The sequence below is a fragment of the Sphingomonas sp. genome (assembly GCF_039594485.1).
Lineage (GTDB): Bacteria > Pseudomonadota > Alphaproteobacteria > Sphingomonadales > Sphingomonadaceae > Sphingomonas.
The window spans coordinates 1-57327 of sequence record NZ_JBCNNI010000015.1 but is presented as its reverse complement, the minus strand read 5'-3'; the positions used below and the strand labels follow the sequence as shown (position 1 = coordinate 57327).

Genomic DNA, 57327 nt, shown 5'->3' with positions numbered 1-57327 from the left:
ACGTCCGAAAAGAGCGTGGGTGCGATCAGCGTATGGTAATTGGCGGAGGCCATGATGACCTGCTGGTCGATGGTGCCGCCCTCGACACGGATGCCGGAATTCACCCGAGACCAGCGCTCCATTGCGGCGCGGCGGGTGCGGTCGAAATCCCAGTGCTTCGCCTCGGCGGCCAGGTTCGCCTTCGCGCCCGCCACATCGACCGCCGAGATGCCGCAGCGGATCAGCAGCGGCGCATCGCCCAGTTCGTCAAAGAACAGGGCGGTCTTCAGACGGTTGCCTTTGACGGCGGTTCCGTTCGCCGGGGCATCCCCATCGCCGTAAAGCTGGATGCGGGCCGGTTTCTTCGATAGCTGCATCGCGAAGAAGATGCGCCGCCCCTTGGCCCAGCGGAACACGCGCCGCGTGCCGGTGATGGTACCATCAGGTTCGACAGTGATCTCGGCATCGGTGATGAGCGGTTTCTCGTCGCTTTTGTCGAGAACCAGATGCGACAGGTCGACCAGAACATGGCCCGGCCCCTTCGGGTATGTATAGCGGTGCCAGCCGGTCCGCTCGGTCACGGTCAGTTCGGCCAGCACGCCGGACTCCAGCTTCACCCGGTAATAACCCGGCGTGGCGTGCTCGTCCGAATAACGCTGGCGATAACCCGCATCCGGGTCCGACAGCGGACCCGGCACCAGCTTCAGATCCCCGCGCGTCGGCACCACCAGCACGTCGAGCATGTCGCCGATGCCGGTGCCTGACAGATGGGTGTGGCTGAACCCCATGATCGAGCTGTCGCCGTGGTGATAGCCCGAGCAGGTGTCCCAGCGCTCGACATCGGTATCGGGGCTGAGCTGCACCATGCCGAAGGGCATGACCGCGCCCGGATAGGTATGGCCGTCGCCGCCCGTCCCGATGAACAGGTTCGGCAGAACGGGCGGGGTGTCGACGCGAGCGGCAAGCTCACCAATCGGCAAGGTGGCGAGTGCGGTCCCGGCGAGGAGCGAGCGGCGGGTCAAAATCATGCGAACGTCTCCCGCAAAACCTGCGGCCGGGTCGCCGCGACATGGACGATCAGTTCGCCGAACAACCCATTGGCCCAGGCGAACCAGTCGCGCGTGAATTTGGTGGGATCGTCGATATCGACCCCTTCGTGAATGAAGCCGGTATGCCCGTGCGAGCGTCGGATCATCGTCAGGCTGTCGCGCAGCAATGTCGGGTCGGTTGAGGTGAGCGCACGGGTGATGACCGACATGGGCCAGACCTGATCCGGCCCGGTATGGGGGCCGCCGATGCCGCTGATCGCCTGCCCCTCGAAATACCAGGGATTGTCCTTGCTCCAGCACGCCGCGACCGTCCGCTGCCACAGCGGATCAGCCGGGTTGACGCAAGCGAGATAGGCAAGCCCCGAGAGCGACGGCACATTGGCGTCGTCCATGAAGACTGCATTGCCATAGCCATCGACCTCATAGGCCCAGACCGTCTGCCCGCCGGGCAATGTCATGGTGCCATGCTGCCGGAGCGCGGCCTCGACCTCGGCGGCGAGTGTGGTCGCGTCTTGCGCCAGCGCGGGCTCGCCGACCGCGTTCGCCAGTGCGGCCAGTTCGCGCAGGGTCGTCATCGCGAACAGGTTGGCGGGGATGAACTGCTCGTAGAGACACGCATCGTCCGAGGGACGGAAACCCGAATGGATCAGCCCATTGGGACGCGTCGGCAGGCCGTATCCGCGATAGAGCGTCTCGGTCGGCTCGGGCGCGGACCGGCGGAAGCGATAGGGGCCCAGGCCGTCCTTGCGCTGCTGCTCGCGGAAGGTCTTCACGATCGCCCGTGCCGAGGCTTTCCATTCCGCATCGAACGGCGTCACGTCGCCCGTCTCGCGCCAATAGCCGTAAGCGAGCCGGATCGCGTAGCAGAGCGAGTCGATCTCCCACTTCCGCTCGGCGACGCCCGGCTTCATCTCGGTATCGTCCTTCAGCGCCCAGCTCAGGTTTGTCTTGGCGTTCGGGTCCTGCATGAAGGCATTTGCATAAGGGTCGATCAGGATCGACCGAGCCTGCCGCCCGATCAGTCCCCGGAACAGCCGCCCGAGCGCCGGATCGCGCTTCACCAGATGCAAGTAAGGCCGCAACTGTGCCGCCGAGTCCCGCAGCCACAGGCACGGAATGTCGCCGGTAATGACGAAGGCGTCCGGCTTGCCGTTCACCTCGCCGAGCGACAGGACGGTGGTGTCCAGCGTGTTAGGATAGCAATTCCCGAACATCCAGCGGAGTTCAGGATCGGCGATCATTTTCGAGATGCGGGTGATCTCGGTCTCGACCGCCTTCGACACGAAGCGACGGTCGGCGACCGCCGGACGCTTGCTGACGAAGGCGGGGGTGGCGGCAAAGGCGGGGGTGGCGGCAAGGGCGGCGGCCCCCGCCATGAGCTGGCGTCGGTTGGGCGTCACTTCGGCAGGTCCTGGGCACTGCCGGTCACGGTGAACTGGGTCCACTGACCCGCGCCGTCACCCGGCTGGCCGCCGCCGATATAGAGCTTGTACGTGCCCGGCAGGATGCGGCGGGTGCCGTCGCGCCACACCTGGCTCATCATGCGCGGATCGATGGTGAAGCGCGCCGTTCCCGCCTGGCCGGGCTTGAGCGGCACACGCGTAAAGCCGACCAACTGGCGTTGCAGCACGGGGTCGGTCAGGACCAGCTTTTCATCGGTCGCGGGCGGGACCAGATAGGCCTGCGTGACCTCCTCGCCGCTGCGCTGGCCGATATTGCGCAACTGCACCGCGACCTCGACCGGCTGGCCCGCCGCGACGCTGGCCGTCACGGTCGGCTGGCCATAATCGAACTTGGTGTAGCTGAGCCCATGGCCGAAGCCCCAGGCGGGCTTGCCGGTGAAGTAGCGATAGGTGCGCTCCTTCATGCCGTAATCGGCAAAGGCAGGCAGATCGGCGGTCGACTGGTAGATGGTTACCGGCAGGCGGCCCGACGGGTTCACGTCACCGGCCAGGATCTCGGCCAGCGCGGTGCCGCCCTCGGCGCCGGGATAGAAGGCCGCCAGCGTCGCGGCGGGCTTGATATCACCCAGCGATACCGCCGAGCCCGAGACGACGACCGCGACCACCGGCTTGCCGGTCGCCTGGAGCGCGGCGAGCAGCTTGCGCTGCATCTCGGGCAATACGATGTCGGTGCGGTCGCCCCCTGCGAAGCCGGGGACGGATACGCCCAGCGCCTCGCCCTCCAGATCGGGTGACAGGCCGACCACCGCGACCAGCACATCGGCGGTCCCGGCGACCTTCAACGCCTCGGCGGTCAGCGCCTCGGCGGGGGGCAGCCATTGCAGGCGGAAGCCTTCGTCACCGCCCTTGTGGTCGATCTCCACGCGGATGCGGCGCGAGGCACTGCCGTCGATCGTGGTTTCCAGCGTCTTGCCGCCGATCACGTCGTCGATGACGAGCTGGTCGTCGATGTACAGCTTCACCGCGTCATGCGCGGGGCAGGCGTGCCAGCAGGCCGGGCCGTCGAGCCGCAGGCGATACTGGCCAGGCCCCGGCGGGGTCAGTGTGCCGGTCCAGCGGCGCTGGAAGGGTGCGGTCTTGGTATAGTTGAAGTCGATGCGGCGGTCCTGACCGGCGGCGCTCCATTGGCCGTTCGCGCCCATCGTCTCGACGGCCAGGCCGGTCTTGCCGTTCGCCGACAGCGCGGTTTCGGGCACGTTCACGAATGCTCCTTCGGCCAGCACCGATCCCTGCGCATAGCGGATATCGCGGCCGAACTTGGCGCGGATACCCTCCAGCGGCGTAACCGGATTGATCGCGGTACCGTGGTAATTGCCCTCCAGCACGCCCAGGTCATCGGCATTGGCGCCGAATACGGCCAGCGTCTTGCCCTTGAGCGGCAGCAGGTCGCCCGGATTGTCGAGCAGGATGATGCCCTTGCGCGCGGTCTCCAGCGCCAATGCGCGATTGGCGGCGGTGCCGAGCTGGCTCGGCTTGATCCGGTTCCAGGGGCTGTCGACCGTCAGCATCCGGCGGACCGCCAGCGCACGGGCCAGCGCGGTGTCGATCTCGCCCTCCGTGATCAGGCCGCGCGTCACCGCCTGCGGAAGCGAGAGATAGGCCTTGCCGCAGTTCAGGTCGGTGCCCGCGCGCAACGCCGCCGCGGCTGCCGCGGGCGCGTCGGGCTCGGCGTGGTGGAACATCCAGATATTGCCGACCGCGTCGCAGTCCGACACGACCAACCCGTTAAAGCCCCAGTCGGTCCGCAACCGCTGGGTCAGCAGCATCGGACTGGCGCAGACCGGCGTGCCATGGATCGCGTTGTAGGCGCACATCAGCGAAAGCGCCTTGCCCTCCGTCACGGTGGCGCGGAAGGCGGGGAGGTAGGTCGCCTCCAGATCGCGCGGGGACACCATCACGTCGAAGCTGTCGCGCCCACCCTCGGGGCCCGAATGGACCGCCATATGCTTGACGGTGGCGATGACCTTCGGGTGCTTCAGGTCGGGGCCTTGCAGACCGCGCACGAAGGCGATGCCGATGCGGCTGGTGAGATAGGGGTCTTCGCCATAGGTTTCCTGGCCCCGGCCCCAGCGCGGATCGCGGAAGATGTTGATGTTGGGCGACCAGATGGTCAGGCCCTGATACAGGCCGCGATCGGCGTTCAGCGGCTGGCTGTTGAACTTGGCGCGTGCCTCGGTGGCGACGACATCGCCGACCTTCTGGATCAGTGCGGGATCCCAGGTCGCGGCCATGCCCATCGCCTGCGGAAAGACAGTCGACGGCCCGTTGCGCGCGATGCCATGCAGCCCCTCGCTCCACCAGTCATAGGCGGGCAGGTCGAGCGCGGGCTCGGCCGGGGCCTCGTTGACGAGCTGCGCGGCCTTCTGCGCGATGGTCAGCTTCTGCGCGGCGTCGGGCAGAGCAGGGGCGGCGGCCTGACCGGCGGCGGCGAGGAGGAGGAAGGGGATCACTGGGCGTCCTTCGGACCGAGGGTGTAGATTTTGAGCTCGCGCGCCAGGGTGGCGGCGTCCGCGTCGCTCTGGATGGTGAGCGTGATGCTCTCGCCGGGCAACAGGTCGAAGCCATCGTCGGACGGCTCGGCGGCGGTGGTGCCGAAATTGACCTGGACCTGCCGCGCGAGGTTGCGCGCGGCCAGCGTCAGTTGCTTGCCCGCCCAGCGCGCGGTGATGCCGGGAGCCGGATAAGCCATGTCGCGCGGCACTTTCCGCTCGACGATCTGGCGGGCGATCACGTGCTCGCCGTCGAACAGCTCGGCCACCGCATAGCTGCTCTCGGGCGCGGCACCGGCGAAGAGCGCGGTGTCGGGGATCATCGCGACATCGCTCGCCGAGGCGGCGGCCATGGTCACGCTGCCCGACTGCGAACCCAGCTTGCGGCCGTCCATGGCGTAGCCGGTGACGCGCCAGCCGAGCGGCTTCGGCTTCGTGGCGTCGGATACCAGCGCGATCCGCGTCGCGCCGGGCTTCGTCTCCGCCACGATGGTCTGGGGTGCGAAAAAGCGTCGCGCCTCGTGCTGGAGCATCTTGTCATGGCCCGTCCAGTCGATGCTCGACCAGCTGATCGCGGGCCAGCTATCGTTGAGCTGCCAGTAGAGCGACCCCAAAGTCACCGGGCGGCAGGCGCGGTGGTGCCGTGCGGCCAACCCGATGGCGCGGGCCTGCATCGCCTGGGACAGATAGACCAGATCGGCGAAGTCGCGCGGCTCGCGATAATATTGCTTCAGGTAGAAGGTGATGCGGTCATTGCCTTCGCCGCTGAGGAACTTCTGGTGCGCCTTCATCACCGGGCTGTCGATGCGGAAGTCCGCCGGATCGGCAAAGGTCGCGATGGTCGACAGGTCGGGAAAGGCCTGGAAGCCATATTCGGACATGAAGCGCGGGCAGCTATCCGTATAGCGCTCGATCGGCTTGGAGCCCGACCATACGTCCCAGAAATGGCGGTCGCCATTCTTGTCGGTATCCGTCGGCGCCTCATAATCGGTCGAGGGGGAACCCGGCCAATAGGGGGTGCCCGGCGAATTCTTCGTCACCGCCTCGCGCAGCACGCGGTCGAACAGCACCGCCATGCCGGTGCCGATCCGTTCCTGCTCGTCGGGCCCGACCGCCTTCTTGAACGCCTTGCGATCCGACCAGTTTTCCCAGCCCGACAGCACCTCGTTATTGCCTGCCCAGATGACGAGCGAGGGGTGCGATTGCAGCCGCGCGACCTGTTCCTCGGCCTCGATGCGGACATTCTCGCGGAACTTCGCATCGGGCGGCGTCACGGCACCGCCGAACATGAAGTCCTGCCAGACCATCAGGCCCAACTCGTCCGCCGCGTCGTAGAAGCTGTGTTCGGGATAATAACCGCCGCCCCAGACGCGGACCATGTTCATGTTGGCCTTTGCCGCCTTTTCCAGCATCTGCCGCTCGGTCGCGGCGGCGACGCGGGCGGGGAAGGCGTCGAAGGGGATGACGTTGCTGCCCTTGGCGAAAATGATGTTGCCGTTGATCTTCAGCCCGAAGCTGCCGTCCTTGCGCACCAGTTCGACGGTGCGCAGGCCGGCGCGCTTCTGGACGCTGTCCACCCCCGCCAGTGTCGCCGCGACGGTGTAGAGCGGATGCGCGCCATGGCCGATCGGCTGCCAGCGCTGCGGCCTGGTGATCGAGACGGGGACGACCACGTCATTCTCGCCGGCTTGCAGCGCCACGTCGCGCCTGACGCGGATTCGGCGGCCATCGGGGCCGGTGACGGTCACATCCACTCGGCCGGTCTGCACGCGGTCGGCGATCACGGAAGCGCGGGCGAGGATGCGCGCCTCGGCATCGGTCAGCGCTTCCAGCTCGATGCGCAGATTGTCGATGCGCGCGGCGTCCCATGCCTCCAGCCGGGCCGGGCGCCAGATACCGATGTCGACGATGCGCGGCGCCCAGTCCCAGCCATATTGGTATTTGGGTTTGCGGATATAGGGCGAGGTCTGAACGCCCTTGGGCTCGTCGCCATAGGAGGAGTCATATTCGCCGGGCAGCGGATTCTTCTCGGCCAGCACCATCGGCTGGAGCGTCTTGATCGGCGAGGTGAAGGTGACGACCACCTCGTTCGCCCCGGCCTTGAGCAAGGGCTTGGCGTCGGCGCGCCAGCGGCGATGCGCATTGTCGGCGGACAATAGCGCCTGCCCGTTCACCGTCACCGTCGCGAAGGTGTCGAGCCCGTCGAACACCAGGTCGAGATGATCGCGGCGCAGCATCTCCGGCGTGACGTCCAACGTCGTGCGATATTGCCATCCGGTCAGCCCCGCCCATTGGATCGCCGCCTCATTCGCACCCTTATAGGGGTCGGGCACGATCTTCGCGGCGATCAGGTCCTGCTGCACGCTGCCCGGCACGGAGGCGGTCAGCCAGGTCGCCGCCTGCGGATGCGTGCGCGCGGCCTCGGCATCCCTGGGGTCGATCCGCACCTGCCAGCGATCGAGCGTCGCCACCGTCTTGGGCGCGGCGAAGACGGGAACCGGCAAGGCGAGCGCGGCCAGGATCAGGCCGAGGCGATGTTTCATGACGATGTTCCCGATGGCTGCGCCGTCGCGGACGCCGGGAACGGCGCGGCGCGGCAAATGGAAGGATACCGAAACCCGGTCGGAATGGGGGCGGGACGCGCGCCGGGGCCGGGAGGAAAGTCCCTTGCTGTCAGGCCGTTCTGCGCCATGTGCGATCCCCCCGATACCGGCTGGCAGGTTGTGCGCCGGTATTCTCATGATATGTTTTGGTATCATGCATGGGTGGAGGGTAGGCGTCCACCCCCTTCTTGCGGTTCCGGCGCCGGTGGCGGCGCTGCAACCGATTGGGGCGTCATGCGCGAGGCCGCGGCCCCGCGCGAAAGGCAATCGGCTTCAGCTTTGGGCCGACAGGCGGGTATCGATCAGGTCGAGTTCGCGCCCCAGCCGCTGGGCCGTTTCTGATCCGATCGCGCGGGCATTGAGCAGTTCGAACACCACGCGCCGCTCGGCCCGGATCGCGGCCAGCCGCATCCTGCGCTCGATCTCCTCCAGGCGACGGGCATCGGGATCGTCATCGCCCTCCAGCGTGTCGATCCGGCTGCGATAGCCGTCCATCAGGCGGGACGCGATCTCGACATATTGGTCGGCATCCTCGCGCCCTTCGGCCATCTCATGCTGGAATCGTTCCAGCTCGGCGATGGCCGCCTTGGCGGCGGCGACGCGGGTGCGATCCAGCTCGCTGATCCCGTCCTCGCTGGGCAGGGCGAGTCCGCGCAGCAGCAGCGGCAAAGTCAGGCTGGCGATGATCAGCGTCGACAGGATGACGCCACAGGCCAGGAAGATCACCAGATCGCGTGCCGGGAAAGGCGTGCCGTCGGTCAGCGTCAGCGGCAGGGTCAGCGCGCCCGCCAGGGTGATCGCACCGCGTGCCCCCGCCACCGACATGGCGGTGATCACCCGGCGCGGCGCGCTCGCCCGGTCGGGCGCATGGCGCTGGCGAAACAGGGTCAGGCGCAACGCGACCCAGGTCCAGGCGAAGCGCAATGCCGCCAGCCCGGCGACGATCGCCAGCACATATAGCCCCAGCCACCAGACCGAGGCGTGACCAGTCAGCATCACCGTGTCGCGCGCGCCCGCGAACACCTGTGGAAGCTGTTCGCCCAGCAGCACGAAGATGATACCGTTCAGCGTGAATTGCAGCATGTCCCACACCGCCTGTCGCCGGATGCGGGTCGCGGCCTTGGCCCCCGAGGAGACGTTGGTGAACGACATGGCGATGCCCGCCGCCGCCGCCGCCAGCACGCCGGAGCTTTCGACATGTTCGGCGACCAGATAGGCGGCAAAGGGGATCAGCAGGCTGACCAGGATGTTCGATCCGCTATCGTCGCCGAAGCGGCGGGCGAACAGCCCCTTGGCGCTGATCGTGCCCCATGCGATCGCGACGCCCAGCCCGACTCCCGAAATCGCCATCCAGGCAAAGGTCAGACCGGCCCCGGCGAGCGAGAAGGTGCCGGTCAGCGCGGCCGCCACCGCAAAGCGCAGGCAGACCAGACCCGAGGCGTCGTTGAGCAGCGATTCGCCCTCCAGGATGTGCATCATCCGTTTGGGGATCGGCGCCTTTTGCGCGATCGCCGACACCGCGATCGGGTCGGTCGGCGAGACGACCGCGGCGAGTGCGAAGGCGACCGCATAGGGCATGGCGGGGATCATCCAGTGGATGAACAGTCCCATGCCCAGGACCGTGAGGAACACGAGCCCCAGCGCCAGCCCCAGGATCGCGCTCGCGTCACGGAACAACTCGTCCTTCGGAATGCGCCAGCCGTCGAGGAACAGCAGAGGCGGCACGAAGAGCAGGAAGAAGATTTCCGGGTCCAACTCGACCCGGATCTGTGCGATCCCGCCGATCACCGCCCCTAGCGCGATCTGGACCAGGGGGCGTGGCAAGGCCGAGGGCAGCATGCGCGAGACGATGCCGCTCAACACCACGGCGAGGAGGAGGAAAAGGCTGAGCGTGATGACGTCCAATCGGGGACCTTTCGGGTTCAGCGGTTGGAGTGGCCATGGCGACCGACGGACGGCATGACCGGCAGATGAGCGAGACGAAGACGAATCGCGCGAACCCGATGAATGACATGCGGGGCAAGGATGGTTCAACCCGTTAAACGGGGTTTTGCGGGATCAAGCGGGGCGGATCCGCAATTCCCTTCCGGTACGTCCTGGCCGATACGTCCTCGTCGATACGGGGCGGATGGCGCTACGCGGCGATCTTCATATCCCGCGGGATCGGCGCGAGGGCGGCCAGGAACTGCTCGGCGCTGGCTCGCCACGAAAAGCCCTGGCCATAGGTCGCGCAGGTTTCGCGATCGAGCATCAGCGCATCCGTGATCGCCGTGTCGAGCGCCGCGTTCATCACGCCGACTTCGGGCGAGAGCACGTCGATGGGCCCCTGCACGGGATAGGCGGCGACCGGCGTGCCGCAGGCGAGCGCCTCGATCATCACCAGTCCGAAGGTATCGGTCCGGCTGGGAAAGACGAAGACATCGGCGGAGCGATAGATCGCGGCCAGATCCTCCCCGAACTTCGCGCCCAGGAAATGGACCTCTGGATAGTGTTCGGCCAGGGCGGCTCGCGCCGGACCGTCGCCGACCACGACCTTGGTGCCCGCCGTGCGGGTCGCCAGGAAGGCGGCGATGTTCTTCTCCACCGCGACTCGTCCCGCATAGAGTTGGACCGGGCCGGGCAGGCCGGAGAGGAAGGCGTCGCGTGGCCCCTCGGCGCGGAACAGCCCGGTATCGACGCCGCGCCCCCAATGGCGGCTTTGTGGCAGACCATGCGCGGCCAGCGTTGCCGCCACGCTGGGCGTCGACGCCAGGATCGCGGCGGACGGCGCATGGAACCAGCGGACATAGCGCCAGACGAATTCCGGGCTGACCGCCTTGATCCGGGCGGCGACATATTCGGGGAACTGGGTGTGATAGGCGGTGGTGAACGGCAATCCCCGCGTCAGGCACCAGCGCCGCGCAAGCAGGCCCAGCGGCCCTTCGGTCGCGATGTGGACGGCGTCCGGCAGGAATGCGCCGAGCGTCCGGCCGACCACCCCCGGCGCCGGCAGCGCCAGCCGGATTTCGGGATAGGTGGGGCATGGGATCGAGGCATAGCGATCGGGCGAAACGATGCACAGGTCATGCCCCATCGCTCGCAACTCGGTCGCGACCGATTGCAGGGTGCGGACCACGCCGTTGACCTGCGGCGACCAGGCGTCGGTCACGATCGCGATGCGCATGCGGTGTGGCCCTTCCCGTCGTCAGGCGGCGATGGCGTCGATGGCGGGCCGTTGACGGCGCGCCTCCATCTCATCGCCCCAGTGCAGGATTTCCATCGTGCCGTCGAAATGCTCGACCAGCGCGGTGCAGCCCTCCACCCAGTCGCCGTCATTATAATAGGTGACGCCGCCGATGTCGCGGATTTCCGCTGTGTGGATATGGCCGCACACCACCCCGTCGACGCCGCGCGCGCCCGCCGCATGGGCGACGACTTCCTCGAAATGCGAGATGAAGGCGACGGCGTTCTTGACCTTGGCCTTGGCATGCTTGGACAGCGACCAATAGGGCCGCTTCATCCACCGCCGGACGATATTGACCCAGCGATTGACCTCCATCAGCGCGGTATAGGCGAAGTCGCCGACATGGGCGAGCCAGCGATGCGCCAGCGTGATCGCGTCGAACTCGTCGCCATGCAGGATCAGCAGGCGGCGGCCGTCCGCCGTCTCATGGATCGCCTTGCGGCAGATGGCGATGCCGCCAAAGTCCATGCCGGTGAACTGGCGGAAGATCTCGTCGTGATTGCCGGGGATATAGACGACGCGCGTGCCGCGTCGGGCGCGCTTCAGGAGGCGCCACACCACGTCGTTGTGCGCGGCGGGCCAGTAGAATTTCTTCTTCAGCCGCCAGCCGTCGATCATGTCGCCGACCAGATACATGGTCTCGCTGTCGACATGATCCAGAAAGTCGATCAGCATTTCCGCATTGCAGCCGCGCGTGCCGAGATGGACGTCGGAAATCCAGATGGTGCGATAGCGGCGGCGCTCAATGCCTTCGGGTTCGGGGATGACGGGGGCTCGCGGTACGAAGTCCAGGATCGCGGCGTCCTCGTGCAGCGAGCCATCGATCGGAATGCTGGTCATCGGCATCGGCGTTCCCCACGCTTGGCGTTGGGCATATCATGCCTGTCATCTGTGACGTCCGCGTCGCAGATCGGTGACAGGCTTGCAGCAATTTGATGACGGGTCGAAGTCATCCGGCATGACAGATGCACTGATCTTGTGCCGGGACGAATGCTGCCAGGAAAGGCGTGGCGGGACGCCGGACAAGAGGCGGGTCACCCCTGTAAAAGATAATCGGACGGTCGCCGGCCGCTTCGTTGCAGGGGCGGGGAGGAGCGGCCCCTGGGCCGTTTGGTGCCTGGATGTCGCGGATCGGAACGCATCCCATCGACGCGTCTTTTCGTGGAAAACCAAATTGTAACAAATGTAACATTGGTCTTGTTTCGATGAAATCGAAGCCTCTTCATCATGGGACCATCCCGTGTCTGTCGGGCTGGCGCATCATCGATATTGTTGCTTAAATGGCGGGGTTCTGGTCTGCTCTTGGTGGAGGGGGCGGTCTGTTGGAGGCGGGGCCCGGGGACAGGCTCGCATAAGGGGATGATGATGACCGCGACGGCGCAGGGGCGCGATGGACGGGCGCTTCTGGAAATCTGTGTCGACGATGCGGACGGTGTGGCGGCGGCGGTATCGGCCGGGGCGGATCGGATCGAATTGTGCGGGGCGCTGGCGCTCGGCGGCTTGACCCCATCGGCGGCGTTGGTGGCCGAGGCCGTGCGCTCGGGCATTCCCGTGCATGCAATGGTGCGGCCGCGTGACGGCGATTTCCGATACCAGGCCCGCGATATCGCGCTCGCAACCGACGAAATTCGCCGGATGGTCGCGATGGGCGTGGCCGGTGTCGTGGTCGGCGCGATGGCCGACGAGCGCATGCTGGACGCGGCGGTGCTCGCGACATGGCGAGAAGCCGCGGCGGGAGTCGCGATCGTGCTTCACCGCGCCATCGATCTGGTGGCCGATCCGGTCGAGGCGGTCCGTTTGGCGGTTTCGCTGGGCTATGACCACATCCTGACCTCTGGTGGGGCGAGCACCGCCGAGCAGGGGGCTTCGATGATTGCCGATATGGTCGCGGCAGCGGACGGGCGGCTTGCGATCATCGCGGGCTCGGGCGTGTCGGCCGCCAATGCGGCGGCGCTGATCGCGCGGACTGGTGTGGATGCGGTGCACGCATCGGCGAGTGTTCGCGAGGATTGGGGGGATTCGCGCATCTCGACGATGGGGTTCGCGACCGGGCCCAGGCGCCGGACCAGCGCGCAGAGGATTGCAGAGATTCGTCAAGTCATAGAGAGGATATAAAATCCAATGTATGCCAAATATAATACCTATTGCCCCATTGGGTACGCTGCGATAAGCCTTTCTGCGAAGCGGGGCGTGGCATGAGCGGCGCCCAGGCAAAGGGGGATGGCACGTCCATGACATTCTCGGCGCAGGTCGGCTCCTTCCGAAAGGGAAATCCCGCGCCTCTGTATCTTCAGCTACAGCAACTGCTGCGTGATGCGATCACGGGCAATGTGCTGGCCGAGGATGATGCGATCCCCGCCGAACGTGATCTGGCGATCGAATATGACGTGTCGCGGATCACGGTGCGCAAGGCGATTGGCGGGCTGGTCGAAGAGGGGCTGCTGACCCGCAGGCGGGGTGCGGGCACCTTTGTCGCGGGGCGTGTCGAGAAGAGCTTTTCCAAACTTTCCTCCTTCTCCGAGGACATGATCGCGCGTGGTCGCACGCCGAGCAGCCAGTGGGTCAGTCGCGCCCCCGGCACCGTGACGCCCGAGGAGGCGCTGTCGCTGGGGCTGTCGCCCGGCGCGCCGGTCTATCGGTTCCAACGCGTGCGCTTTGCCGACGAGGTGCCGATGGCGATCGAGGTTTCGACCATCGCCGGTTTCGCGCTTCCCTCGGTCGAGGCGGTGGACCGGTCGCTCTATGCCGCGCTGGAGCGGGCGGGCAACCGGCCGGTGCGCGCGCTGCAACGGCTGCGCGCCGTTCCGTTCGGGGCGGACCATGCCAAGATGCTGAACGTCGATCCGGGCCATGCCGGCCTGTTGATCGAGCGGCGCGGATTTCTACGCGATGGACGGGCGGTGGAATATACCCAGTCCTTCTATCGCGGCGATGCCTATGATTTCGTCGCGGAGTTAACGGATGTCTGAAGTGATGACTGCCGGTCGTGCGGGTGCCGGCACCCTGATGGGAGCGGAAGCGGGGGAGGCGCCGGAGGCGATCGCCCGGCTGCTGGCGCGTAATGCGCCGACCGTCAGGGCGCTGGCCGAGCGGCTGCGTGCCGTCCCGCCGCCGGTGATCATCACCATCGCCCGTGGGTCGTCGGATCATGCCGCGACCTATGGCAAATATATCCTGGAGACCAAGACCGGCATCCCGGTGTCGTCGGCCGCCCCGTCGGTCGCGTCGATCTTCGAGACGCCGATGAAGGTGAAGGGCGCGCTGGTCATCGCCATTTCGCAGTCGGGGCGCAGCCCGGACCTGCTGGCGACGGTCGAGGCGTACCGGGCGGGCGGCGCGCATATCGTCGCGCTGGTCAATGACGAGGAATCGCCGCTGGCAACCGGCGCCGATACCTTCCTGCCGCTGTCGGCGGGGCCGGAAAAGGCCGTCGCCGCCACCAAGTCCTGCCTGACCGCGCTTGCCGGTCTGGCGCAGCTCGCCGCCGCCTGGGCGGGGGACGAGGCGTTGGAGTCGGCGCTGACCGGCCTGCCCGATCAGGTGGCGCAGGCGCTGTCGCTCGACTGGTCCCCGGCGGTCGAGGGACTGCGCGACCTCAGCCAGATGTTCGTGCTGGGCCGCGGTTATGGCTACGGCGTCGCGCAGGAAGCCGCGCTCAAGCTCAAGGAAACCTGTTCGATCCAGGCCGAGCCGTTCAGCGCCGCCGAAGTACGCCACGGCCCGATGCGCATCGTCGAGCCCGGCTATTCGGTGCTGGGCTTCGCCACCTCGGACGTGGCGGGCGAGGATGTGAAGGCGGTCGCCGACCAGTTCGAGGCGCGCGGCGCCAGGCCGTTCGTCGCGGGACAGGGCGGGGCGCTGCCCATGGTCGCCGGGCATCCCGCGCTTGAGCCGATCGCGATGCTCGCCAGCTTCTACCGCATGGTCGAGGCGCTGGCGCTCGCCCGTGGCATGGACCCTGACTCGCCGCCGCATCTTCAGAAAGTGACCCGCACGCTATGACCCGTTTCCGTTTCGTCAACGGCCATGTCGCGACCTCGACCGGGGTTCTGCCGGGTGCGGAGATCGTGGTGCAGGGCGATCGGATCGCTTCGATCGGCGCGGTCGAGGGTTCGGGGGAGACCATCGACCTGAACGGCGGCTGGGTGGTCCCCGGCTATATCGACACGCAGGTCAATGGCGGTGGCGGCGTGTTGTTCAACGACCGTCTGGACGTGGACGGCATCGCGACCATGGCGGCGGCCCATGCCGTTTATGGCACCACCGCGATGTTGCCGACCCTGGTCAGCGAGACGCCGGACAAGATCGCCCGCGCACTCGACGCGATCGACGAGGCGATCGAGGCGAATGTGCCCGGCATCGTCGGCATCCATGTCGAGGGGCCGGTACTCAACCCGGCGCGCAAGGGCATTCACGATCCGGCGCGCTTCCGCGATCTGGATGACGAGATGGTCGCCGTCCTGACCCGTCCGCGTCGCGGCAAGGTCATGCTGACCATCGCGCCCGAACGCGTGCCGGTGGCGACGATCCGGCGGCTTGTCGAGGCGGGTGTGCTGGTGAGCGCCGGGCATAGCGAAGCAAGCTATGAGCAGGCGATGGCGGCGTTCGACGTGGGTCTGGTCGGCATCACCCATTTGTTCAACGCGATGCCCGCCATGCAGCAGCGCGTGCCCGGCCTGGCGGGGGCGACGCTGGATGACGCGCGGCCCTGGTCGGGGCTGATCATCGACGGTTTCCATGTCGCGGCGCCGATGCTGCGCCTGGCCCTCAAGGCGCGGCCGTTCGACCGGCTGATGCTGGTCACCGATGCGATGTCGTCGGTGGGCGCAGTGGAGAAGGATTTCGTTCTCCACGGCCGCCATATCGATGTGTCGGGTGGCAAGTGCACCTATGCCGATGGCACGCTGGCGGGCTCCGACCTCGATATGGGCTCGGCGGTCGCCAACGCGGTCGAGCAGTTGCGCATTACCGTCGACCGGGCTGCTGCCATGGCGGCGACGAACCCGGCGGCGTTCCTGGGCCTGAGCCACGAGCGCGGCGCGCTGGGCGTGGGCCTGCGCGCCGACTGGGTGGTGCTGGACGCCGCGCTGAAGCCCGTCGAAACCCGCATCGCGACGGCCGAGCCGGTCGCGGCATGACGGTTGCCCGGCGCGATCTGCTGCTGGGCGGTGCGGTGGTCGGGCTGGCGGGTGCTGCTGCGCCCATGCCGGTCTTCGCGGCGGAACGTCGTCCGGCGGACGGGGCGGGGGCGCTGCCCATGCCCGCGCCGACCGATCGGCTTCCCGCCGCGCTGCCGGTGCAGGACGTCGCCCGGGTGCTGATGGATCGCGGCTGGCTGTTCCATGAGGGGGATGTCGAACCCGCCGCGCTCGACACCCACAATGCGACCTATCTGTCGGTCAAGGCGGGCAATGCGCGCGGCGCAGCGGCGGTCGGTTATGACGATAGTGACTGGCAGAGCGTCGACCTGCCGCATGACTGGGCATCCTTCCAGCCTTTCGTGAAGACCGCCAATGTCGCGCAAGGCTATCGCCCGCGCGGGATCGGCTGGTATCGGCGCAGCTTCCGGCTGGACCCCGCCCTGTGCGGACGGCGGATCGAATTGGAGTTCGGCGGGATCGCGACCTACGCGACCGTCTGGGTCAATGGCAGCGTCGTTTCGCACAATTTCTCCGGCTACAACGCCGTTCGTATCGATCTGACCCCGTTCGCCCGCTTCGGGGACGAGGCGAATGTGGTCGCGGTCCGCGTCGATGCCGATGCGATGGAGGGCTGGTGGTATGAGGGCGCGGGGCTCTACCGCCATGTCTGGCTGGGCGATTATGCCCCCGTGTCGATCGCGACCGACGGCATCCACTGCGATCCGCGCAAGGGCGAGGGCGGCTGGCATGTCCCGATCACCGCAACCCTGACCAGCATCGCGTCCACCGACAGCAGCGTGACGGTCGAAGCCCGGCTGCTCGACGGCGGGGGCAAGGTGGTGGCACAGGGCCAGGCGGCGGCGACCGTGCCGGCGCTGGACGAAGGCACGGCCTCGCTCGACCTGGCCGTGGCCGATCCGATGCTCTGGTCGGTCGAGCGGCCGACACTGTATAGCGTGCAGGTCCGGTTGCTTCGCGCGGGGCTGGTGGTGGATGAACGCCGTGTGCCGATCGGCTTTCGCACCCTGCGCTTTGATGCGGCCCAGGGTTTTTTCCTCAACGACCGGCCCGTCAAGCTGAAGGGTGTCTGCCTGCATCAGGATCATGCGGGCGTGGGCACGGCCCTTCCCGACGCGCTGATCGGCTGGCGGCTGGAGCGGCTGAAGGCGATGGGCTGCAACGCCGTGCGATCCAGCCACAATGCGCCGACGCCCGAACTGCTCGACTGGTGCGATCGGCTGGGCCTGCTGGTCATGAACGAGAACCGGCAGTTCAATCCCGCGCCGGAATATCGTGTGCAGCTCGAATGGCTGGTCCGGCGCGACCGTAATCACCCGTCGGTCATCCTGTGGTCGGTCTTCAACGAGGAACCGATGCAGGGCACCCCTTCGGGCGTGGAGATGGTCAAGCGCATGGCGCATTGGGTGCGTGCGCTGGACGACAGCCGCCCGGTGACCGCCGCGATGAACGGCGCGTTCTTCGATCCGGTCAATGTCGCGCAGGTCGTCGATGTGACCGGGTTCAACTATTATCAGGGCGATTACGACCGCTATCACCAGCTGAACCCGGCCAAGCCGATGACCAGTTCGGAGGATACCAGCGCTTTCATGACGCGCGGGGCGTTCCACACCGATCCGGCCCGGCACATCGCGTCGAGCTATGATGTCGAGGCGGCAAGCTGGGGCGATACGCATCGCGGCGCCTGGAAGAAGATCGCCGAGCGCCCCTTTGTGGCGGGCGGCTTCGTCTGGACCGGCTTCGACTATCATGGCGAGCCTACGCCCTATGAATGGCCGACCATCGCCAGCTTCTTCGGCATCATGGACCTGTGCGGCTTTCCCAAGACCGCCTTCGACATCCACCGCGCCGCCTGGGTCGATGACCAGCCGGTGGTGGCGATCGCGCCGCACTGGAGCTGGCCGGGCCGCGAGGGGCAGCCGACCAAGGTCATGGTCCTGTCCAATGCCGAGCGCGTCGTCCTTCGCCTGAACGGCAAGACGGTGGGCGAGGCGGTGGTCGACCGGCTGATGGGCAATGAATGGACCATACCCTATGCACCCGGCCGGATCGAGGCGATTGCCTATCGTGGGGGCCGCGAGGTCGCGCGTGCTGCACATGAGACGGTCGGCGCGGCCGTCGCGCTGCGCCTGACGCCCGCGCGCACCGTGATGGCGGGCGATAGCGAGGATGCGCAGGCGATCACCATCGATGCCGTCGATGCGCAGGGGCGTCATGTCCCGACCGCCAATCTGATGACCCGCTTCACGATCGAGGGGGGCGAGATCATCGGCGTCGGCAATGGCGATCCCAATTGCCACGAGTCCGAAAAGGGTGGCCAGCGCTCGCTGTTCAACGGCCTTGCCCAGATGATCGTGCGGCCGGACACGGGGCGCGGGCGGATCACCATCCGCGCCACCGCCGATGGCCTGAAGCCCGCGACGCTGCGCCTCGACCGTCTTGGCGTGACCCCGCGCCCGCAGGTGCCGGTGATGGCGGGGGACATGGACGTGCGCGACTGGCGCCGTTCACCCCGGCTCGATGCCCGGCCCGAACCCGATCTGGCACCTGCCGCCAGCGACAATAACGGCTGGGCCTTTGTCCGGGCGGGGACCGCGACCCCGGCAGAGGCGCCGGGCTGGCGCGTCTATCGCAGCGTCGTGACCCCGCGCCGGGCGGTGGCATCTCGTGGCGGTGAGCTGAGCTTCGCGTCGGTGGGCGGCATGGCCAGCCTGTGGATCGATGGCCGCTTGGTGGCCGAGAAGCGCGATCCCAGGCCCGCCCCGATGACAGCGACCCTGCCGGCCGAAGGCGCGGCGCGGACGATCGTGCTGATCGTGGCGGGCATGGGCAATATCGAAAGCGGCCTGTTGGGCCGGGTGACGATCCGCCCGCGCTGACGCGGCGGGTCGGGTCATCCTCATGAGAGGAAAAGCAGCTTGGCGATGAGTGACGTGCGATGAGTGACTGGACCGTTTTTGCTCCCCTGGCAGGCTGGGTGACGCCGCTGGCACAGGTGCCCGACGCGGTTTTTGCCGAGAAGATGCTGGGCGACGGCGTGGCGATCGATCCGATCAACGATGCCCTGTGCGCGCCATGCGACGCGACCGTGTTGACGGTGCATGAGGCCGGTCACGCCGTGACCCTGCGAAGCGCCGACGGCTATGAACTGATCTGCCATATCGGCATCGACACCGTTTCGCTGGGCGGCCGGGGCCTCACTCCGCAGGTTCAGGCCGGGGCGAAGGTCGCGGCGGGCCAGCCGCTGATCCGCTTCGACCTCGACTATCTGGTCCAGCATGCGCCAGCGGTCGTGACGCCGGTGATCGTCGCCGATGCCACGCTCTATGCCGTGGAGCCGATCGCGCACGGCATGGTTGCGGTCGGCGATCCGCTGCTTCGTGTCGTTCCGCTGGGCGCACGGGCGGAGGGCGCCGACAAGGGCGGCGAGACGCTGATCCAGGAAACAATGGTGGCGCTGTCGCACGGCCTGCACGCCCGCCCCGCCGCCCGGCTGGTCGAAGCGGTGCGGCGGCATGAGGCGAAGGTCACACTGTTCCATGGCGAACGCAATGCGTCGGCGCTCAGCGCCGTCGGCCTGCTCGGCCTGGGACTGGGGCATGGCGCGACCGTGCGGATCGAGGCGAGCGGGGCTGAGGCCGCTGCCGCGCTGGCCGAAGTCATCGCCTTTCTGAACGACGCGACGCCCGAGGAAACGCCGGTGGAGGCGCCCGGGCCCGCGCGGGCCGAAGGTCCGGGGCTGGGCGGCGTGCCTGCGGCACCCGGCCTGGCGGTCGGGCCGATCCATCGCCTGACCCGCGCGGCGATCCCGGTCGAGACGCTTGCGGGCGCAGCCGAAGACGAACGGTCCAGGCTGAACGATGCGCTGGCGCGGGTCCGCCAGGGGCTGGAACAGGCGGCCGCCGCTGGCGGCGCGCGGGGCGGCGTGATGGCCGCGCACCGTGCGATGCTGGACGACCCGACACTGGCGGATGCGGCGATGGCGAGCATCGGCGAAGGGCGTAGCGCGGGCGTGGCCTGGCAGCAGGCGATCGCCGAGCAGGTGGGGGTGCTGCTGTCGAGCGGCGACCGCCGTATCGCCGAGCGTGCCGACGATCTGCGCGATCTCGAACGCCATGTGCTCGCCGCGCTGGCGGGCCTGCCGATCGAGGGGGCGACGGTGGCTGCGGGCGCGATCCTGGTCGCTGAAGACCTGCTGCCGAGCCAGGTCGCTGCGCTCGATGCGACCATGGTGGCGGGCATCGCGCTGGTGAAGGGCGGGCCGACCTCGCATGCCGCGATCCTGGCGGCGGGCATGGGGCTGCCCATGGCGGTCGCGTTCGGCGAGGCGCTGGCTGTGCTGGAGGATGGCCGTACGATCGTCCTTGATGCCGATCGCGGGCTGATCGATCCCGAGCCGGATGCCGAGACGCAGGACCAGGTGCGCGACACCATCGCCCGCCGCAAGGCCGAGATGGAGGCCGCGCGTGCCGCCACCGGCCCGTGCCGCACGGCGGACGGCACCCGGATCGAGATGTTCGCCAATCTCGGCTCGGTCGCCGATGCCGAGGCGGCGGTGGCGGAGGGCGCGGAGGGCTGTGGCCTGCTGCGCACCGAATTCCTGTTTCTGGAGCGTGAAACCGCGCCGACCCGCGACGAACAGACCCGCGATTATCAGGCGATCGCCGATGCGCTGGGCGACCGGCCGATGATCGTCCGGCTGCTCGATGTCGGCGGCGACAAGCCCGCGCCCTATATGGACCTGCCGGTCGAGGAAAATCCGGCGCTGGGCCTGCGCGGTATCCGCGTGTCGCTGGCCGATCCGCAGTTGCTGGAGGATCAGGTGGCGGCGATTTTGGCGGTGCGTCAGCCCTGCCGGATCATGGCGCCGATGGTCGCCAGCCTTTCCGAACTGGAGGCGGTGCGCGCAGTCGTCGAGCGGCAGGGTCGCAAGGCCGAGGTCGGCGTGATGATCGAAACCCCGGCGGCCGCGATTTCGGCCGATATCCTTGCGCGCAAGGCCGATTTCTTCTCGATCGGCACGAACGACCTGACCCAATATACGCTGGCCATGGATCGCGGGAATGCGGCGGTGGCGGCGGGGGTCGATGGCCTGCATCCGGCCGTGCTGCGCCTGATCGGCACGGCGTGCGACGGTGCGGCCCGGCATGACACGCCGGTCGGCGTGTGTGGTTCATTGGCCGCGGACCGGCTGGCGGTGCCGATCCTGCTGGGTCTGGGCGTGACGGAGTTGTCCGTGCCGCCGGCGCGGGTCTCGGCGATCAAGGCATTGGTCGGCAAGCTGGATATGGCCCGGTGCCGCGCCGCCGCGATGCGCGCGCTGTCACTCCCCTCGGCGGCGGCGGTCCGCGCGCATATCACCACCATGCTTCAGGAGATCGGCGCATGAGCTCGCCCATGGCCTCGCTACAATCGCTCGGGCGGGCGCTCATGCTGCCCATCGCCGTCCTGCCGGTGGCGGGCCTGCTGCTCCGTCTGGGGCAGCCCGACCTGCTGGGCATCGCCTTCATGGCCAATGCCGGGAATGCGATCTTCGACAATCTGGGACTGTTGTTCGCGGTCGGCGTCGCCACCGCCTTTGCCCGTGACGGCAACGGCGCGGCGGCGTTGGCGGGGATCACCTGTTATCTCGTCACCATCAAGGGCGCCGAGACGCTGGTCGTGCCGCCCGCCGGCACCGCGACGGGGCTGGCCCAGGATATCGCCGCGACCGTCGAGGCCGCGTGGCGGACCAAGTCGGTCCACCGTTTCGACGTGCCGATCGGCATCGTCTCCGGGCTGATCGGCGGCAATTTCTACAACCGTTTTGCCACGATCAAGATGCCGGAATATCTGGCCTTTTTCGGCGGTCGCCGCTTCGTGCCGATCATTTCGGGGATTGCCGGTCTGGCGCTGGCGGGACTGTTGGGCGTGGCGTTCGGGCCGGTCAATGCAGGGATCGATGCGCTGAGCCAGGGTGTCGTCCAGGCGGGCGGCCTGGGCCTGTTCGCCTTCGGCGTGCTGAACCGGCTGCTGATCGTCACCGGCCTTCATCACATCCTGAACACCGTCGCCTATTTCGTGGTCGGCGACTATATGGGCAAGACCGGCGACCTGAACCGCTTCTTCGCGGGCGATCCGACGGCGGGCGCGTTCATGAGCGGCTTCTTCCCGGTCATGATGTTCGGCCTGCCCGCCGCCTGTCTCGCTATGTATCACGAGGCGTTGCCGGAGCGGAAAAAGGCAGTCGGCGGCATGTTGTTCAGCCTGGCGCTGATGTCGTTCCTGACCGGCGTGACGGAGCCGATCGAGTTCAGCTTCATGTTCCTGGCGCCGGTGCTCTATGCCTTCCACGCCATTCTGACCGGCGTTTCGGAGGCGGTGATGAACGCGCTCGGCGTCCGGCTGGGCTATACCTTCTCGGCCGGTCTGTTCGACTATGTGATCAATTTCGGCAAGGCGACGAAGCCGCTGCTGCTGATCCCGGTCGGTGCGGTCTATGCGTTGCTCTATTATGGCGTGTTCCGCTTCGCCATCCGTCGCTGGAACCTTCAGACCCCGGGACGCGAGGCCGAGGTGGTGAGCGAGAGCGAAGAGGCGCAGGCGGATGCCGCACCAGCCGAGGGCGGACGTGGCGCGGCCTTCGTCGCCGCGATGGGCGGCGGCGCGAACCTGACCGAGGTGGCGGCGTGCACCACGCGGCTGCGTCTGCTGGTCGCCGACCCTGCGCAGGTCGATGAGGCTGCGCTCAAGCGGCTCGGCGCACGGGGTATCCTTCGCCCGTCGCCCAAGGGCGTACAGGTCGTGGTGGGGCCGGTCGCGGACACCATCGCGATGGAGATGCGCGGCTCTATCGAGGCCGGGCATGGCGCGGCGCGGCGACCCGTTGCGGCCATCTCGCCGGTTCCCGAGCAGGCGGCCCCCGTGCCCGCAGAGACCATGCCCGCCGCCTATGTGCGGGCGATGGGCGGTGCGGACAATATCCGGTCGGCAAGCCGCCATGCGGGACGCTGGCGGATCGCGCTGGTCGATGCGTCGCTGGTCGAGGCGGGGGTGCCGGAGAACGCCAGGGCGATTGCGCCGGTCGCGGATGGCGTCGTTCACCTGCTCACAAAATAGATTAGTGTAAATCCGATATTAATCATGTTGCCGCTGCCACGCCGCCCGATGTAAACTTCATACATGTGTAATCGCGATCCCGACGGGAAGATCGGTTCGCGTCGGAGATGTTGATTGGTAACGGAAACCGCGGGCGGCGCGGACGATAAGCGGCTTTATCGCGCCCCGGCTCTGGAAAAAGGGCTCGATATCCTGGAACTGCTCGCGGCGGAGGATCAGCCGTTGACGATGAGTGCCATCGTCACGCGGTTGGGCCGCTCGACGGGCGAGTTGTTCCGTATGATCCAGGTTCTGGAGCATCGCGGCTATGTCGCGCAGGGGCTGGACGGCTATGTCATGACCCCGCGCCTGTTCCATCTCGGGCTGAAGCGGCCGCCGGTGCGCAGCCTGATGGAACAGGCCTTGCCCGAGATGCGGGGGCTGGCGGATCGGATCGGCCAGTCCTGCTATCTCGCCATTCCCTCCGGCGCCGCATCGTCGGTCATCGCGCGGATGGAGGCATCCACCGCGATCGGCTTTTCGGTGCGGGTCGGCCACCGCCGGTCGCTGCACGAAACGCCGTCCGGCGTGCTCCTCTATGCCTTTCAGTCGGACGCGACGCGGCGCGATTGGGAGGCGCTGTTCCATCCGCGATTGTCCGCCGCCGATCTGTCCGATCTGGTCGCGCGGGCGCAGGTCGTGCGGGACCAGGGCTTTGTCCGGGCCGACAGCCCGGAACTGGTCGGCATGGTCGAACTCGCCGCGCCGATCATGCGCTGCGGCCGGGCCTGCGCGGTCCTGACCGTGCCGTTCGTCCACCTGACCGATGCGCCGGTGAACGAGGCCGAGGCGCTGGCGCAGCTCTGCATGACCGCCGAATATATATCCTCTCAGTTGATCGGTGACGACACCCGTCTCTGATAGCGGCTTGTCGAACCCCCTTATGCGACGATAGAGCCTCGGTGCGATTGAACAAATCGGATGGGCGGGGCTTTACCGTCCCGTTCGTCGCGAAGGGCCGCCGCGATACCCCGTGGGTTCGCGGAACGACGGCCGCGATGCCCTTTTGGGCAGGGGGATTGGGGTGCTGTTGAAATACTACAAGGGTTCGCTGCTCTTTACCGCCATATGCCTGGCCCTGGCCGCCTGGCTGGGGTTCGCGTTGACGGGCACGGTCCCGGGCACGTTCGGCATCCTGTGGATCGTACTGGTGCTGGGCGTGCTGGAGGTGTCGCTGTCGTTCGACAATGCAGTGGTCAATGCGACCGTGCTGCGCGACATGGACGACACGTGGCGTCACCGCTTCCTGACCTGGGGCATCGTGATCGCGGTGTTCGGGATGCGGATCGTCTTTCCGCTCGCCATCGTCGCCATCGCGGCGCATCTGGGCCCGATCGAGGCGGTCAAGCTCGCGGCGGCCGATCCGGTCCGTTATGAACGGATCATCACATCCGCCCATGTCGGCATTTCCGGTTTCGGTGGCAGCTTCCTGGCGATGGTCGGGCTGAACTTCTTCCTGGACGAGGCCAAGGAGGAGCATTGGTTGCCCTTCATCGAGCGTCCGCTGGCCGCGCTGCGCCGGATTTCGGGGCTGGCCACCGGCATCGTGCTGCTGGCGCTTTACGGCATCGCGCAGTTCATTCCGGCCGCAGAGGCGATGACCTTCATCACCGCGGGGATTTTCGGGCTGCTCACCTATATCGCGGTGCATGCGATCGGCGTTCTGCTGGAGGGGGATGGCGATGCCGTGACCGGCGCGGCCGCCCGATCGGGCTTTGCCGCCTTCCTCTATCTGGAGGTGCTCGACGCCAGCTTCTCGTTCGACGGGGTGATCGGGGCGTTCGCGCTGTCGAACAACCTGTTCATCATCGCGCTGGGCCTGGGCATCGGGGCGATGTTCGTCCGGTCGATGACGATCATGCTGGTCGACCATGGTACGCTGACCCAGTATCGCTATCTGGAGCATGGCGCCTTCTATGCCATCATCGCGCTGGCCGCGATCATGCTGCTGTCGGTCCGCTTCCACATTCCAGAGACGATCACCGGCCTGATCGGTGCGACCCTGATCGGCCTGTCCTTCTGGGCGTCGGTGCGCAGCAACCGCAAGCATCCCGAGCAGGCGATCGGGCAGGCGGATCCGGTCCATCCCTCCGGCAAGCCGATCGGCGACTGATCGGTGTCGCCGCCGGTCGCGGGAACTGTTTGCGACCGCCGATGATTTCCCCCGATACGAATCTGACGAGGGGATAACGGCATGACGGTGTCAGCAATCAGTGCCCCGCGCAATCAGCCCGCTGTTCTGGACCGGGCGCTGCTCACCGGACTGTTCCTGAAGGAACGCGGGCGCGAGGCGATGACGCCGGAGGATGTCGCCATCCTGGAAAAAGCGGTGGATGATGTCCGCAAGGTTCCCGCCCGCCACATCGTCATCCGCCAGAACGAACGGGTACGCTATAGCAGTCTTTTGCTGGAGGGGGTGATGTGCCGGTACATGGACGACCGGCATGGCAACCGCCAGATCGTCGCCTTTCACGTGCCCGGCGATTTCGTCGACCTTCATGGCTTCGCGATGCGCTATCTCGATCATGAGGTGGCGACGCTGACCCCGGCCCGGTTGGCGCTTGTCGGCCATGATCAACTGGGAGAGATCGTCGCGCATCGCCCGCGCCTGACCCGGCTATTATGGTTTTCGACGCTGCTCGACGCGGCGATGCACCGCGAATGGGTGTTCCGGCTGGGGCGGCTGGAGGCGGATGGCCGCGTCGCCCATCTGTTCTGCGAACTGCATGCGCGGCTGGCGATGGTCGACCTGGTGCGCGACGGCACCTTCCGCTTTCCGGTAACCCAGATCGATCTTGCGGAGGCGACGGGGATCACGCCGGTTCATCTCAACCGCGTGTTGCGGTCGTTGCGCGAACGGGGATTGATGACCTTTCGCAGCGGCACGGTGCATATTCCCGACGCGAAAGCGCTGGCCGGCCTGTGCGATTTCGATCCGGCTTATCTCTATGGCGGTGGCCCTGCGCTGGACGATGCGGCGTCGTGACTGCGCCGGATCCAGGCCAGGGCGTCCGTGATGACGCCGGACGGGCGACGGCGGAAGAAGGAGTTGTGATGCTCGACGGCCCCGACGGTGTCGCGGTGACGATGACGCCCGCCTGTGCACACGCGACCGGCAAGGCGCTGATCGTCGCGGCGAGGCTGGCCGAGGAGCAGCGGGGATCGCCCGGCGGATGAAAGGCTGACGGTCACGCGGACTTTACCCGCCAGATCCGTGGCTTATGATGATGACGTACGTTTCATGAACGGGAGTCTTCCTTGCGTCATCTGTCCCTTGCCGCTGCCTTGGCGGTTCTTATGACATCGACCGCCGTCGCCAGCCCGCCACAGGGGGCGCAGGCTCCGGCCACCAATCCGTTGCTCGCGCCCTGGACCGGCCCCTATGGTGGGGTGCCCCCCTGGGACAAGGTGAAGCCCGAACTCTTCCCCGCCGCGTTCGAGGCGGCGCTGGCCGAACGCAAGCGGGATTATGACCGGATCGCCGACAACCCGGCCAAGCCGACCTTCGCCAACACCTTCGTACCGATGCAGAATGCCGGGCAGACGCTGAACCGCGTGATGACGCTGTTCGGGGTGATGACCGGCAATATGAATACGCCTGCCTATCAGGCGCTGGACCGCGAATGGTCGCCCAAGCTGGCCAAGGCGTCGGACGAGATCACCTTCAACCCCAAGCTGTTCGCGCGGATCGAGGCGGTCTACAAGGCGCGGGACACCAGTGGCCTCGACGCCCAGCAGAAGCGGCTGGTGACGCGGACCTATGACAGCTTCGTGCGGCAGGGTGCCAGGCTGACCCCGGCGCAAAAGGCCGAACTGTCCGCCTTCAATCAGAATCTGGCGGTCAACTTCAGCGAGTTCTCGCAGCGGTTGCTGGCAGATGAGGGCACCGCGATCATCGTCACCGACGAGGCAAGGCTGGCGGGATTGCCCGACAGCGTGAAGGCGGTCGCCAAGGCGGCGGCGGCCGAGCGCGGTCAGCAGGGCTGGGCGATCGTCAACACCCGCTCGGCGGTCGATCCGGTGCTGACCTTCGCGACCGACCGGGCCTTGCGCGAGCAGGTGTGGCGTGCCTTCGTCAAGCGCGGCGATAATGGCGATGTCAACGATACCAAGGCGACGATCGCCCGCATCGTCCGCCTTCGTGCCAACCGCGCGCATCTGTTGGGCTTCAAGACCCATGCCGACTGGCGGATGCAGGACACCATGGCCAAGACCCCGGCCGCCGCGATGGACCTGATGATGCGCGTCTGGCCCGCCGCCAAGGCGCGCGTCGCCGAAGAGGTCCGCGACATGCAGGCGATCGCCGACGCCTCTGCTGCCAAGGGGGAAGGGGCGAAGATCACCATCGAGCCCTGGGACTATCGCTTCTATCAGGAAAAGGTCCGCAAGAGCCGCTACGATCTCGATCAGGCGGAACTGAAGCCCTATTTCGAGCTGAACAACATCATCCAGGGTTCGCTCTATGCCGCGAACCGTCTCTATGGGCTGGAGTTCAAGGAGATCACCGGCACTGTGCCCGTGTTCGAGCCAAACATGCGCGTCTGGCATGTGACGCGGAATGGCAAGGAAGTCGGCCTGTTCTACCGCGACGATTTCGCGCGCACGGGCAAGCGTTCGGGGGCCTGGGCCAACACCTATCGCGGCCAGCGCAACCTGCCGCCGGTGCAGAATGTCCTGTCGTCCAACAACAACAACTTCGCCAAGGGCGCGAAGGGCGAGCCGGTGCTGATCAGCCTGGACGATGCCGAGACGCTGTTCCACGAATTCGGCCATGCGATCCACGCGATGCTCCAGAACGTCACCTATCCGGGGCTGGCGGGGACGCCGCGCGACTTCGTGGAATATCCCAGCCAGGTGAACGAGCACTGGCTGCTGACCCGCGACGTGCTGGACAAATATGCCCGCCACTACAAGACCGGCCAGCCCATGCCGCAGGCGCTGCTCGACAAGATCAAGGCGTCGGAAACCTTCAACCAGGGCTTTGCGACGACCGAATATCTGTCCTCGGCGATTCTGGATATGAAGCTGCACACCATCCCCGACGGGATTGTCGATCCGGCGGCGTTCGAGGCGGCGACGCTGAAGGAGATCGGGATGCCGAAGGAACTGGTGATGCGGCACCGCCTGCCGCAGTTCAACCACCTCTTCTCGTCCGACAGCTATTCGGCCGGCTATTACAGCTATCTCTGGTCGGAGACGATGGACGCCGACACCTTTGCCGCGTTCGAGGAAGCGGGCAGCCCGTGGGACAAGGCGACGGCCGATCGCTTCGCGCGCATCCTGTTGTCGACGGGGAATGAGACGGACCGCGCCGAGGCCTATCGCGCGTTCCGGGGTCGCGACCCGGACGTGAATGCCTTGCTCAAGCAGCGCGGCTTCCCGACGAAGTAACAGGCCAATTCCTCCCCATCGCACGATGGGGGGGAAGCGGAGTTTACAGCGCCTTCAACCGGATCGCCTGGCCACCACCGGCGGCCAGCGACAGCGTCAGCGTGTCGCCCTTCTTCACCCGCCGGGTTTCGAAAGCGATCGAATGGCGTGCGTCGGTGGCATAGGTCGCGCCGGGACCGTCCTTGTAGACCTGCGCCTCATAGGTCTTCCCCGGATCGAGAAAGTCGAGCGTCACGGTCAGGTCGCGCGGATTCTCGTCGGTGATCGACCCGATATACCAGTCGCGGCTCTTACGGTCCCGCCGTGCGAAGGTGACGTAATCGCCGACCTCGCCGTTCAGCACGCGGCTATCCTCCCAGTCCACCGGCACGTCGGCGATGAAACGGAAGGCCTGCGGATATTTTGCGTAATTTTCCGGCGTGTCGGCCGCCATCTGCACCGGCGAGTAGAGCACCACATACAAAGCGAGCTGCTTGGCGATGGTCGACTGGATCGGGCTGTCGTCGCTGCCGGTCAGGCTGAGCACGCCCGGCGTGAAGTCCATCGGGCCTTCCAGCATCCGGGTGAAGGCCAGGTTCGCCTCATGCTCGGGCGGGTTCTTGCCCGCCCAGGCGTTATACTCCATCCCGCGCGAGCCCTCGCGCGCCAGCCAGTTGGGATAGGTGCGGCGCAGACCCGTGTCCTTGACCGGCTCGTGGCTGTCGATCGCAACCTTGTACTTCGCGGCGGCCTCCAGCACGCGGAGATGGTGGTTCACCATCCACTGGCCCTCATGCCACTCGCGGGCAACCGAGCCATCGGGGTTCACCCGCTCGATCTGCCCGGCATCGGCGACATAGCCGGTCTTGACGACATGTTCGCCATGATCGGCGGCGAACTTGAACGCCGGGTCGAACTGGCTCTCATAATGGCTGACCGCGCCGCCCGTTTCGTGATGGCCGATCAATGAGACACCCTTTGATTTGGCATATTTCGCCAGATAATCCGCGTCGAAATCCTCCGCCGGGGTCGCGAACTGCATCGCCGAGCCATTGCCCGCCCAGTCGCCGTCCCAGCCGATATTCCATCCCTCGACCAGCACGCCGGGGATGCCATACTTCGCGGCGAAGTCGATATAGGTCTTCACATTGGCGGTGGTGGCACCATGGCGGGGCCCGCGCGCCCAGCTCCATTCGCCCTTGATCATCTTCCACCAGACGCCGACGAACTTGCCCGGCTTCACCCAGGCGACGTCACCCAGCTTGTTGGGCTCGTTCAGGTTGAGCATCAGATGGCTCATATAGAGCCCGCCCGCATCGGGGGCGATCAGGAAGGTCCGCCACGGCGTCGTCCACGCGCCCGTCTTCACCACCTTGGGCGCGCCCGAACCGGGGGTAAGGACCGCCTTGAACCCGTTCCCCTCGGTCTTCATCACCGCCATGCTGGCATAGTCGACCAGTGCTGCCTCATGGATGGCGATATGGGTGCCGTCGTCCAGCTTCATGGTGATCGGCGTCGCCGCCGTGCCGACCGCGGTGATCGGCGTGCGATTATAGAGATATTCCTCGCGGTTCCACAGAAAGGCGGGCTTCCACCAGGCCGTGCCGGGTTGCGCGATGTTGAACTCGGTCAGTTCCTCGGCGATGTTGGCGTGGGGAAGCGCCTGCTGTTCGGGGAATTCGTAGCGGAAGCCGACGCCGTCGTCCTGCACGCGGAACACCACGTCATAGCGGCGGTGGAGCGCGCTCGACTCGATCAGGCGTACGCGCATCTCGCGGTGATGGTCGCGGATGGTGCGCCATTCGCCCCAGGGCTGGGTCCAGCTCGTGTCGGACTGGGCGTGGGCGACCGACTCGATCTTCATGCCCCGTTCGATCTTGGGGGCGTCGGTGAACATCATGCCCAGATGCGAGGGGGCGACGATCGCCTTGCCGCCCCGTGCAATCATATAGACCGCGCGACCGTCATTGTCGGTCGAGACCTGGACCGTGATCGTGCCGTCGGGCGAGGTTTCGACCGCGTCGGGCTGGCCAGCAGGCTTGGCGAATTTGAACGTCTCGTTGACCGCCGGGTCGGCGGGGCCGTTCTGCGCCGAGGCGGTCCCGGCGAGGCCGCCGATCAGCCCGAGCGCAAGGAGGGTCTTCATGCAGTCATCTCCCGAATCGCCGCTCCGAACGCACCAAGGCGTTCTTCGGTGGCGCTATTGATCTGGACCAGCATTCGCCCGCCGCGCGGCAGGGTGGGGGGAAGCTGGACGGGCGTGTCGCCCATGTTGAACAGGCATAGCAGATGCTGGTCGCCCGCGCGCCGCTCGAATGCGAGCAATTGTTCGTCGGCATGCACCAGTGTCAGGTCGCCCACCGCCAGCGCAGGTGTCTCCGCGCGCAGTCGTACCAGCCGCCGTGTGAGGTTCAACAGCGAGGCGGGATCGTTTTCCTGCCGATCGACTGCCATGGCGGGGTGATCGGGCCCGACCGGCAACCATGGTTCCACCTCCGAGAAACCTCCATGCGGCGCATCGCTGCGCCACGGCATCGGGGTGCGAACACCGTCGCGCGACAGGGTGAGGGGCCAGTTGGCGATCGCCTCTGGATCGACCAGCCGGTCGAAGGGGACATCGACCTGCGTCAGCCCCAGTTCCTCGCCCTGGTAGAGAAAGACATTGCCGCGCAGGGACACGAGCAGCAGCATCTTCATTCGGGCGAAGGCTTCGCGATGCTCCGGCGTCGTCCAGCGGGATAGGGCGCGCGGCGCATCATGGTTCTCGAAGGCCCAGCTCGGCCAGCCGACATCCGGCTCGGCGGGCCATTTCGCCAGCGCCTCGGCGACGAGGTGCGGGGTCAGCCGATCGGTATAGAGGAAGTCGAAACCATAGGCGGTGTTCAGCCGGTGATCCCCGGCGGTGAACAGCTTCATTTCCCGATCCGCTTCGTCGCCGCCGACCTCGGCCACGGTGAAGCGGTCGCCATAGCTGTCCAGCGTGGCGCGGATCCGCTCCAGGAAGGGCACGATGTCGGCATGGCTCTGATTGTAGAGCTTGAGCTGGAAGTCGAAGGGCCGGGTCCGCGTCCTGCCCGTATCCGGCGCGGGCGGGTTATCGCGAAGGGTCGGCTCGTGCATCATGAAGTTGATCGCGTCGAGCCGGAAACCGTCCACGCCCCGGTCCAGCCAGAAACGCGCGGTCGCCAGCAATTCGGCCTGCACCTCGGGATGGTGGACGTGAAGCTGGGGCTGCTCCTTCAGGAAATTGTGGAGATAATATTGCCTGCGCCGCGCGTCCCAGGTCCAGGCGGGGCCGCCGAACACCGATTGCCAGTTGGACGGGGGCGAGCCATCCGGCTTGGGATCGGCCCAGACATACCAGTCGGCGCGCGGGTTGGTGCGGCTGGAACGGCTTTCGGTGAACCAGGGATGTTCGTCGGAGGTGTGACTGTACACCTGGTCGATGACGACCTTCAGCCCCAGTTCGTGCGCGCGGGCGACCAGCGCGTCGAAATCCGTGAGCGTGCCGAAGATCGGATCGACATCGCGGTAATCGGCGACGTCATAGCCGAAATCCTTCATCGGCGAGGTGAAGAAGGGCGACAGCCAGATCGCGTCCACCCCCAGGCTGGCGACATGATCCAGCCTTGCGGTGATGCCGGGCAAGTCCCCGATGCCGTCGCCATTGCTGTCGGCGAAGCTGCGGGGATAGATTTGATAGATCACGGCGCCCTTCCACCAGGGGCGCGGAGCAGCAGGGTAGGTTTCGGTCATCATCGGCTCTCCGCCGCGCAGACGGCATGGCCGAAGGCGGGCAAGTCAAAACATCGGGCTGCCCGGTGCAGCGGCGACGGGAGTGCAGGCCTCCGCCATCATGGTATAATGTTGCGATGCCGTTTCAACCTGCGTCACCAGTCGCAGCGGCCTTGCCAAGGTGTTGAAGGCGGTCGGGCGCGTCGCATGGGACCGAGAATCGATCCTCCTTCCCGGCGCTGAAGGACCTACGAACGCGGCAGGGTGATCGTCGCGGCCAGCCCGCCCTCGCGCCGGTTGGTCAGGTGGATATCCCCGCCCGCCTCGCGCACGATCGTTCGGGCGAGTGCGAGGCCCAGCCCGATCCCGCCGGTGTCGCGGTTGCGGGAGCTTTCCAGGCGGGTGAAGGGATCGAACACCGCCTCCAACTGCTCGGGGGCGATACCGGGGCCCTGATCGGCGACGATGATGGCAACGTGATCGGCATGCGGGTCGATGCGGACATCGGCGGCATGGCCATATTTGACCGCATTCTCGATGAGATTGCGCACCGCACGCCGCATCAGCGAGGGGCGCAGCTTCAACCGCAGCCGCCCGCCTTCCTCGAAGGTCACGTCCTGCCCCAGATCGTGGAAGTCGGCGACCACCGCATCGACCAGCGCGTTCAGGTCGACATTGGTCTCCATCTCGCTGGGGCGACCGGCGCGCGCGAGCGAGAGAATGTCCTCCAGCGTCTTGTTCATCTCGGCGATGGTGTCGGCCATGCGCAGCCGGTCCTGGTCGTCCTCGACCGACTCGATCCGTACCCGCAAAGCGGCCAGCGGCGTGCGCAGGTCATGCCCGATCGCGCCGAGCATCCGGTCCTTTTCGTCCAGCATCGCCCCGATCCGCAGCCGCAGCGCGTTGAACGCGGCGATCAGCGCGGAGACGTCGAGGGGCCCCTGTTCGGGGATCGGCTCGCCCCTCTCGCGCGGGTCGAAGCGTTCGGCCGCCTGGGTCAGGTCGCGCAGCGGGCGTGAGATGCGCCGCCCGATCCACAGCACCGGCAACAGGATCACCCCGTACAGGATCAGCGTCTGCGCGATCAGTCGCCAGACCAGCAACATGCCGTCGCTGGGCCAGAAGGAGCGGGTCACCAGCCAGCCGCCGCCCTTGCGCTCGATCGCGATCAGCAACTCCTCCGCCGGTGGTGGGCGACGGTCGTTGCGGCGGCGCGGCCAGCCGAAATCCTCGGGGTTGAACGGGCGCAGTCCGGTCAAGACCCGGCCGACAGGGTGCCCCGCCTCGGCCAGGCCCTCACGGATCAGCCTTTCGACCTCGGGAACGCGTGGAAGGCCGGGGCGGATCGGATTGTCGACCGAAGCGCGCACCCGCCCCCGGTCGTTGGACAGCGCACGGCCATTTGCGGTGCGGTCGATCGCGTCGTTCAGCCGCGCGATGGCGGGGCCGGACGTCTGTTCGAGCAACAGGGTCCGCCGCTCGCGCAGCAACAGGGTGAAGTTGATCACCTGCGCGACGAACAGCGCGATCGCGAGCAGCAGCGCCATCTGCGCCGCCAGCCGCCGGGGCCACAGGCGCAGCCTCATTGGTTCGCGTTCACGGGATCAGGCCCACAGGATCAGCGTCACAGGCGCGTCACCTCGGCGGCCAGCGTATAGCCGCCGCCCCAGACGGTCTTGATGATCTCCGGCGACTTGGGGTCCGCCTCGATCTTGCGGCGCAGGCGACTGACCTGGTTGTCGATGGCGCGGTCGAAGGCGGCGGCCTCGCGCCCCTGGGTCAGGTCGAGCAACTGGTCGCGGGTCAGCACCTGGCGCGGGCGGCTGACCAGGGCGAGCAGGAGATTATACTCCCCGGTCGACAGCATCACCGACACGCCCTCACGGTCCACCAGCGAACGCTCGCCGGATTTCAGCACCCAGCCCGCAAAGGCGTAGGAGCCGCTGTCGGGTGCGTGCAGTCGCGCGCCCCCAGCCTGCGTCCGGCGCAGCACGACCTTGGCCCGCGTCGCCAGTTCGCGCGGCGAGAAGGGCTTCACGACATAATCGTCCGCGCCCATTTCCAACCCGACGATCCGATCGGTCTCCTCGGCGCGGGCGGTCAGCAGGATGACGGGCACCTCGCTGGTCGCCGCGATATGCCGGCACAGCGAAAGCCCGTCCTCGCCCGGCATCATGATGTCGAGAATGACGAGGTCGATCGCATAGGCGGCCAATCGGGTCCGCGCCGAGGCGGCATCACCCGCCTGCGTCACGCGGAAACCCTGTTTGGTCAGATAGACGGCCAGCGGCTCGCGGATCGAACGCTCGTCGTCGACGAGCAGCAGGTGCGGCGTTTCGGACATGGGGGAGGGGTCTAGCATGGCAGGCGAGCCTCGCAAGCGGGACGACCGGTGGGAGAATCGCCGGTGGGGGAATCGATCGCCCCGCTTGACGGCTCAGTCGTCCTGCGGGGCAGGCTGAGCTCCGGGGGGCATGTCGCCATGATGGCGACGCCCGCCGAACCGGGGCGCGGCGGCGCGCTCGGTGGCGTCGATCGTCCCGTCGTGATTGGTGTCGAGACGGTCGAACATGGCGAGTGCGCGGGCGCGGAAGGCTTCGGCAGTGATGGGGCGGGGCGTGGCGCGATCCGGGCGTCCCGCACGATCGGGGTGGCGCTGCTGCCACTGGGCCCGCTGCTGTTCGCGATAGGCGCGCATCTCGTCCGGGGTCACGGTGCCGTCGTGATTGGCGTCCATCGCCGCGAAGCGCCGGTCGGCGGCGGCGATCGCGGCGGCGCGGGTGGTGTTGCCCGACGCGTCGATTGGCAGTCCCATCATGCCGCCGCCCATGTGAGCGGGCGGCGGGGGCGGGGGAGCGCCCGTCTGCGCCTGCGCCGCGGTGGCCGACAGCAGCGTGAAGAGGGAAAGGCCGATCAGGGTCTTTCGCATGGGGTTCGGGTCCTTTGCGACGAAAGGGGCAAATCCCTTCCGGTCGATGGCTCTTTTCGCCCATGGCTGTCGCCCGATCATGTCGGGGGTGGGGTGCAATTGTCGCAAATTGTGTGCGGGCGATGCCCCGTCAGGGGATCAGGCGGTCGTCGAACATGCCGTACAGGATGGTCGATGCGTAGAGCGCGATCGCCTGGGGGCGCTCCATCGTGGCCGCCCATTTGCGCATGTCGAACGCGGCGTTCTGAAGCGCCATCAGGGCCTGGGCGGCGATCAGGGCATCGATCGCGCGCATCGATCCTTCTGCCACGCCGTCCATGATCGTACCGGCATAGCGCCGCGCGATCCGGTTGGACCGCTCCACCATCGCGGCGCGCACATCGCCGGGCAGGCTGGACAAGGCGGTGGTGCGGAGCAGCGGCCCACGCTCGGCGAACTGGATGTCGAGCAGCGTCGCGATCGCGCTAGACAGCCGGTGCCAATGGCTGCCCCCGGCCGCATCGGCCAGTTGCTGCGCGCCGGTGATCGTGTCGAAGCTGCGGCGGTAACAGGCGGTGACCAGATCGTCCTTGGCATCCAGATGGTGGTAGAAGCTGCCCTTGGTAACGTTCAGTTCGGACGCGATCCGCTGCACGCTCGCGCCGCGATAGCCGAGCTGGTTGATCAGCCGCGTCGCCGCCAGCAGGAACGCCTCGCGCCCCGGCTCCGCGCTCGTCGCCCGATGCTGGTCGAGGTCCAGCATCGCGGGCGCCCAGGCCGATCCGTGCGCCGCGATGCCATGGGTCAGCACATCGAGCAGCCGGGCCTCCACCCGGTCATATTGATCGGGTTCATAGCGGTTCAGCCACATCGGCAGCCAGAAGGTATTCTCCAGCAGGACATGCGCCCGCGCACCGTACAGGTCGGTATGCGCGCGCGAGGCGGGCGGCCCCCACAGGCTGCGCGTCGCGCGGAACACCTTCTGCCATCCGGCCATCAGCGTACCCAGGATCGGCTCTTCCATCGCGCGCAGGTCGGACAGGACGGCGAACGGCGTTTCCTCCGCCCGCTCGATCCGGGCCAGCCGGTCCATGTTGAGCGACAGATAGCGCGCGACCCGCGCCTGAGGAGTCGGTTCGCGTGCGGCGACCTCGATCATGTCCAGCAGCCGGTCGAGCGTATTCTCGAACGCCGCCGCCGCCAGATCTTCCTTGCGGCGGAAATAATAGGTGACGCTGGTGGTGTTAAGCCCGACCCGCCGCGCGACATCGGCGAAGGTCATGCCCTTGGCCGACTGCTCGTTGATCGCCTGTGCCGCCGCCGCCAGGATGGCGTCGCGCTTCTGGCGATAGCGTTCGGTATTCTGCCCCTCCGCGACGGGCTGCGCCGTCATGCCGTTACTCTCCGATCGGTCGTGGTCGAGGCCGACATTAGAAGGAAAAGTGTCGCGGGTCATCGCCCTTTTCCACGCAATTCGGCGCGGGCGGGGGGCGAGGCATATTCTTTCCAAAAACCGGTATGGCGAAACGGGGTTTGGGTGCAGCGAAATTCCGTTCTGGCGGCGCAATGAGAGTTAACGAAGGTTGGCCCATTTTGGTGGGGTTAGCCCATGATAAGCGCCGATCCTGCCGCCGCGGGTGATCATTTCTGGCAGAAGAGCGATCCTGCGTTCCGGTCGAACGATTCGGCTCACCTGATTGCGGTCTTTGATAGGGAAGGTCGCATCCTGTGGGCGGAGCGGAACATGCTGCGCGTCTTTGGTTATGAGGCGGCGGCCCCGATCACCGTGTCCGTCCGCCAAGCCCCAGGGTCAGTCGCGCAGCCGGATGAGTCCCTCCTGCGCCACGCTGGCGACCAGTCGCCCGTCGGCGGTGAAGATCCGGCCCCGGTTGAAGCCGCGCGCATGCCCGGCCCAGGGGCTGTCGGTGGTGTAGAGCAGCCATTGATCCGCCCGAAACGGCTCGTGCAGCCACAGCGCATGGTCCAGGCTGGCGGTCTGCATATTGTCGATCAGCCAGTTGACGCCGTGCGGCAGCGTCGAGGTGCCGAGCAACGCGAAATCGCTGGCATAGGCCAGCACGGCGCGGTGCAAGGCGGGATCATCGCCGATCGGTGCGACCAGCCGGAACCAGATCGCCTGTGCCGGTTCGCCCGGCCCGGACGCCATCATCGGGTGCGGGTCGACCGGGCGCAGCTCGATCGGGCGCGGGCGGCTGAGAAAGGCGCGGACCGGCGCAGGTATCTGGTCGCCCAGCGTGGCCAGCAGTTCGCGTTCGTTGGCCAGCGTGTCGGGCGCGGGCACATCGGGCATGGCATCCTGATGATGCAGCCCGTCCTCTGGCGTCTGGAACGAACAGGCGAGGTTGAGGATCGGCTTGCCCTTCTGCATCGCCACGACGCGGCGCGTGGCGAAACTGCGCCCCTCGAAATCGCGCAGGACGCGATAGATGATGGGGAAGCGTTCGTCGCCCGGCCGCATGAAATAGGCGTGGAGCGAATGGGCGACGCGCGGCGCCTCGGTCGAACGCTGCGCCGCCTGGAGTGCCTGGGCGATCACCTGTCCGCCAAAGACCCGCCCCTCGCCGCCGGGGCGACGTGCGCCCCGATAGAGATCGGTGTCGATCTCCTCGACGTCGAGCAGCGCGACCAGCCCGGCGGCCATGGCTTCCGACGATGGGGTTTTGGGGGAGGGGGCTTCGAATGAGCGGGCAGGGGGCATCGGATCGTTCATGCCCTTTTGTGGGTCTGGTTGACGTAAACGTCAATGATTGGGTGCGATGATAGCGGCTATCATGCGGCATAGCGCTTCGCTAAAAATGCCGGACAGACCAGCTTGGGAGATGGTGATGGATGTTTTGACCGAAGATGGTGCCTCGGAGCGCGCGGAACTGCACTTCCTGGCGGCGTTGACCGACGAACTGATGCGCCACCTGATGGAGGCGGGCGTGCTGACCCGCACGCAACTCCAGTCGATCGAAAATGCGGTTGCCGAGCGGACCGGGGGCGTCCCGCGCGCCTGGTAGGCGGGGGCCATCGGCCTGCGACGATCCACGCATCGCCGCCCGGACCGATGCCGGATCGCATCACTTGAAATAAAGTGGCGTACACGGGGGCGTTAGCGCCTTTTCTGATGGTCGAAAGCCGCTAACGTGACCGGATGAGTGACGCGCAAGAGGGTGCCGCCGGGGATGACCGGCTGGTGGGTGATTCGGTCTTCGGGACGCCGGTGGGCATGGGGCCGCGTGATGCGGTGCGCATCGCGATGCGTCGCGACCGGCTGCTCGCCGGGCTCACCCTGACGGCGGGCGCGGGGTTCATACTTGCGCTCCCCTTCGCGCTCAAGGAGGGGGCGGAGTTCTTCCTGCCCCTGACCACCGCCTTGGTCATCGCGATCGCGCTGGTGCCCGTTCTCGAATGGCTGGAGCGGCGGCGGGTGCCGTCGCCGCTGGCCGCGCTGTTCTGCGTCCTGCTGTTCCTCATCGTCGCCAATATCGCATTGGCGGCGATCATCGTGCCGGCGACCGATTTCTTCCGTCTGCTGCCCAGCCGGATCGGACGGATCCAGGACAATCTCGCGCCGCTGCTCGACCTGTATTCCAATCTCGAGCGCTATGTGAACAAGGCGCTGCGCCAGGTCGCCTCCACCCCGATCCGTCAGCCCCAGACCGCCGCCGTGTCGCCGCCCAGTTCGATCCTGGAACTGGCGGCGACCTCCGCGCCCGGCCTGATCGTGCAGTTCCTGTTCGGCGTCCTCGTCGTCTTCTTCGTCCTGTCGGGCTGGACACGGATGCGGCGCGAGACGATTCGCGGGCGCACCAGCTTCGACGGCGCGATGGCGACCGCGCGGGTGATCCAGGAGGTGGTGGACGATGTGTCGGCCTATCTGGGCACGATCACGATCATCAACCTGGCGCTGGGCGGCGCGGTGGCGGGCGCCCTGTCGCTGTTCGGCATGCCCTATCCGCTGATGTGGGGCGGCATCGTCGCGCTGCTGAACTATATTCCCTATTTCGGGCCGGTGATCGGCGCGCTGCTGCTGGCGGTCGGCGGGCTGATGACGTTCAGCGACATCTGGGTCGCGCTGGCCCCGCCCGCCATCATGTACGGAATGCACCTGATCGAGGCGAATCTGATCACCCCGCTGATCGTCGGTCATCGGCTGACCATCAGCCCGGTTCTGATCCTCGTGTCGCTCAGCTTCTGGGGATGGGTGTGGGGGACGCTGGGCGCGCTGCTCGCCGTGCCGTTGCTCATCATCCTCCAGACCGTCCTGAAAGCGGCTGGCAAGCCAGACATTGCGGGCTTCCTGTTCGAGCATGGTACGCTCACCCATCTCGACCGCGAAACCGATCCGGCGGACGTTCCGCAAGAAAGTTGAAATGATCCGTTGACAGGCTCGGGAGGCTCGCCTAGTTGGCGCGCCTCGACGCTTTCAGCGGGTGTAGCTCAGTTGGTTAGAGCGCCGGCCTGTCACGCCGGAGGTCGCGGGTTCGAGCCCCGTCACTCGCGCCATTCCCTCACCGGAATGGTTGAAAATGTCGAAATCCCCGAAAGGGCCGATACCGATATGATCGGGTATCAATGGCTTTCAAGCGGGTGTAGCTCAGTTGGTTAGAGCGCCGGCCTGTCACGCCGGAGGTCGCGGGTTCGAGCCCCGTCACTCGCGCCATCCTTCGGGATGGCGTTTCTGTTTTTAGCGCGAAAATTCCTGGAATTTTATGGCGGGCGACGCCGTATGGCCGCCTAGCGTCGACCACCCTCCATCCAGCGCAACAGTGGTTTCATCGGCGTGATCCACACGATCCCCGCGACGACGTAGAAGCCCAGTTGCAGTACCCAATGCCACTGGCCGACCACCCCCGACAGGCTGGCGACAAGCATCGCCCAGAGAATGATGATCGCCACGATCAACAGCATCCCGGCGGGCTTGCGCCAACTGGGGGTCACGGGACGATCCATTCGGTCTCGGTGGCGATGGCGTGGAGCGGCACGTCCCAACTGTCGGCCGCAAGCGCCTCCACCTCCTGCACGCCCCAGGCGATCCCGACGCGCCAGGCATCGGGATAGGCGGTGAAGGCGCGGTCATAATGGCCCGCCCCCTGGCCCAGCCGGTTGCCATGGCGGTCGAAGCCGACCAGCGGCGTCAGGATGATGTCGGGTACGCAATCGGGGGCATCGGGGGCCGGCTGATGCAGGCCGAAGGCGCCGATGTGCAGATCCTGTCCCTTGTCCCAGCGCAGGAAGCGGATGGGGCTTGCCCGGTCGACGACATGGGGCAGGGCGAGGATTGCCCCCGCATGCAGGGCCGCCTCGACCCATAATGCCGGATCCGCTTCCGCCCCCAGCGGACGATAGGCGGCGATGACCTGTCCGGGCAGCAGGCGGTCGAGAAAGGGGCGTGCCACCGGCAGCAGGCCGGGGCCGTGCGCGTCGCGGATCGCTCGCATCCGGGTGCGGAGGGCGCGCTTGTCGGTCATGTCAGGGAAGGGCGGGTGGCGGGACCGCCATGGCCGTTTGCCGTAATATCCACTGACGCCCAATACGTCAGGTGGGGACCATGTGCTTCGGACCAGGATCCGGGCAGGGACAGCCCCCTTGGATGAAGAATAGCCTCAGGGATTATCGTGGCTCGTACCGGGCAGAGCCCGCCAGAACCCCATGTAGGCGAGGAGGGGCGGTTACTCAAGGGCATCGCCGCGTTCTTCGGGCTCCAGCGCGTCGGCCAGCCCCTCCAGCCGCTCGGCGATGCGGGCGAGCGCCGCCTCGCTGACCGCCGCGCCCGCTGGCGGACGGCGCTCTGCCTCTTCCAGGGCATCGGCCAGCATCAGCGCGACGAACAGCAGCGCCCGCTCGCCATTATGCCCGCCCGAGGCGCGCAACGCCGCCGGCCAGCGCTGGTCGAGCATCTGGCCCAGCATACGGACGCGGGCCTCGCCGCCGTCCTGACACGCCACGCGGTGCGGGCGGTCGCCGATCAGGATCGTGACTTCGGCCATCAGGCGGCGCTCCCCCGGGTTATCACTTCGTCGAGCGCGGTCACCGCCTCGGCCATGCGGGCCTTCAGCGCGGCGTGGCGGCGGGCCAGCGCATCTTCCTTGGCGGCGCGGTTTCGGATCGCCCGTTCGATACGGGCTATCGCGCGGTCGATCCGCTCGACGGAGGAAAGGACGTCGTCGGCAATGGGTTCGGGCATGAAAGCGGCTTAGCAGGCTGGCATCCGGCGGCAACCCGGAATTGGGCAATCCGTCGCGCAGCGGCTGTTGACAGCGAACCCGTCGGCTCCGAAAGGCGTGGCGCGAGAAGGAATCACCATAAAGGTGAATTTCATCCTATCAGGTCGGTGCCGTCCAGGCATCGCGACAGAGATATACAGGAGCTTGCTGGCATGACGGTCAAGGTTGCAATCAATGGTTTCGGCCGTATCGGCCGTCTGGTCGCGCGGGCGATCCTGGAGCGGGGCGGCGACGCGCTGGAACTGGTCGCGATCAACGATCTCGCCGACGCCAAGTCCAACGCCTGGCTGTTCAGCCGCGACAGCGTCCATGGTCGCTATCCGGGCGAGGTGTCGGCCGACGGCAACGACATCGTGATCGACGGCAAGCACATCCGCGTCACCGCCGAGCGTGACCCGGCGAACCTGCCGCACAAGGAACTGGGTGTCGACCTGGTCCTGGAGTGCACCGGCTTCTTCACCGACAAGGCGTCGTGCGAAAAGCACATCGCGGCGGGCGCCAAGAAGGTCCTGATCTCGGCCCCGGGCAAGAATGTCGACCTGACCGTCGTGTACGGCGTCAACCATGACAAGCTGACCGCCGACCACACCATCGTCTCGAACGCTTCGTGCACCACCAACTGCCTGGCGCCCGTCGCCAAGGTGCTGAACGACGCGATCGGGATCGAGCGCGGCCTGATGACCACGGTCCACGCCTATACCAACGACCAGAAGATCCTCGACCAGATCCACCCCGATCTGCGCCGCGCCCGTGCCGCCGCCATGTCGATGATCCCGACGACCACCGGCGCTGCCCGCGCGGTGGGCGAGGTCCTGCCGGAACTGAAGGGCAAGCTGGACGGCTCGGCCATCCGCGTGCCGGTGCCGGACGTCAGCCTGGTCGACCTTACCTTCACCCCGGCGCGCGACACGACCAAGGACGAGGTCAACGCGATCCTGAAGGCGGCGGCCGAGAGCGGCCCGCTCAAGGGCGTGCTGGTCTATACCGACGAACCGCTGGTCTCGATCGACCTGATGCACTCGCCGCAGTCCTCGACCGTCGACAGCTTGGAGACGGCGGTGATCGACGGCAAGCTGGTGCGTGTCGTGTCCTGGTACGACAATGAATGGGGCTTCTCGAACCGCATGGTCGACACCGCGACCGCGATGGCGAAGTTCCTCTGATGACGGACGGGCGGGCGATGACCGGGCGTCTGGCCGGCATCGCCCGCCACGCCGTACCCAAGGGGGCGATGGAGGTGGTCGACACCGCTATCGTCACCCTTGAGGGCGGCATAGAGGGCGATTGTCGCGGCCGGGTGAAGCCCGGTGGCCGGGGGCGGCGGCAGGTGACGCTGATCGAGCGTCGCGACTGGGACGCGGCCCTTGCCGAGATCGACCGCGACATTCCCTGGCAGGAGCGTCGGGCGAACCTGCTGGTCGAGGATTTCGACCTTCCGCAAATTCCGGGCACCCGGTTGCGCATCGGGCCCATCCTTCTGGAAATCACCATGGAATGCGATCCGTGCCACCGCATGGACGCGATCGTCGACGGATTGAAGGCGGCCCTTGGCCCCGATTGGCGCGGCGGCGTGTGCGCCCGCGTGGTCGAGGGCGGCACGATCCGCATCGGCGACAACATCAGGATCGAGCAATCATGACCAAGGCCTTCAAGACGCTGGACGATATGGGTGACGTGGCCGGCAAGCGCGTGCTGGTCCGCGAGGATCTGAACGTGCCGATGGCCGATGGGCGCGTGACCGACGATACGCGCCTGCGCGCGACGATCGCGACCGTGACCGAACTGGCCGACAAGGGCGCGATCGTCCTGATCCTCGCCCATTTCGGTCGCCCCAAGGGGCAGCGTAACCCCGATTATTCGCTGGCGATGCTGACCCAGCCGTACAGCGAAGTGCTCGGCCGTCCGGTCCGTTTCATCGACGATGTCGCGGGCGAGGCGGCGGAAGCGGCGGTTGCGACGCTGAACCCCGGCGATATCGCGATCCTGGAGAATACGCGCTTCCACGCGGGCGAGGAAAAGAACGACCCCGAACTGGCGGTGGCGATCGCCAAGTTGGGTGATTTCTACGTCAACGACGCCTTCTCGGCGGCGCACCGCGCGCATGTCTCGACCGAAGGGCTGGCGCGCATGCTTCCGGCCTTTGCTGGTCGGGCGATGGAGGCGGAACTCGACGCGCTGGAAAAGGCACTGGGCAACCCCCAGCATCCGGTCGCGGCGGTGATCGGCGGCGCCAAGGTCTCGACCAAGCTGGCGGTCCTGAAGCATCTGGTCGGCAAGGTCGATCACCTGATCATCGGCGGCGGCATGGCCAACACCTTCCTGGCCGCGCGTGGCGTCGATGTGGGCAAGTCGCTGTGCGAACATGACCTGACCGGCACCGCCGAGGAGATCCTGGAGGCCGCCGACAAGGCGAACTGCACCGTCCACCTGCCTTATGACGTGGTGGTCGCCAAGGAGTTCAAGCCGAACCCCGCGACCCGCACTGTCAACGTGCACGAGGTTGCTTCCGACGAGATGATCCTCGACCTTGGCCCCAATGCGGTCGAGGCGCTGGGCGATGTGCTCAAGAACTGTCGGACTTTGGTGTGGAACGGCCCGCTCGGTGCGTTCGAGACGCCGCCCTTCGACATGGCGACCGTCGCGCTCGCCAAGACGGCGGCGGCGCTGACCCAGGATGGCAGCCTCGTTTCGGTCGCGGGCGGCGGCGATACCGTCGCCGCGCTGAACCAGGCGGGCGTGGGGACGCAGTTCACCTTCGTCTCGACCGCGGGCGGCGCGTTCCTGGAGTGGATGGAAGGGCAGGACCTGCCCGGTGTCGCCGCGCTGATGGCGTAAAACGGCGCCCCGCCGAAAGCTGGGGCCTTTTCGGGCGGGCCCATGGCCACCGATGATCCCGGCTTTCGCTGGGATGACGATGTCTAGTGCCCCGTCGCCTCTGGCGGCGGGGTTTCCTTCAATAGCGGCACGAGCAGCGCGTTGAGATCCTGGAGATCGAACGCCGCCGCCTTGGCGTAGCGGAGCCGCCCGGCGCGATCGATGATATAGTTGGTCGGCACCGCCCCGAGCGTATCATAAGGCCCCCTGATCCGCCGCGCCGAGGGGATCGCCAGCGCGGCGAAAAGCGGCTTCAACTGATGGAGCGGCAGCGAGTCCTCGGTCGCGACGGCGAAGACCTTCAGTCCGTGCTTGCCCTGGACCCGGTAATATTGGTCGAGCAGCGGCAGTTCGGCGCGGCACGGTCCGCACCATGTTGCCCAGAAGTTCAGTACCACCACCTGTCCGCGCAGGTCCGACAGGCGGATATGCGTGCCATCGATCAGCGTCAGATCGAAATCGGGGGCGATTTCGCCGACCTTCGGCACCGCCCTGGCCGCGGTCCCTGACGGGATGGCGAGCATCATCGCCGCCAGCCATGCCCAGCCCGTCCGTCGCATCCCCCATCTCCCCCTGGCGCCCAGCCCGGAGGATCGTCGGGGACGCGGGGTAGCGTCAAGGGCGCTTGATCCTGCTGGCCGGACTTGCTACGTTGAACACGTTAAACGAAGGAGTGGCGATGCTCGGCGTCCGTCTCGACACCGAATTGGAGGAGCGGCTGGCCGCCGTGGCGCGAACCCAGGGGCGCAGCAAAAGCGACATCGCGCGCGAGGCGGTGCGGCGCTATGTCGACCTTCACGACGAGGCCTATCGGCGCGAGGCACGCCGCCAGTCGACCCGCGCGTCGAAGCGCGACACGCCGGAGGATTTCGCCTTCTGGAACAGTCTTGCGCAGGAAGCCGGCGCGTGAAAATTTCGCACGCCGCGATCGTTCTGGCCACGACCGGGCAGGGGAACGATCACCGCCCGTTCCTGGTTGTCCAGTCGGACCTGTATAACGAAACCCATAACACCGTCACCGTCTGCCCGATGACCTCCGTGGTGGGCGGCGAGGCATTGTTCCGCGTCGCCTTTTCCCCGCGCGAGCATACCGGCCTGACCGTGGAGTGCGAGGTGCAGGTGGACAAGATCCTGTCCATCCCGCGTAACAGCATCGTCAAGGTGATCGGCCATGCTTCCCCCACCCGGATGGAGCAGGTCGATCAGGCGCTGCGCCGCTGGCTGATGCTCTGACCCGATTTTTGAACCGAGCCCCGATCTGGAGAGAATTCATGACCCCGACCGTGAAAGCCATTCTCGACAAATATGAAGGAACGCCCGCCGCGGTGAAGGCCAACCTGGCGCGCATCCTGATGCAGGGGCGGCTGGGAGGCACCGGCAAGCTGATCATCCTGCCGGTCGACCAGGGATTCGAGCATGGCCCGGCGCGCAGCTTTGCGGTCAATCCGCCCGCTTACGATCCCCATTATCATTTCCAGCTCGCGATCGATGCGGGGCTGTCGGCCTATGCCGCGCCGTTGGGCATGCTGGAGGCTGGGGCCGACACGTTCGCGGGGCAGATCCCGACCATCCTGAAGATCAACAGCTCGAACAGTTGGGCTACGTCGAATACCCAGGCGGTGACGGGCAGCGTGCAGGATGCGGTGCGGTTGGGTTGCGCGGCGATCGGCTTTACCATCTATCCGGGGTCGGACGGCATTTTCGATGCGATGGACCAGATCGCGATCCTGTCGGCCGAGGCGCGCGAGGCGGGCCTCGCCACGGTCATCTGGAGCTATCCGCGCGGCGGCAAGCTGACCAAGGAAGGCGAGCTGGCGCTTGATGTCGGCGCTTACGCCGCGCACATGGCGGCGCAACTCGGCGCACACATCATCAAGGTGAAGCTGCCGACCGACCATATCGAGCAGCCCGAGGCGAAGTCGGCCTATGAGGGCACCGACTGGTCCAACCAGGTCGACCGGGTGCGCCATGTCGTCCAGTCGAGCTTTGCGGGCCGCCGCATCGTCGTCTTCTCGGGCGGCGCGGCCAAGGGCACGGATGCGGTCTATCAGGATGCGCGCGATATCCGCGACGGTGGCGGCAACGGCTCGATCATCGGCCGCAACACCTTCCAGCGGCCGCGCGACGAAGCGCTGGCGATGCTCGACAAGCTGGTCGCGATCTACAAGAACGAGGAATAAGTTCTTGTCAGGGTTGGGCGTTTCGGTTGGGGAACCGAGGCGCCCATTCCCATGTCCTCGCCATAGGTGACGGACGACGCGTCACGCGCTAGGGGAAGGGCCATGACGCTTGAAGACGATCCCCTGGGGCCCCTCGATCCCGAATTCGCCACCGCCTTCGTGCGCGACATGCGGCGGCCACCCTGCCAGCTTTACCTCATCTCGCCGCTCGAGGTCGGTGGTGACTTCGCCGACCGGCTGGCACGCGCGCTCGACGCCGGGCCGGTCGCAGCCTTCCAGTTCCGCGTCAAGGACATGGACCAGCATGCGGCGGCCAAGCTCGCCGAGCCGCTCCAGCGCATCTGCGCCGATCGCGAGGTCGCGTTCATCGTCAACGACAGCATCAGCCTCGCCAAGCGGCTGGGCGCGGACGGCGTTCATCTGGGCCAGGAGGACGGCGATGCACGCGAGGCGCGCGACGTGCTGGGGCCGTCGGTGCAGATCGGCGTGACCTGCCATGACAGCCGGCACCTTGCGATGGAAGCGGGCGAGGCGGGGGCCGATTATGTCGCGTTCGGCGCCTTCTATCCCACCACGACCAAGGACACGAAGCACAGGGCCGAGCCGGTGGTGCTGTCCTGGTGGTCGACGCTGTTCGAGCTGCCCTGCGTCGCGATCGGCGGGATCACGCCGGCCAATGCCGCGCCGCTGGTCAAGGCGGGCGCGGACTTCCTTGCCGTGTCGGGCGCGGTCTGGAACGGCGATGAGGCGGCGGCGGTGAAGGCCTTTGCCGACCTGCTGAGCTGACCCTCCGCCCCGGCACAGGCCGGGGTGGTCTCCGACGCCTCCTGAACGTCCGCTGGCGCATGATCCGTTGCGGACCGGAAACAAGGACGCCTGCCCGCGTTACCTTGCGACGGACCAACGGACGTGAGGAGAGGGGTGTGAAGAAACTGGCGGTTGCGATGGGCGGCGGCATGGCCCTGGCCCTGGTGGCGGTCGCCACCCATTCGGCCCCGGCCCCGGCGCAGGAGGCCAAGGGGATCGCGCCCGAGGAGATCGACCGCAATGTGATGCATGTGCAGGTCATCCTCGACCATCTCGGCTTCTCGCCGGGGGTGATCGACGGGCGGCGCGGCATGTCGCTGACCGCGGCGCTCAAGGGTTTCCAGGAGGCGCGCGGACTGCCGATCACGGGCGAGCCGGACAGCGCGACTCTCAAGGCGCTCTATCCCTATCGCGGCTGGCGGCCGATCCGCGTGGTCCGCATCGACCAGAAGACGATCGACGGACCCTATACCAACCCCTTGCCCAAGGATCCGCCAGAGCAGGCCAAGCTGCCGCGCCTGGGCTATCGTGATGCCTGGGAAGCGCTGGGCGAGCGGTTCCATACCACGCCCGCCGTCATCGCCGCGCTCAATCCGCCGGGCCTGACGCTGAAGGTCGGGCAGGCGCTGGTCGTGCCCAATGCGCTGCCTACCTCGCGCGCTTATCCCGACATCTTCCCCGCCGACTGGAAGGCGACGCTGAACAGCCTGAACGTCGACGCCCGCCAGCCCAGGGGCGAGAAGATCGTCGTCGACAAGTCGGACTCGGTGCTGCGCGTGCTGGACGCGCAGGGCAAGCTGGTCGCGCAATTCCAGGCGACGATGGGATCGCAGCATGATCCGCTGCCCATCGGCACCTGGAAGATTTATGGCGCGGACTATAACCCACAATTCCACTACAATCCGGCACTGTTCTGGGATGCGGACAAGAGCGACCGCAAGGCGATGCTGCCCCCCGGCCCCAATGGTCCCGTCGGCGTGATCTGGATTGACCTGTCCAAGCCGCATTACGGCATCCATGGCACGCCCAGTCCCGAGACGATCGGCCGGGCGGAGAGCCATGGCTGCATCCGCCTGACCAACTGGGACGCCGCGCGTCTGTCGCTGATGGTCAAGCCCGGTACGCAGGCGGTGTTCCAGGAATGAGGCTTGGCGGTAGCGGGGGTGGGCGCGGGCGCCGGGGAACGGGTCCATTGTCGCGTTTCGGCTGGGTGATGTTGGGGCTGATCGTCGTCGGGGTCGGTGGATTCCTGTCCATGCTGTCGTTCGGGTCGGGTGGGGGCGGGCCCGTGGTGCCGCTCGCCGCCGCACCGCCTTCGCGCGGTGTGGCGGGGGGCGCGGCGGCGCTCGTCATGCCGGTGGCGGGATATCCCGTGGCCCGACTGCATCATGATTGGGGCGATCCCCGCGAAGGCGGCGCGCGGCGGCATCAGGGGATCGACCTGATGGCTCCCGCCGGAACCCCGGTGGTGGCCGCGCTGGCCGGGACGGTCGAAAAGCTGTTCGACAGCGATCGCGGCGGCCATACGCTCTATATCCGCTCGCCCGATCGCCGCTGGATGCTCTATTATGCGCATCTTCGGGGCTATGCGCCCGGTCTGGCCGAGGGGCAGGGGGTGCGGCAGGGGCAGGTCGTCGGCTATGTCGGCGACAGCGGCAATGCGGGGGAGGGCAACATGCATCTGCACTTCGCGGTCAACTGGATGCGGGCCGGCGACGGCTGGTGGCAGGGCGAGCCGATCGATCCCTATCCGCTGCTTGCCGGAAAGACCGCTTCGAGCTAAAGCGGCCGACACGGACCGCCGGGCCGCTCCCATGCCCTGGCATCCTTCGCTCTTTCCAGCAGGTTGAAGACCCATGAAGATCAGCGGCGTGGACATTCGTCCCGGCAACATCATCGAGTATGAAGGCGGCATCTGGCGCGCCGTGAAGATTCAGCACACCCAGCCCGGCAAGGGCGGTGCGTATATGCAGGTCGAGATGAAGAACCTCATCGACGGCCGCAAGACGAACGTCCGCTTCCGCTCCGCCGAGACGGTCGAGCGCGTCCGCCTCGACACCAAGGACTTCCAGTTCCTGTTCGCCGAGGGTGACGACCTGACCTTCATGGACAAGGAAAGCTATGAGCAGATCACGCTGCCGCGCGACCTGCTGGGCGATGCCGCCGCATTTCTGCAGGACGGCATGGACGTGGTGATGGAACTGCACGAGGAAAAGCCGATCTCGGTCCAGCTTCCCGACCAGATCGAAGCCACCATCGTCGAGGCCGACGCGGTGGTGAAGGGGCAGACCGCCTCCTCGTCGTACAAGCCCGCCATTCTCGACAATGGCGTCCGCGTGATGGTGCCGCCGCACATTGCCAGCGGCACGCGCATCGTCGTCGACGTGTACGAACAGACCTACGTCCGCCGCGCGGACTAATCGGTATCGGCGGATGACCGGCGCGACCTGAGCGCGACCCCGTCATCCGCCGTCCCGGCCCGTCGTTCGCGGCGGGCCTTTTCACTTCCAGCGCCCGAGAGCAGAGGCGCGACCGAAAGGACGATCATGGCCTCGCACTCCGGGCTTCTCACCATCATGGAACGCGCCGCGCGCAAGGCCGCCCCGCGCCTCCGCCGCGACTTCAACGAGGTCCAGCACCTCCAGGTCAGCCGCAAGGGGCCCGCCGACTTCGTGTCGATGGCCGACAAGCGCGCCGAGGAAACCGTCTTCGAGGAGCTGAAGAAGGCGCGCCCCGACTGGAACTTCCTCATGGAGGAGGGCGGCGAGATCAAGGGCGATCCGTCCAAGCCGCGCTTCATCATCGATCCGCTCGACGGCACCTCCAACTTCCTGCACGGCATCCCGCACTTCGCCATCTCGATCGCGGTCGAGGAGCCGCTGGCGAACGGCAAGCGCGAGGTGACGACCGGCCTGATCTATCAGCCGCTGACCGACGAGAGCTTCTGGGCCGAGAAGGGCCGGGGTGCGTGGTTGCAGGACGGCCGCCTGCGCGTGTCGTCGCGTCGCGACCTGTCCGAGGCGCTGATCGCCACCGGCATTCCGTTCCTGGGGCATGGCGATTTCGTCCAGTGGAGTCGCATTTTCGGTGCGATCGCGCCGCAGGTCGCCGGCATCCGCCGCTTCGGCTCGGCCGCGCTCGATCTCGCCTGGGTCGCGGCGGGCCGTTACGATGGTTTCTGGGAATCGGGGCTGAAGCCCTGGGATGCGGCAGCGGGCATGCTGCTGGTGCGAGAAGCCGGTGGTTTCGTCAGCGATTTCCGGGGCAGCGACAAGTCGCTGGACCGCGGCGAGTATCTGGCCGCCAATGAGGGGCTGCATTCCAAGCTGCACAAGCTGCTGGCGAACGCATTGCGTTAACGCGCATCGGGTATTCTGAGCGCAATCGATAGCAATCATTGCGCTCAACCCCTTCAGATACCATCTGAAATCCTGTCGGATGGGGTGAATTGCACCGTTCAGTTGCGATTCATTCTCATGCCTCCGCTGGCTTGCTCCGGCCGGTTCATCGGCCTAAAGCCATTCGCATCCAGTTCCGCATCTGCGAGAGAAAACTTGGTCGATCTGTCGCAATATCTGCCGATCCTCCTGTTCCTGGGCGTTGCCCTGGCACTGTCGACGGCCTTCGTGTTTCTGCCCATGCTGGTGGCGCGCCTGACGGGTGCGCATAAGCCCAATGAGCAGAAGCTGTCCGAATATGAGTGCGGCTTCCCCGCGTTCGAAGACCCGCGCAGCCAGTTCGACGTGCGTTTTTATCTCGTCGCGATCCTGTTCATCGTCTTCGATCTGGAAGCGGCGTTTCTGTACCCCTGGGCGGTGAGCGTCTTCAGCCTCGGCTGGACCGCCTGGTTTTCGATGATGATCTTCATCGGCGAGCTCGCGCTCGGGCTCGTCTATGCGTGGAAGAAGGGAGCGTTGGATTGGGAGTAAATCTTCACTCCGGTCCGGTTGAGTTCAAGCCGCAGGCCCATGGCGGACTCGCCCATGATGGCCAGGCCGTCATTCAGCCCGATCAGGGCTTTTTCGACGGGCTGAACGGCGAGTTGACCGACAAGGGCTTCCTCGTCACCTCGACCGAGGAACTGTTCCAGTGGGCGCGCACCGGCTCGCTCTGGTGGATGACCTTTGGTCTGGCGTGCTGCGCCGTGGAGATGATCCACGTCAACATGCCACGTTACGATCTGGAGCGCTTCGGTGCCGCACCGCGCGCGTCGCCGCGCCAGTCGGACGTGATGATCGTGGCGGGCACGCTGTGCAACAAGATGGCCCCGGCGCTGCGTCGCGTGTACGACCAGATGTCGAACCCGAAATATGTCATCTCGATGGGCAGCTGCGCCAATGGCGGCGGCTATTACCATTACAGCTATTCGGTGGTGCGCGGCTGTGACCGGATCGTGCCCGTGGACATCTATGTCCCCGGCTGTCCGCCGACTGCCGAGGCGCTGCTCTATGGCGTGATGCAGTTGCAGCGGAAGATCCGCCGCGCCGGGAGCATCGAACGGTGAGGGCGCCCGCTCCCCGTTTCGCCTCGAACGACGGCGTGATCGAGGCGGCCCGCGCCGCGCTCGGCCCCTGGCTGCTCGACGCGCGTGACCATGTCGGCGAGGTGGCGCTGGTCGTCGACCGTGCGAACCTGGTCCCGGCGATGATCGCGCTGCGCGATACCAAGGGGCTGGAATATCAGCAGCTCATGGAGATTGCGGGCGTCGACTATCCAGAACGCGACGAGCGTTTCGAGGTGGTCTATTGCCTGTTGTCGCTGACCCGTAACCACCGCCTGCACGTCCATGTCTCGACCGACGAGGACAAGCCGGTTCCGTCGGTGACGGGGCTGTGGCCGGTCGCGGGCTGGCTGGAGCGTGAGGTCTATGACCTGTACGGCGTGCTGTTCTCGGGCAACAGCGACCTGCGTCGCATCCTGACCGATTACGGTTTCCGCGGCCATCCGCTGCGCAAGGACTTCCCGCTGACCGGCTATACCGAGCTGCGTTACTCGGAAGAGGAAAAGCGCGTCGTCTATGAGCCGGTGCAGCTGGCGCAGGACTTCCGCAATTTCGACTTCCAGAGCCCGTGGGAAGGTGCGGACTACGTCCTTCCGGGTGACGAGAAGGGCACGATGCCCAAGGCGGCCGAAGCCAAGACCACCGAGGCGCCCAAGCAGACCGGCGCGGGGCAGCCGCATCCGGGCAACAAGGCCGAGGACAAGCCCAAGGACCCGGACGTCGTGCCGAGCAAGGGCGGAGGACAGAATCAGTGAGCGACTACGTCGACGAACTGCTCCACAAGACGGACGATGCCGACCCGACCACGGGTGACGTGTCGATCCAGAACTATACGATCAACTTCGGCCCGCAGCATCCGGCGGCGCACGGCGTGCTGCGCCTCGTCATGGAGCTGGACGGCGAGATCGTCGAGCGGGTCGATCCGCATGTCGGCCTGCTGCATCGCGGCACCGAGAAGCTGATCGAATACAAGACCTATTCGCAGGCGCTGCCCTATTTCGATCGCCTCGATTACTGCTCGCCCATGTGCATGGAGCACAGCTACGTGCTCGCGGTCGAGAAGCTGCTCGACCTCGAAGTGCCGCTGCGCGCGCAATATCTGCGAACGTTCTTCGCCGAACTGACGCGCATTTCGAACCACATGCTCAACATCGGCAGCCACGTCATGGACGTGGGCGCGATGACGCCGAACCTGTGGCTGTTCGAAATCCGCGAAGACTGCATGAACTTCTATGAGCGGGCCTCGGGCGCGCGCATGCACGCGAACTATTTCCGCGTCGGCGGCGTCCATCAGGACGTGCCGCTCAAGCTGCTGACCGATATCGCCGACTGGCTGGATACGCGTCTGCCGCGCCTGTTCGAGGATGCGATCGGCCTGGTTGCCAACAATCGCATCTTCAAGCAGCGCAACGTCGATATCGCGGTGGTGAACCGCGAGGACGCGATCAAGTGGGGCTTCTCCGGCCCGATGATCCGCGGCTCGGGCATTCCCTGGGATCTGCGCAAGTCGCAGCCTTACGACGCCTATGACAAGGTGGACTTCGACGTGCCGGTGGGCACCAGCGGCGACTGCTATGACCGGTTCATGGTGCGCGTCGAGGAAGTGCGCCAGTCGGCCCGGATCATGAAGCAGTGCCTGGCGCAGATGCCCGAAGGCCCGGTGCTCGCCACCGACCGCAAGGTCACGCCGCCCAAGCGCGGTGAGATGAAGCGCTCGATGGAAGCGCTGATCCACCACTTCAAGCTTTATACCGAAGGGTATCACGTCCCCGCCGGTGAGGTGTATGTCGCGACCGAAAGCCCCAAGGGCGAGTTCGGCGTGTACCTCGTCTCCGACGGATCGAACAAACCCTATCGCTGCAAGATCCGCCCGACCGCGTTCAGCCATCTCCAGGCCATGGAATTCATGTCCAAGGGGCACATGCTGGCCGACACGACCGCGATCCTGGGCGCGATGGACATCGTTTTTGGTGAATGTGACCGCTAATGGCTGACGCACCCAACATCCCCGACGAGGCGGAAGTCCGCGCCCGCTGGGGCAATTTCGCCTGGACCGACGAGAACCAGAAGAAGGCGAACGAGATCCTCGCGCGCTACCCGAAGGGTCGTGAGCAGTCCTGCTCGATCCCGTTCCTCGATCTGGCCCAGCGTCAGGTCGGTGCGGAGACGCAGACCCAGGGCTGGCTGCCGGTGCCGGTGATCGAGTTCGTCGCGCGCCAACTGGGTGTCGCCTATATGCGCATCTATGAGGTTGCGACCTTCTACACGATGTTCAACCTCGCGCCGGTCGGCCGCTATCACGTCCAGGTGTGCGGCACGACGCCGTGCATGTTGCGCGGGTCGGACGACGTGCTGGCGGCGTGCAAGAACAAGGGCCTGATCAAGGGCAAGACCACGCCCGACGGCCTGTTCACGCTGACCGAGGTCGAGTGCATGGGCAATTGCGCCTCGGCCCCAATGGTCCAGATCAACGACGACAATTTCGAGGATCTGGATTACGACCGCACGGTCACCATCCTGGAAGCGCTGGCACGCGGCGAAAGCCCCAAGACCGGCACGCAGGAGCCGGGTCGCCACACGGTCGAGCCGCTGGGCGGTCCGACCACGCTGACCGCCATGGTCGGCGAAAATCACGACTATCGCGGGGAGTGGGGGGCGTAATGCTGGCCGACAAGGACCGCATCTTCACCAATCTTTACGGCTATCAGCCGTGGAACGTCGACGCGGCGATGAAGCGCGGCGATTGGGACAATACCAAGGCGCTGCTGGAACTGGGCCAGGACAAGATCATCGACGTCATCAAGGCGTCGGGTCTGCGCGGGCGCGGCGGTGCGGGCTTCCCGACCGGCATGAAGTGGAGCTTCATGCCCAAGGAGCCGCGCCCCGACCGGCCGAGCTTCCTGGTCATCAACGCCGACGAATCCGAACCCGGTTCGTGCAAGGACCGCGAGATCATTCGCCACGATCCGCACAAGCTGATCGAAGGCGCGCTGGTCGCGGGCTTCGCGATGCGTGCGCGGGCGGCCTATATCTATATCCGCGGCGAATATATCCGCGAGGCCGAAACGCTGTTCGCGGCCGTGGCCGAGGCCTATGACCGGGGCTTCCTGGGCAAGAACGCCTGTGGTTCGGGTTACGACTTCGACGTCTTCGTCCATCGTGGCGCTGGCGCTTACATCTGCGGTGAAGAGACCGCGATGATCGAAAGCCTGGAGGGCAAGAAGGGCCAGCCGCGCCTGAAGCCGCCTTTCCCGGCGGGTGCGGGCCTCTATGGTTGCCCGACCACGGTCAACAATGTCGAGTCGATCGCCGTTGCGCCGACGATCCTGCGTCGCGGGGCCGAGTGGTTTTCGTCCTTCGGGCGCGAGAACAACAAGGGCACCAAGCTCTTCCAGATCTCCGGCCATGTCGATCGCCCCTGCGTGGTCGAGGAAAGCATGTCGATCTCGTTCCGTGAGCTGATCGAGAAGCATTGCGGCGGCATTCGCGGCGGCTGGGACAATCTGCTCGCGGTGATCCCGGGCGGGTCGTCGGTGCCGCTGGTACCCGCCGCCGAGATCATGGACGCGCCGATGGATTTCGACGGCCTGAAGGCGGTCGGATCGGGCCTCGGCACGGCGGCCGTGATCGTCATGGACAAGTCGACCGACATCGTCCGCGCGATCAGCCGTCTGTCCTATTTCTACAAGCATGAGAGCTGCGGCCAGTGCACGCCATGCCGTGAAGGCACCGGCTGGATGTGGCGCGTGATGGAACGGATGCGGACTGGCGATGCCGACGTGTCCGAGATCGACACGCTGTTCCAGGTGACGAAGCAGGTCGAAGGCCACACCATCTGCGCGCTCGGCGACGCGGCGGCTTGGCCGATCCAGGGCCTGATCCGCCACTTCCGCCCCGAGATGGAGCGTCGGATCCGCGAACGCAAAGGCGAGACGGGCGGCAACGCCCCGATGATGGAAGCTGCCGAATAATGCCTAAGGTCAAAGTCGACGGCGTCGAGATCGAGGTGCCCCAGGGCGCCACCGTGCTGCAGGCCTGTGAGCTTGCGGGCAAGGAAATCCCGCGCTTCTGCTATCATGAGCGGCTGTCCATCGCGGGCAATTGCCGCATGTGCCTGGTCGAGGTGAAGCCTGGCCCCCCCAAGCCGCAGGCGTCGTGCGCGCTTCCGGCGGCGGAGAACCAGGAAATCTTCACCACCACCCCGATGGTGAAGGCCGCGCGCGAAGGCGTGATGGAATTCCTGCTCATCAACCACCCGCTGGACTGCCCGATCTGCGATCAGGGCGGCGAGTGCGACCTGCAGGACCAGTCCATGGCCTATGGCAAGGGCCATAGCCGCTATGACGAGAACAAGCGGGCCGTTACCGAGAAATATATGGGTCCGATCGTCAAGACGGTCATGACCCGCTGCATCCAGTGCACCCGCTGCGTCCGCTTCGCCGAAGAGGTCGCGGGTGTGGAGGAAATCGGCGCGATTTATCGCGGCGAGAATATGCAGATCACCTCCTACCTCGAACAGGCGGTATCGAGCGAGCTGTCGGGCAATGTCGTCGACCTGTGCCCGGTGGGCGCGCTGACGTCCAAGCCCTATGCGTTCGAGGCGCGCCCCTGGGAGCTGAAGAAGACGCTTGCCATCGACGTGATGGACGCGGTCGGCACCAACATCCGCCTCGACAGCCGGGGTCGTCAGGTGCTGCGCTGCGTGCCGCGCATCAACGACGAGGTGAATGAGGAGTGGGCGAGCGACAAGACGCGTCATGCGATCGACGGTCTGGTCCGTCGCCGTCTCGACCGTCCGTTCATCCGCCGCGACGGCAAGCTGGTTCCCGCCACCTGGGACGAAGCCTTCGCCGCGATCCGTGACGTGAACGCCGGTTCGAGCGTCGCCGCCATCGCCGGTGATCTGGTCGATTGCGAGACGATGTTCGCCGCCAAGGCGCTGCTCGCCAAGATGGGCTCGACCCTGCTTGAGGGCCGTCAGACCGGCATGGACTATGACGTGTCGAGCCTGGCCGCGGTCAACTTCAACACGACCATCGCGGGCGTCGAGCAGGCCGATGCGATCCTGCTGATCGGCACCAACCTGCGCTGGGAAGCGCCGCTGGTGAACACCCGCATCCGCAAGGCGATCAAGAAGGGCGCCAAGGTCTTCGCGATCGGTCCCGAAACCGATCTGACCTACAAGGTCGAATGGCTGGGCGCCGACCTGTCGGTGCTGGGCAACCTGCCCGATACGGTCGCCGAACTGTTCGGCAAGGCCGCGCGTCCGATGGTGATCGTCGGTGGCGCTGCGCTGAAGGGCGCGCATGGCGCGAGCCTCAAGCTGGTCGATCAGTTCAATCTGGTCCGCACGCTGGAGGACGGTTCGGCCTGGAACGGCTATAATGTCGTGCACATGGCAGCTGCGCGCATGGGCGGGCTGATGCTCGGTTATGCGCAGAAGGGCGGCATCGCAGACGTGGTCGCGGCCGCGCCGAAGCTGGCCTTCTTCCTGGGCGCCGACGAGGTCGATTTCGCCAAGTTCGGCAGCAGCTTCAAGGTGTTCGTCGGCCATCATGGCGACAAGGGTGCGCATCATGCCGATGTCATCCTGCCGGGCGCGACCTATGCCGAGAAG

General features: G+C 66.6%; 51 protein-coding genes and 2 tRNA genes (1 of these 53 only partly in view). 34 read left to right on the top strand and 19 right to left on the bottom strand.

Annotation, left to right across the window (positions count from 1 at the left end):
• The 7 genes from ABDV78_RS09550 to ABDV78_RS09520 all read right to left on the bottom strand — a co-directional run.
• Window positions 1-1007: the beginning of a GH92 family glycosyl hydrolase gene (locus ABDV78_RS09550; RefSeq protein ID WP_343527158.1), read on the bottom strand. It extends 1306 nt beyond the left edge of the window; only the first 1007 of its 2313 coding nucleotides appear in the window; its start codon is at window positions 1005-1007; its stop codon lies off the left edge, out of view.
• Window positions 1004-2404, bottom strand: coding sequence for a glycoside hydrolase family 125 protein (locus ABDV78_RS09545; RefSeq protein ID WP_343527192.1), 1401 nt, complete (start codon window positions 2402-2404; stop codon window positions 1004-1006). The genes ABDV78_RS09550 and ABDV78_RS09545 overlap by 4 nt, the downstream gene beginning before the upstream one ends.
• A 20-nt stretch (window positions 2405-2424) precedes the next feature.
• The gene (locus ABDV78_RS09540) at window positions 2425-4941 is read right to left on the bottom strand and encodes a glycoside hydrolase family 3 N-terminal domain-containing protein (protein ID WP_343527157.1); all 2517 of its coding nucleotides are present in this window, start codon (window positions 4939-4941) and stop codon (window positions 2425-2427) included.
• Window positions 4938-7523, bottom strand: a complete 2586-nt coding sequence (locus tag ABDV78_RS09535; RefSeq protein ID WP_343527156.1) for a glycoside hydrolase family 2 protein — start codon at window positions 7521-7523, stop codon at window positions 4938-4940. Before ABDV78_RS09535 ends, ABDV78_RS09540 begins: the two co-directional genes overlap by 4 nt.
• Window positions 7524-7856: 333 nt before the next feature.
• Window positions 7857-9488: a Na+/H+ antiporter gene (locus tag ABDV78_RS09530; RefSeq protein WP_343527155.1), complete on the bottom strand. Its 1632-nt coding sequence runs from the start codon at window positions 9486-9488 to the stop codon at window positions 7857-7859.
• A gap of 229 nt (window positions 9489-9717) precedes the next feature.
• Window positions 9718-10746, bottom strand: a complete 1029-nt coding sequence (locus tag ABDV78_RS09525; RefSeq protein WP_343527154.1) for a glycosyltransferase family 1 protein — start codon at window positions 10744-10746, stop codon at window positions 9718-9720.
• 21 nt (window positions 10747-10767) lie between these two features.
• The gene (locus ABDV78_RS09520; protein ID WP_343527153.1) at window positions 10768-11652 is read right to left on the bottom strand and encodes a UDP-2,3-diacylglucosamine diphosphatase; all 885 of its coding nucleotides are present in this window, start codon (window positions 11650-11652) and stop codon (window positions 10768-10770) included.
• A gap of 513 nt (window positions 11653-12165) precedes the next feature.
• Here ABDV78_RS09520 and ABDV78_RS09515 point away from each other — a divergent pair.
• The 12 genes from ABDV78_RS09515 (at window position 12166) to ABDV78_RS09460 (ending at window position 28493) form a co-directional block, all read left to right on the top strand.
• Window positions 12166-12921 carry a copper homeostasis protein CutC gene (locus ABDV78_RS09515; RefSeq protein ID WP_343527152.1) on the top strand — a complete coding sequence of 252 codons (756 nt, stop codon included), beginning with the start codon at window positions 12166-12168 and terminating at the stop codon, window positions 12919-12921.
• A gap of 116 nt (window positions 12922-13037) precedes the next feature.
• On the top strand, window positions 13038-13775 hold the full coding sequence (locus ABDV78_RS09510) for a GntR family transcriptional regulator (protein WP_343527191.1): 738 nt from the start codon (window positions 13038-13040) through the stop codon (window positions 13773-13775).
• Window positions 13768-14808, top strand: coding sequence for an SIS domain-containing protein (locus tag ABDV78_RS09505; RefSeq protein ID WP_343527151.1), 1041 nt, complete (start codon window positions 13768-13770; stop codon window positions 14806-14808). Before ABDV78_RS09510 ends, ABDV78_RS09505 begins: the two co-directional genes overlap by 8 nt.
• A complete protein-coding gene (gene nagA, locus ABDV78_RS09500) occupies window positions 14805-15944 on the top strand; it encodes an N-acetylglucosamine-6-phosphate deacetylase (RefSeq protein WP_343527150.1) in 1140 nt (379 codons plus the stop codon). The genes ABDV78_RS09505 and nagA overlap by 4 nt, the downstream gene beginning before the upstream one ends.
• Window positions 15941-18844 (top strand): beta-galactosidase GalA, encoded by a 2904-nt coding sequence (gene galA, locus ABDV78_RS09495; RefSeq protein WP_343527149.1) that lies wholly within the window; start codon window positions 15941-15943, stop codon window positions 18842-18844. Before nagA ends, galA begins: the two co-directional genes overlap by 4 nt.
• Window positions 18845-18903: 59 nt before the next feature.
• On the top strand, window positions 18904-21354 hold the full coding sequence (gene ptsP / locus ABDV78_RS09490; RefSeq protein WP_343527148.1) for a phosphoenolpyruvate--protein phosphotransferase: 2451 nt from the start codon (window positions 18904-18906) through the stop codon (window positions 21352-21354).
• On the top strand, window positions 21351-23063 hold the full coding sequence (gene nagE / locus ABDV78_RS09485) for an N-acetylglucosamine-specific PTS transporter subunit IIBC (RefSeq protein ID WP_343527147.1): 1713 nt from the start codon (window positions 21351-21353) through the stop codon (window positions 23061-23063). Before ptsP ends, nagE begins: the two co-directional genes overlap by 4 nt.
• Before the next feature lie 114 nt (window positions 23064-23177).
• Window positions 23178-23963, top strand: coding sequence for a helix-turn-helix domain-containing protein (locus tag ABDV78_RS09480; RefSeq protein ID WP_343527146.1), 786 nt, complete (start codon window positions 23178-23180; stop codon window positions 23961-23963).
• A 166-nt stretch (window positions 23964-24129) separates the two neighbouring features.
• Window positions 24130-25215 carry a DUF475 domain-containing protein gene (locus ABDV78_RS09475; RefSeq protein WP_343527190.1) on the top strand — a complete coding sequence of 362 codons (1086 nt, stop codon included), beginning with the start codon at window positions 24130-24132 and terminating at the stop codon, window positions 25213-25215.
• Window positions 25216-25296: 81 nt separating this feature from the next.
• A complete protein-coding gene (locus ABDV78_RS09470; RefSeq protein WP_343527145.1) occupies window positions 25297-26088 on the top strand; it encodes a Crp/Fnr family transcriptional regulator in 792 nt (263 codons plus the stop codon).
• 68 nt (window positions 26089-26156) lie between these two features.
• On the top strand, window positions 26157-26279 hold the full coding sequence (locus ABDV78_RS09465) for a hypothetical protein (protein ID WP_343527144.1): 123 nt from the start codon (window positions 26157-26159) through the stop codon (window positions 26277-26279).
• Between the two features lie 120 nt (window positions 26280-26399).
• On the top strand, window positions 26400-28493 hold the full coding sequence (locus tag ABDV78_RS09460) for a M3 family metallopeptidase (protein WP_343527143.1): 2094 nt from the start codon (window positions 26400-26402) through the stop codon (window positions 28491-28493).
• Between the two features lie 43 nt (window positions 28494-28536).
• Here the strand turns inward: ABDV78_RS09460 and ABDV78_RS09455 are convergent, their stop codons facing one another.
• The 7 genes from ABDV78_RS09455 to ABDV78_RS09425 all read right to left on the bottom strand — a co-directional run bounded on the left by ABDV78_RS09455 (window position 28537) and on the right by ABDV78_RS09425 (window position 37777).
• Window positions 28537-30618 carry a glycoside hydrolase family 97 protein gene (locus ABDV78_RS09455; RefSeq protein WP_343527142.1) on the bottom strand — a complete coding sequence of 694 codons (2082 nt, stop codon included), beginning with the start codon at window positions 30616-30618 and terminating at the stop codon, window positions 28537-28539.
• Complete coding sequence (locus ABDV78_RS09450) at window positions 30615-32228, bottom strand: alpha-glucosidase (protein ID WP_343527188.1); 1614 nt, start codon at window positions 32226-32228, stop codon at window positions 30615-30617. Before ABDV78_RS09450 ends, ABDV78_RS09455 begins: the two co-directional genes overlap by 4 nt.
• 227 nt (window positions 32229-32455) lie before the next feature.
• Window positions 32456-33793, bottom strand: coding sequence for an ATP-binding protein (locus ABDV78_RS09445; RefSeq protein WP_343527141.1), 1338 nt, complete (start codon window positions 33791-33793; stop codon window positions 32456-32458).
• A 38-nt stretch (window positions 33794-33831) separates the two neighbouring features.
• On the bottom strand, window positions 33832-34551 hold the full coding sequence (locus ABDV78_RS09440; protein WP_343527140.1) for a response regulator: 720 nt from the start codon (window positions 34549-34551) through the stop codon (window positions 33832-33834).
• Between the two features lie 93 nt (window positions 34552-34644).
• Window positions 34645-35136 (bottom strand): hypothetical protein, encoded by a 492-nt coding sequence (locus ABDV78_RS09435; protein WP_343527139.1) that lies wholly within the window; start codon window positions 35134-35136, stop codon window positions 34645-34647.
• A 130-nt stretch (window positions 35137-35266) separates the two neighbouring features.
• Entirely contained in the window at window positions 35267-36508 is a 1242-nt protein-coding gene (locus ABDV78_RS09430) for a TetR/AcrR family transcriptional regulator (RefSeq protein WP_343527187.1), read from the bottom strand.
• Between the two features lie 417 nt (window positions 36509-36925).
• The gene (locus ABDV78_RS09425; protein WP_343527138.1) at window positions 36926-37777 is read right to left on the bottom strand and encodes an acyl-CoA thioesterase II; all 852 of its coding nucleotides are present in this window, start codon (window positions 37775-37777) and stop codon (window positions 36926-36928) included.
• A gap of 184 nt (window positions 37778-37961) precedes the next feature.
• On the opposite strand from ABDV78_RS09425, the gene ABDV78_RS09420 reads away from it, so the two are divergent.
• From ABDV78_RS09420 to ABDV78_RS09405, 4 genes are all read left to right on the top strand, one after another.
• Entirely contained in the window at window positions 37962-38138 is a 177-nt protein-coding gene (locus ABDV78_RS09420) for a hypothetical protein (protein WP_343527137.1), read from the top strand.
• Between the two features lie 209 nt (window positions 38139-38347).
• Window positions 38348-39493, top strand: coding sequence for an AI-2E family transporter (locus ABDV78_RS09415; RefSeq protein ID WP_343527186.1), 1146 nt, complete (start codon window positions 38348-38350; stop codon window positions 39491-39493).
• A gap of 57 nt (window positions 39494-39550) precedes the next feature.
• Window positions 39551-39627, top strand: a tRNA-Asp gene (locus ABDV78_RS09410).
• 80 nt (window positions 39628-39707) lie between these two features.
• Window positions 39708-39784, top strand: a tRNA-Asp gene (locus ABDV78_RS09405).
• Window positions 39785-39858: 74 nt separating this feature from the next.
• On the opposite strand, the gene ABDV78_RS09400 is transcribed toward ABDV78_RS09405, so the two are convergent.
• The 4 genes from ABDV78_RS09400 to ABDV78_RS09385 all read right to left on the bottom strand — a co-directional run bounded on the left by ABDV78_RS09400 (window position 39859) and on the right by ABDV78_RS09385 (window position 41308).
• Window positions 39859-40074: a DUF2842 domain-containing protein gene (locus ABDV78_RS09400; RefSeq protein ID WP_343527136.1), complete on the bottom strand. Its 216-nt coding sequence runs from the start codon at window positions 40072-40074 to the stop codon at window positions 39859-39861.
• The gene (locus ABDV78_RS09395) at window positions 40059-40592 is read right to left on the bottom strand and encodes a 5-formyltetrahydrofolate cyclo-ligase (protein ID WP_343527135.1); all 534 of its coding nucleotides are present in this window, start codon (window positions 40590-40592) and stop codon (window positions 40059-40061) included. Before ABDV78_RS09395 ends, ABDV78_RS09400 begins: the two co-directional genes overlap by 16 nt.
• Before the next feature lie 201 nt (window positions 40593-40793).
• Complete coding sequence (locus tag ABDV78_RS09390) at window positions 40794-41111, bottom strand: cell division protein ZapA (protein WP_343527134.1); 318 nt, start codon at window positions 41109-41111, stop codon at window positions 40794-40796.
• Window positions 41111-41308, bottom strand: a complete 198-nt coding sequence (locus ABDV78_RS09385; RefSeq protein WP_343527132.1) for a hypothetical protein — start codon at window positions 41306-41308, stop codon at window positions 41111-41113. The genes ABDV78_RS09390 and ABDV78_RS09385 overlap by 1 nt, the downstream gene beginning before the upstream one ends.
• A gap of 192 nt (window positions 41309-41500) precedes the next feature.
• Here ABDV78_RS09385 and gap point away from each other — a divergent pair, with 192 nt between their 5' ends.
• From gap to ABDV78_RS09370, 3 genes are read left to right on the top strand one after another with little or no spacing between them, the layout of a single operon-like run.
• Entirely contained in the window at window positions 41501-42511 is a 1011-nt protein-coding gene (gene gap / locus ABDV78_RS09380) for a type I glyceraldehyde-3-phosphate dehydrogenase (protein WP_343527131.1), read from the top strand.
• Entirely contained in the window at window positions 42511-42987 is a 477-nt protein-coding gene (locus tag ABDV78_RS09375; protein ID WP_343527130.1) for an MOSC domain-containing protein, read from the top strand. The genes gap and ABDV78_RS09375 overlap by 1 nt, the downstream gene beginning before the upstream one ends.
• The gene (locus ABDV78_RS09370; RefSeq protein WP_343527129.1) at window positions 42984-44183 is read left to right on the top strand and encodes a phosphoglycerate kinase; all 1200 of its coding nucleotides are present in this window, start codon (window positions 42984-42986) and stop codon (window positions 44181-44183) included. Before ABDV78_RS09375 ends, ABDV78_RS09370 begins: the two co-directional genes overlap by 4 nt.
• 83 nt (window positions 44184-44266) lie before the next feature.
• Here ABDV78_RS09370 and ABDV78_RS09365 read toward each other — a convergent pair whose 3' ends face one another.
• Complete coding sequence (locus ABDV78_RS09365; protein WP_343527185.1) at window positions 44267-44746, bottom strand: TlpA disulfide reductase family protein; 480 nt, start codon at window positions 44744-44746, stop codon at window positions 44267-44269.
• A gap of 155 nt (window positions 44747-44901) precedes the next feature.
• Here ABDV78_RS09365 and ABDV78_RS09360 point away from each other — a divergent pair, with 155 nt between their 5' ends.
• The 15 genes from ABDV78_RS09360 to nuoG form a co-directional block, all read left to right on the top strand.
• Window positions 44902-45132 (top strand): ribbon-helix-helix protein, CopG family, encoded by a 231-nt coding sequence (locus ABDV78_RS09360; RefSeq protein ID WP_343527128.1) that lies wholly within the window; start codon window positions 44902-44904, stop codon window positions 45130-45132.
• A complete protein-coding gene (locus tag ABDV78_RS09355) occupies window positions 45129-45455 on the top strand; it encodes a type II toxin-antitoxin system PemK/MazF family toxin (protein ID WP_343527127.1) in 327 nt (108 codons plus the stop codon). Before ABDV78_RS09360 ends, ABDV78_RS09355 begins: the two co-directional genes overlap by 4 nt.
• 38 nt (window positions 45456-45493) lie before the next feature.
• Window positions 45494-46402, top strand: coding sequence for a class I fructose-bisphosphate aldolase (locus ABDV78_RS09350; protein ID WP_343527126.1), 909 nt, complete (start codon window positions 45494-45496; stop codon window positions 46400-46402).
• Window positions 46403-46504: 102 nt separating this feature from the next.
• The gene (gene thiE / locus ABDV78_RS09345) at window positions 46505-47188 is read left to right on the top strand and encodes a thiamine phosphate synthase (protein WP_343527125.1); all 684 of its coding nucleotides are present in this window, start codon (window positions 46505-46507) and stop codon (window positions 47186-47188) included.
• 266 nt (window positions 47189-47454) lie between these two features.
• Entirely contained in the window at window positions 47455-48354 is a 900-nt protein-coding gene (locus tag ABDV78_RS09340; RefSeq protein ID WP_343527184.1) for a L,D-transpeptidase family protein, read from the top strand.
• 47 nt (window positions 48355-48401) lie between these two features.
• On the top strand, window positions 48402-48992 hold the full coding sequence (locus tag ABDV78_RS09335; RefSeq protein ID WP_343527124.1) for a M23 family metallopeptidase: 591 nt from the start codon (window positions 48402-48404) through the stop codon (window positions 48990-48992).
• A gap of 73 nt (window positions 48993-49065) precedes the next feature.
• Window positions 49066-49629, top strand: coding sequence for an elongation factor P (efp, locus tag ABDV78_RS09330; protein ID WP_007403968.1), 564 nt, complete (start codon window positions 49066-49068; stop codon window positions 49627-49629).
• Between the two features lie 126 nt (window positions 49630-49755).
• Window positions 49756-50568 (top strand): inositol monophosphatase family protein, encoded by an 813-nt coding sequence (locus ABDV78_RS09325; RefSeq protein WP_007404243.1) that lies wholly within the window; start codon window positions 49756-49758, stop codon window positions 50566-50568.
• A gap of 195 nt (window positions 50569-50763) precedes the next feature.
• On the top strand, window positions 50764-51138 hold the full coding sequence (gene ndhC, locus ABDV78_RS09320) for an NADH-quinone oxidoreductase subunit A (protein WP_343527183.1): 375 nt from the start codon (window positions 50764-50766) through the stop codon (window positions 51136-51138).
• A gap of 71 nt (window positions 51139-51209) precedes the next feature.
• Window positions 51210-51713 carry an NADH-quinone oxidoreductase subunit B gene (locus ABDV78_RS09315; protein WP_058716367.1) on the top strand — a complete coding sequence of 168 codons (504 nt, stop codon included), beginning with the start codon at window positions 51210-51212 and terminating at the stop codon, window positions 51711-51713.
• Window positions 51710-52465, top strand: a complete 756-nt coding sequence (locus ABDV78_RS09310) for an NADH-quinone oxidoreductase subunit C (protein ID WP_343527122.1) — start codon at window positions 51710-51712, stop codon at window positions 52463-52465. Before ABDV78_RS09315 ends, ABDV78_RS09310 begins: the two co-directional genes overlap by 4 nt.
• On the top strand, window positions 52462-53697 hold the full coding sequence (locus tag ABDV78_RS09305) for an NADH-quinone oxidoreductase subunit D (RefSeq protein WP_343527121.1): 1236 nt from the start codon (window positions 52462-52464) through the stop codon (window positions 53695-53697). The genes ABDV78_RS09310 and ABDV78_RS09305 overlap by 4 nt, the downstream gene beginning before the upstream one ends.
• Entirely contained in the window at window positions 53697-54371 is a 675-nt protein-coding gene (locus tag ABDV78_RS09300; protein WP_343527120.1) for an NAD(P)H-dependent oxidoreductase subunit E, read from the top strand. Before ABDV78_RS09305 ends, ABDV78_RS09300 begins: the two co-directional genes overlap by 1 nt.
• Window positions 54371-55681, top strand: coding sequence for an NADH-quinone oxidoreductase subunit NuoF (gene nuoF / locus ABDV78_RS09295; protein ID WP_042483195.1), 1311 nt, complete (start codon window positions 54371-54373; stop codon window positions 55679-55681). Before ABDV78_RS09300 ends, nuoF begins: the two co-directional genes overlap by 1 nt.
• Window positions 55681-57327: NADH-quinone oxidoreductase subunit NuoG (gene nuoG, locus ABDV78_RS09290; RefSeq protein WP_343527118.1), on the top strand; the 1647-nt coding region annotated here is incomplete at its 3' end. The genes nuoF and nuoG, both read left to right, overlap by 1 nt.

What these genes read in the sequence shown, in the direction of transcription:
- ABDV78_RS09545 (WP_343527192.1), bottom strand. Translation starts at nt 2,404, where the DNA reads ATGGCGGGGGCCGCCGCCCTTGCCGCCACCCCCGCCTTTGCCGCCACC.
- ABDV78_RS09535 (WP_343527156.1), bottom strand. Translation starts at nt 7,523, where the DNA reads ATGAAACATCGCCTCGGCCTGATCCTGGCCGCGCTCGCCTTGCCGGTT.
- ABDV78_RS09525 (WP_343527154.1), bottom strand. Translation starts at nt 10,746, where the DNA reads ATGCGCATCGCGATCGTGACCGACGCCTGGTCGCCGCAGGTCAACGGC.
- ABDV78_RS09520 (WP_343527153.1), bottom strand. Translation starts at nt 11,652, where the DNA reads ATGCCGATGACCAGCATTCCGATCGATGGCTCGCTGCACGAGGACGCC.
- ABDV78_RS09515 (WP_343527152.1), top strand. Translation starts at nt 12,166, where the DNA reads ATGATGATGACCGCGACGGCGCAGGGGCGCGATGGACGGGCGCTTCTG.
- ABDV78_RS09510 (WP_343527191.1), top strand. Translation starts at nt 13,038, where the DNA reads ATGACATTCTCGGCGCAGGTCGGCTCCTTCCGAAAGGGAAATCCCGCG.
- ABDV78_RS09505 (WP_343527151.1), top strand. Translation starts at nt 13,768, where the DNA reads ATGTCTGAAGTGATGACTGCCGGTCGTGCGGGTGCCGGCACCCTGATG.
- nagA (WP_343527150.1), top strand. Translation starts at nt 14,805, where the DNA reads ATGACCCGTTTCCGTTTCGTCAACGGCCATGTCGCGACCTCGACCGGG.
- galA (WP_343527149.1), top strand. Translation starts at nt 15,941, where the DNA reads ATGACGGTTGCCCGGCGCGATCTGCTGCTGGGCGGTGCGGTGGTCGGG.
- ptsP (WP_343527148.1), top strand. Translation starts at nt 18,904, where the DNA reads ATGAGTGACTGGACCGTTTTTGCTCCCCTGGCAGGCTGGGTGACGCCG.
- nagE (WP_343527147.1), top strand. Translation starts at nt 21,351, where the DNA reads ATGAGCTCGCCCATGGCCTCGCTACAATCGCTCGGGCGGGCGCTCATG.
- ABDV78_RS09470 (WP_343527145.1), top strand. Translation starts at nt 25,297, where the DNA reads ATGACGGTGTCAGCAATCAGTGCCCCGCGCAATCAGCCCGCTGTTCTG.
- ABDV78_RS09465 (WP_343527144.1), top strand. Translation starts at nt 26,157, where the DNA reads ATGCTCGACGGCCCCGACGGTGTCGCGGTGACGATGACGCCCGCCTGT.
- ABDV78_RS09460 (WP_343527143.1), top strand. Translation starts at nt 26,400, where the DNA reads ATGACATCGACCGCCGTCGCCAGCCCGCCACAGGGGGCGCAGGCTCCG.
- ABDV78_RS09455 (WP_343527142.1), bottom strand. Translation starts at nt 30,618, where the DNA reads ATGAAGACCCTCCTTGCGCTCGGGCTGATCGGCGGCCTCGCCGGGACC.
- ABDV78_RS09450 (WP_343527188.1), bottom strand. Translation starts at nt 32,228, where the DNA reads ATGACCGAAACCTACCCTGCTGCTCCGCGCCCCTGGTGGAAGGGCGCC.
- ABDV78_RS09445 (WP_343527141.1), bottom strand. Translation starts at nt 33,793, where the DNA reads ATGAGGCTGCGCCTGTGGCCCCGGCGGCTGGCGGCGCAGATGGCGCTG.
- ABDV78_RS09440 (WP_343527140.1), bottom strand. Translation starts at nt 34,551, where the DNA reads ATGTCCGAAACGCCGCACCTGCTGCTCGTCGACGACGAGCGTTCGATC.
- ABDV78_RS09435 (WP_343527139.1), bottom strand. Translation starts at nt 35,136, where the DNA reads ATGCGAAAGACCCTGATCGGCCTTTCCCTCTTCACGCTGCTGTCGGCC.
- ABDV78_RS09430 (WP_343527187.1), bottom strand. Translation starts at nt 36,508, where the DNA reads ATGACGGCGCAGCCCGTCGCGGAGGGGCAGAATACCGAACGCTATCGC.
- ABDV78_RS09425 (WP_343527138.1), bottom strand. Translation starts at nt 37,777, where the DNA reads ATGGCCGCCGGGCTGGTCGCGCTGCTCGACGTCGAGGAGATCGACACC.
- ABDV78_RS09420 (WP_343527137.1), top strand. Translation starts at nt 37,962, where the DNA reads ATGGATGTTTTGACCGAAGATGGTGCCTCGGAGCGCGCGGAACTGCAC.
- ABDV78_RS09415 (WP_343527186.1), top strand. Translation starts at nt 38,348, where the DNA reads ATGGGGCCGCGTGATGCGGTGCGCATCGCGATGCGTCGCGACCGGCTG.
- ABDV78_RS09400 (WP_343527136.1), bottom strand. Translation starts at nt 40,074, where the DNA reads ATGGATCGTCCCGTGACCCCCAGTTGGCGCAAGCCCGCCGGGATGCTG.
- ABDV78_RS09395 (WP_343527135.1), bottom strand. Translation starts at nt 40,592, where the DNA reads ATGACCGACAAGCGCGCCCTCCGCACCCGGATGCGAGCGATCCGCGAC.
- ABDV78_RS09390 (WP_343527134.1), bottom strand. Translation starts at nt 41,111, where the DNA reads ATGGCCGAAGTCACGATCCTGATCGGCGACCGCCCGCACCGCGTGGCG.
- ABDV78_RS09385 (WP_343527132.1), bottom strand. Translation starts at nt 41,308, where the DNA reads ATGCCCGAACCCATTGCCGACGACGTCCTTTCCTCCGTCGAGCGGATC.
- gap (WP_343527131.1), top strand. Translation starts at nt 41,501, where the DNA reads ATGACGGTCAAGGTTGCAATCAATGGTTTCGGCCGTATCGGCCGTCTG.
- ABDV78_RS09375 (WP_343527130.1), top strand. Translation starts at nt 42,511, where the DNA reads ATGACGGACGGGCGGGCGATGACCGGGCGTCTGGCCGGCATCGCCCGC.
- ABDV78_RS09370 (WP_343527129.1), top strand. Translation starts at nt 42,984, where the DNA reads ATGACCAAGGCCTTCAAGACGCTGGACGATATGGGTGACGTGGCCGGC.
- ABDV78_RS09365 (WP_343527185.1), bottom strand. Translation starts at nt 44,746, where the DNA reads ATGCTCGCCATCCCGTCAGGGACCGCGGCCAGGGCGGTGCCGAAGGTC.
- ABDV78_RS09360 (WP_343527128.1), top strand. Translation starts at nt 44,902, where the DNA reads ATGCTCGGCGTCCGTCTCGACACCGAATTGGAGGAGCGGCTGGCCGCC.
- ABDV78_RS09350 (WP_343527126.1), top strand. Translation starts at nt 45,494, where the DNA reads ATGACCCCGACCGTGAAAGCCATTCTCGACAAATATGAAGGAACGCCC.
- thiE (WP_343527125.1), top strand. Translation starts at nt 46,505, where the DNA reads ATGACGCTTGAAGACGATCCCCTGGGGCCCCTCGATCCCGAATTCGCC.
- ABDV78_RS09340 (WP_343527184.1), top strand. Translation starts at nt 47,455, where the DNA reads ATGCATGTGCAGGTCATCCTCGACCATCTCGGCTTCTCGCCGGGGGTG.
- efp (WP_007403968.1), top strand. Translation starts at nt 49,066, where the DNA reads ATGAAGATCAGCGGCGTGGACATTCGTCCCGGCAACATCATCGAGTAT.
- ABDV78_RS09325 (WP_007404243.1), top strand. Translation starts at nt 49,756, where the DNA reads ATGGCCTCGCACTCCGGGCTTCTCACCATCATGGAACGCGCCGCGCGC.
- ABDV78_RS09300 (WP_343527120.1), top strand. Translation starts at nt 53,697, where the DNA reads ATGGCTGACGCACCCAACATCCCCGACGAGGCGGAAGTCCGCGCCCGC.
- nuoF (WP_042483195.1), top strand. Translation starts at nt 54,371, where the DNA reads ATGCTGGCCGACAAGGACCGCATCTTCACCAATCTTTACGGCTATCAG.